At 58.2% G+C, this 57,671-nt stretch carries 46 protein-coding genes (1 of these 46 running past the window's edge); 10 read left to right on the top strand and 36 right to left on the bottom strand.

Annotation, left to right across the window (positions count from 1 at the left end):
* Both QQJ86_RS00230 and QQJ86_RS00225 read left to right on the top strand, forming a co-directional pair.
* Positions 1-187, top strand: partial view of an alpha/beta hydrolase gene (locus QQJ86_RS00230; RefSeq protein WP_284318875.1) — the 3' end only. The gene continues 590 nt to the left of window position 1, outside the view; the window shows 187 of its 777 coding nt (coding positions 591-777); the start codon falls outside the window, past its left edge; the stop codon is at positions 185-187.
* 68 nt (positions 188-255) lie between these two features.
* Positions 256-1,218 (top strand): hypothetical protein, encoded by a 963-nt coding sequence (locus QQJ86_RS00225; protein WP_284318874.1) that lies wholly within the window; start codon positions 256-258, stop codon positions 1,216-1,218.
* Positions 1,219-1,537: 319 nt separating this feature from the next.
* Here QQJ86_RS00225 and QQJ86_RS00220 read toward each other — a convergent pair whose 3' ends face one another.
* A complete protein-coding gene (locus QQJ86_RS00220) occupies positions 1,538-2,104 on the bottom strand; it encodes a hypothetical protein (protein WP_284318873.1) in 567 nt (188 codons plus the stop codon).
* Between the two features lie 533 nt (positions 2,105-2,637).
* On the opposite strand from QQJ86_RS00220, the gene QQJ86_RS00215 reads away from it, so the two are divergent.
* Together QQJ86_RS00215 and QQJ86_RS00210 are read left to right on the top strand one after the other, a co-directional pair.
* A complete protein-coding gene (locus QQJ86_RS00215; RefSeq protein ID WP_284318872.1) occupies positions 2,638-4,737 on the top strand; it encodes a phosphocholine-specific phospholipase C in 2,100 nt (699 codons plus the stop codon).
* Positions 4,738-5,105: 368 nt separating this feature from the next.
* The gene (locus QQJ86_RS00210; protein ID WP_284318871.1) at positions 5,106-6,482 is read left to right on the top strand and encodes a hypothetical protein; all 1,377 of its coding nucleotides are present in this window, start codon (positions 5,106-5,108) and stop codon (positions 6,480-6,482) included.
* 42 nt (positions 6,483-6,524) lie between these two features.
* On the opposite strand, the gene pcp is transcribed toward QQJ86_RS00210, so the two are convergent.
* The 6 genes from pcp to pxpB form a co-directional block, all read right to left on the bottom strand.
* Positions 6,525-7,178, bottom strand: coding sequence for a pyroglutamyl-peptidase I (gene pcp / locus QQJ86_RS00205; RefSeq protein WP_284318870.1), 654 nt, complete (start codon positions 7,176-7,178; stop codon positions 6,525-6,527).
* Between the two features lie 24 nt (positions 7,179-7,202).
* Entirely contained in the window at positions 7,203-8,171 is a 969-nt protein-coding gene (locus tag QQJ86_RS00200) for a 5-oxoproline transporter, DUF979 family subunit (protein WP_284318869.1), read from the bottom strand.
* A gap of 2 nt (positions 8,172-8,173) precedes the next feature.
* Positions 8,174-8,857, bottom strand: coding sequence for a DUF969 domain-containing protein (locus tag QQJ86_RS00195; RefSeq protein WP_284318868.1), 684 nt, complete (start codon positions 8,855-8,857; stop codon positions 8,174-8,176).
* A complete protein-coding gene (locus tag QQJ86_RS00190; protein WP_284318867.1) occupies positions 8,854-9,645 on the bottom strand; it encodes a LamB/YcsF family protein in 792 nt (263 codons plus the stop codon). The genes QQJ86_RS00195 and QQJ86_RS00190 overlap by 4 nt, the downstream gene beginning before the upstream one ends.
* Positions 9,642-10,625 (bottom strand): 5-oxoprolinase subunit C family protein, encoded by a 984-nt coding sequence (locus QQJ86_RS00185; RefSeq protein WP_284318866.1) that lies wholly within the window; start codon positions 10,623-10,625, stop codon positions 9,642-9,644. The genes QQJ86_RS00190 and QQJ86_RS00185 overlap by 4 nt, the downstream gene beginning before the upstream one ends.
* A 162-nt stretch (positions 10,626-10,787) precedes the next feature.
* Complete coding sequence (pxpB, locus tag QQJ86_RS00180; RefSeq protein WP_284318865.1) at positions 10,788-11,489, bottom strand: 5-oxoprolinase subunit PxpB; 702 nt, start codon at positions 11,487-11,489, stop codon at positions 10,788-10,790.
* 192 nt (positions 11,490-11,681) lie between these two features.
* Here pxpB and QQJ86_RS00175 point away from each other — a divergent pair, with 192 nt between their 5' ends.
* Positions 11,682-12,797, top strand: a complete 1,116-nt coding sequence (locus QQJ86_RS00175; RefSeq protein ID WP_284318864.1) for a helix-turn-helix domain-containing protein — start codon at positions 11,682-11,684, stop codon at positions 12,795-12,797.
* On the opposite strand, the gene QQJ86_RS00170 is transcribed toward QQJ86_RS00175, so the two are convergent.
* The 13 genes from QQJ86_RS00170 to QQJ86_RS00110 all read right to left on the bottom strand — a co-directional run bounded on the left by QQJ86_RS00170 (position 12,790) and on the right by QQJ86_RS00110 (position 29,431).
* Entirely contained in the window at positions 12,790-14,187 is a 1,398-nt protein-coding gene (locus QQJ86_RS00170) for a serine hydrolase domain-containing protein (RefSeq protein ID WP_284318863.1), read from the bottom strand. The genes QQJ86_RS00175 and QQJ86_RS00170 overlap by 8 nt on opposite strands.
* Positions 14,188-14,531: 344 nt before the next feature.
* Positions 14,532-15,617 (bottom strand): GGDEF domain-containing protein, encoded by a 1,086-nt coding sequence (locus QQJ86_RS00165; RefSeq protein WP_284318862.1) that lies wholly within the window; start codon positions 15,615-15,617, stop codon positions 14,532-14,534.
* A gap of 63 nt (positions 15,618-15,680) precedes the next feature.
* Positions 15,681-16,910 (bottom strand): porin family protein, encoded by a 1,230-nt coding sequence (locus QQJ86_RS00160; RefSeq protein WP_284318861.1) that lies wholly within the window; start codon positions 16,908-16,910, stop codon positions 15,681-15,683.
* Entirely contained in the window at positions 16,907-19,252 is a 2,346-nt protein-coding gene (locus QQJ86_RS00155) for a putative bifunctional diguanylate cyclase/phosphodiesterase (protein WP_284318860.1), read from the bottom strand. Before QQJ86_RS00155 ends, QQJ86_RS00160 begins: the two co-directional genes overlap by 4 nt.
* Positions 19,253-19,256: 4 nt before the next feature.
* A complete protein-coding gene (locus tag QQJ86_RS00150) occupies positions 19,257-19,895 on the bottom strand; it encodes a carboxypeptidase regulatory-like domain-containing protein (RefSeq protein WP_284318859.1) in 639 nt (212 codons plus the stop codon).
* A gap of 74 nt (positions 19,896-19,969) precedes the next feature.
* Entirely contained in the window at positions 19,970-20,980 is a 1,011-nt protein-coding gene (locus QQJ86_RS00145) for a diguanylate cyclase (RefSeq protein WP_284318858.1), read from the bottom strand.
* Positions 20,977-22,005 carry a chemotaxis response regulator protein-glutamate methylesterase gene (cheB, locus tag QQJ86_RS00140; protein WP_284318857.1) on the bottom strand — a complete coding sequence of 343 codons (1,029 nt, stop codon included), beginning with the start codon at positions 22,003-22,005 and terminating at the stop codon, positions 20,977-20,979. The genes QQJ86_RS00145 and cheB overlap by 4 nt, the downstream gene beginning before the upstream one ends.
* The gene (locus tag QQJ86_RS00135; protein ID WP_284318856.1) at positions 22,002-24,233 is read right to left on the bottom strand and encodes a hybrid sensor histidine kinase/response regulator; all 2,232 of its coding nucleotides are present in this window, start codon (positions 24,231-24,233) and stop codon (positions 22,002-22,004) included. The genes cheB and QQJ86_RS00135 overlap by 4 nt, the downstream gene beginning before the upstream one ends.
* Before the next feature lie 5 nt (positions 24,234-24,238).
* Positions 24,239-24,925 carry a chemotaxis protein CheW gene (locus tag QQJ86_RS00130; RefSeq protein WP_284318855.1) on the bottom strand — a complete coding sequence of 229 codons (687 nt, stop codon included), beginning with the start codon at positions 24,923-24,925 and terminating at the stop codon, positions 24,239-24,241.
* Positions 24,922-26,208, bottom strand: a complete 1,287-nt coding sequence (locus QQJ86_RS00125) for a CheR family methyltransferase (RefSeq protein WP_284318854.1) — start codon at positions 26,206-26,208, stop codon at positions 24,922-24,924. Before QQJ86_RS00125 ends, QQJ86_RS00130 begins: the two co-directional genes overlap by 4 nt.
* Positions 26,205-26,669 carry a chemotaxis protein CheW gene (locus QQJ86_RS00120; RefSeq protein ID WP_284318853.1) on the bottom strand — a complete coding sequence of 155 codons (465 nt, stop codon included), beginning with the start codon at positions 26,667-26,669 and terminating at the stop codon, positions 26,205-26,207. The genes QQJ86_RS00125 and QQJ86_RS00120 overlap by 4 nt, the downstream gene beginning before the upstream one ends.
* Before the next feature lie 57 nt (positions 26,670-26,726).
* The gene (locus tag QQJ86_RS00115; RefSeq protein ID WP_284318852.1) at positions 26,727-28,364 is read right to left on the bottom strand and encodes a methyl-accepting chemotaxis protein; all 1,638 of its coding nucleotides are present in this window, start codon (positions 28,362-28,364) and stop codon (positions 26,727-26,729) included.
* Positions 28,365-28,903: 539 nt separating this feature from the next.
* Positions 28,904-29,431: a MarR family winged helix-turn-helix transcriptional regulator gene (locus tag QQJ86_RS00110; RefSeq protein WP_284318909.1), complete on the bottom strand. Its 528-nt coding sequence runs from the start codon at positions 29,429-29,431 to the stop codon at positions 28,904-28,906.
* A 228-nt stretch (positions 29,432-29,659) separates the two neighbouring features.
* Between QQJ86_RS00110 and QQJ86_RS00105 the strand changes: the two genes are divergently transcribed.
* From QQJ86_RS00105 to QQJ86_RS00090, 4 genes are read left to right on the top strand one after another with little or no spacing between them, the layout of a single operon-like run.
* On the top strand, positions 29,660-30,736 hold the full coding sequence (locus QQJ86_RS00105) for an HlyD family secretion protein (RefSeq protein ID WP_284318851.1): 1,077 nt from the start codon (positions 29,660-29,662) through the stop codon (positions 30,734-30,736).
* Complete coding sequence (locus QQJ86_RS00100; RefSeq protein WP_284318850.1) at positions 30,733-32,313, top strand: DHA2 family efflux MFS transporter permease subunit; 1,581 nt, start codon at positions 30,733-30,735, stop codon at positions 32,311-32,313. The genes QQJ86_RS00105 and QQJ86_RS00100 overlap by 4 nt, the downstream gene beginning before the upstream one ends.
* A 45-nt stretch (positions 32,314-32,358) precedes the next feature.
* Positions 32,359-33,930, top strand: a complete 1,572-nt coding sequence (locus QQJ86_RS00095; RefSeq protein WP_284318849.1) for an efflux transporter outer membrane subunit — start codon at positions 32,359-32,361, stop codon at positions 33,928-33,930.
* Between the two features lie 23 nt (positions 33,931-33,953).
* The gene (locus tag QQJ86_RS00090) at positions 33,954-34,538 is read left to right on the top strand and encodes a MarR family winged helix-turn-helix transcriptional regulator (protein ID WP_284318848.1); all 585 of its coding nucleotides are present in this window, start codon (positions 33,954-33,956) and stop codon (positions 34,536-34,538) included.
* 60 nt (positions 34,539-34,598) lie between these two features.
* Here QQJ86_RS00090 and QQJ86_RS00085 read toward each other — a convergent pair whose 3' ends face one another.
* From QQJ86_RS00085 to QQJ86_RS00010, 16 genes are all read right to left on the bottom strand, one after another.
* Positions 34,599-35,042, bottom strand: a complete 444-nt coding sequence (locus QQJ86_RS00085) for a hypothetical protein (RefSeq protein ID WP_284318847.1) — start codon at positions 35,040-35,042, stop codon at positions 34,599-34,601.
* 260 nt (positions 35,043-35,302) lie between these two features.
* On the bottom strand, positions 35,303-35,857 hold the full coding sequence (locus tag QQJ86_RS00080) for a hypothetical protein (RefSeq protein ID WP_284318846.1): 555 nt from the start codon (positions 35,855-35,857) through the stop codon (positions 35,303-35,305).
* 149 nt (positions 35,858-36,006) lie between these two features.
* Entirely contained in the window at positions 36,007-37,962 is a 1,956-nt protein-coding gene (locus tag QQJ86_RS00075; protein ID WP_284318845.1) for an alpha/beta hydrolase family protein, read from the bottom strand.
* A 523-nt stretch (positions 37,963-38,485) separates the two neighbouring features.
* On the bottom strand, positions 38,486-38,896 hold the full coding sequence (locus QQJ86_RS00070; RefSeq protein WP_284318844.1) for a hypothetical protein: 411 nt from the start codon (positions 38,894-38,896) through the stop codon (positions 38,486-38,488).
* Between the two features lie 132 nt (positions 38,897-39,028).
* Positions 39,029-40,882 carry a hypothetical protein gene (locus QQJ86_RS00065; protein WP_284318843.1) on the bottom strand — a complete coding sequence of 618 codons (1,854 nt, stop codon included), beginning with the start codon at positions 40,880-40,882 and terminating at the stop codon, positions 39,029-39,031.
* 303 nt (positions 40,883-41,185) lie between these two features.
* Positions 41,186-44,248 (bottom strand): sensor histidine kinase, encoded by a 3,063-nt coding sequence (locus tag QQJ86_RS00060; RefSeq protein WP_284318842.1) that lies wholly within the window; start codon positions 44,246-44,248, stop codon positions 41,186-41,188.
* A 388-nt stretch (positions 44,249-44,636) separates the two neighbouring features.
* A complete protein-coding gene (locus tag QQJ86_RS00055; RefSeq protein ID WP_284318841.1) occupies positions 44,637-45,926 on the bottom strand; it encodes a CaiB/BaiF CoA transferase family protein in 1,290 nt (429 codons plus the stop codon).
* The gene (locus QQJ86_RS00050) at positions 45,901-46,722 is read right to left on the bottom strand and encodes an enoyl-CoA hydratase-related protein (RefSeq protein ID WP_284318840.1); all 822 of its coding nucleotides are present in this window, start codon (positions 46,720-46,722) and stop codon (positions 45,901-45,903) included. Before QQJ86_RS00050 ends, QQJ86_RS00055 begins: the two co-directional genes overlap by 26 nt.
* The gene (locus QQJ86_RS00045) at positions 46,719-47,510 is read right to left on the bottom strand and encodes an enoyl-CoA hydratase-related protein (protein ID WP_284318839.1); all 792 of its coding nucleotides are present in this window, start codon (positions 47,508-47,510) and stop codon (positions 46,719-46,721) included. Before QQJ86_RS00045 ends, QQJ86_RS00050 begins: the two co-directional genes overlap by 4 nt.
* A gap of 42 nt (positions 47,511-47,552) precedes the next feature.
* Positions 47,553-48,776, bottom strand: a complete 1,224-nt coding sequence (locus QQJ86_RS00040) for an acyl-CoA dehydrogenase family protein (protein ID WP_284318838.1) — start codon at positions 48,774-48,776, stop codon at positions 47,553-47,555.
* Between the two features lie 77 nt (positions 48,777-48,853).
* Positions 48,854-49,831, bottom strand: a complete 978-nt coding sequence (locus QQJ86_RS00035) for a 3-hydroxyacyl-CoA dehydrogenase NAD-binding domain-containing protein (protein WP_284318837.1) — start codon at positions 49,829-49,831, stop codon at positions 48,854-48,856.
* Between the two features lies 1 nt (position 49,832).
* Positions 49,833-50,762 carry a DUF5050 domain-containing protein gene (locus QQJ86_RS00030; protein WP_284318836.1) on the bottom strand — a complete coding sequence of 310 codons (930 nt, stop codon included), beginning with the start codon at positions 50,760-50,762 and terminating at the stop codon, positions 49,833-49,835.
* Positions 50,763-50,919: 157 nt separating this feature from the next.
* Positions 50,920-51,603 (bottom strand): YoaK family protein, encoded by a 684-nt coding sequence (locus QQJ86_RS00025; RefSeq protein ID WP_284318835.1) that lies wholly within the window; start codon positions 51,601-51,603, stop codon positions 50,920-50,922.
* Positions 51,604-51,810: 207 nt separating this feature from the next.
* Positions 51,811-52,323 carry an alginate export family protein gene (locus QQJ86_RS00020; protein ID WP_284318834.1) on the bottom strand — a complete coding sequence of 171 codons (513 nt, stop codon included), beginning with the start codon at positions 52,321-52,323 and terminating at the stop codon, positions 51,811-51,813.
* Positions 52,324-52,487: 164 nt separating this feature from the next.
* The gene (locus QQJ86_RS00015) at positions 52,488-52,904 is read right to left on the bottom strand and encodes a tautomerase family protein (RefSeq protein ID WP_284318833.1); all 417 of its coding nucleotides are present in this window, start codon (positions 52,902-52,904) and stop codon (positions 52,488-52,490) included.
* A 13-nt stretch (positions 52,905-52,917) separates the two neighbouring features.
* Positions 52,918-54,165: an MFS transporter gene (locus QQJ86_RS00010; protein WP_284318832.1), complete on the bottom strand. Its 1,248-nt coding sequence runs from the start codon at positions 54,163-54,165 to the stop codon at positions 52,918-52,920.
* A gap of 157 nt (positions 54,166-54,322) precedes the next feature.
* On the opposite strand from QQJ86_RS00010, the gene QQJ86_RS00005 reads away from it, so the two are divergent.
* Positions 54,323-57,418: a sensor histidine kinase gene (locus tag QQJ86_RS00005; protein WP_284318831.1), complete on the top strand. Its 3,096-nt coding sequence runs from the start codon at positions 54,323-54,325 to the stop codon at positions 57,416-57,418.
* The last annotated feature ends 253 nt before the right edge of the window (positions 57,419-57,671 follow it).

The following is a 57,671-nucleotide window of genomic DNA, read 5'->3' as shown; positions in this document are numbered from 1 at the left end:
CAAGGACGCTAGCGAGATCGATGCGGCTAGAGCCATCCTGGCAGCCTCACCGACAAAACTTAAGGTTCAGTACGTTCCAACCGCCGGCGTTCACGGATCCTCCACACTGATCGCCAGCCGTGATCCTCAAGGCGCCGAAGACAATTGGAAGGCGATCCTGGGATTTCTTGGTCAGCTCCATTTCTAGTGCAGTAGCAAATCACCACCCTAACGCGTATGAATCGTCGACACTTTGTGCAGATGATCGGAAGCTTGGTGGTTGCAACGCAGCTACCCAGGCTGGCATTCGCGCAGGCGTACGACGATCCTGAGGACATTTACGCCAGGGTGAAAAAGTCGCCCGATCTGCGACTTTCGATGTGCGGCGGAAACATCGACATCGCTATTGACGGCGACTCCCGGCCACTTGATAAACGCCGCATCGAGACCTGGGTCCGGCGAAGTGCATCAGCCGTCTCCGCATACTTTGGTCGCTTTCCCGTCGATCATTGGGCCTTGCTCATTACGCCTGGCGAAGGCAACCGCATCGGCCCTGCTACAACCTGGGGCTATCCGAGTTCTGTAACGCGCTTCACCGTAGGACGTGACGTAACCGATAACGCACTACGAGAAGACTGGGTAATGGTGCACGAAATGACGCATCTGGCACTTCCGCGCGTACCCATGAGCAGCGAATGGTTTATGGAAGGCAATGCCACCTACGTTGAACCCATTGCCCGTGCACAGTTGGGACAGATCACTCCGCAGGAAGTCTGGCGATGGGCGGTTGACGACATGCCCAAAGGACAACCTAAAAGCGGCGACGAAGGGCTCGATCATACGCACACCTGGGGGAGAACATACTGGGGCGGCGCCATGTACTGGCTCCTCGCCGAAATCGACATCTACAAGCACAGCAACGGCGAATATCGCTTACAAGATGCATTGCGCGCTATCAACCGCACAAGCGGAGGCAATACAGCATTATGGAGCGTTGCACAGGTCGCACAAGCAGGCGATGCCGCCGTGAAAAGCAATGCCCTCACCACGCTTTACGACAAACTCAAAGATCGATCCGTCGCCATTGATCTTGATGGCATGCTCCGGCAACTGGGCATATCGGAGGAGGAAGGCACCATTCGCTTTGACGATCGTGCACCGCTCGCGGAACTTCGACGATCCATTACATCCTTGAGAAAAACGGATAAGTCTTCAACGAAAGAGTGCCTCGGCCTCTAGTGATGCTCTGATCTATTGCAGACTCGTCGTCCCAGCGCATACTCAGTGCTGTTCCAGAAAAATAAAGCGTTTCAAGAACACGCGTTAGCTGCTCTGTGACGCCGAAATTTTTCCAGAGAACTCAACGCTACCGATTCGTCATTCCAGCGAAAGCTGGGATCCAGTGCCTTTAACGCTTTGCAAGTCGCTGGATCCCAGCTTTCGCTGGGATGACGAGAGTTTCAGCCATTAGCGCAAGACGGACAGAAATTTTCCCCGGACCGCACTGAATGCCAGGACGACGATTTAGTCAGCGCATCATTAACGGGCGAGGCAGCAGTCAATGCCCTCGATCATCGGGACGCAGTTTCAACACCGCCATCTTTTCCGACTCTTCCTTATCGTGGCGCAGTAGATAACCCGACATCACCACATGGTCGAAAACGACAAGCGTTTTTCCAGGCGACAAACGGACCACCTGACGAGTCGTCAGATTCAGCATGAGACGATATTTGTGGAACCTGGGATCTCCATGGGGTTCATCCGGAAAGTCTTTCAACAGGATGTGAGGTTGATCATCGACGAGCACCAAGGCCGGCTGCTGGTAATAATCAATGGCAACCCCCGCTGTGAACTTTACTTGTTCGGCTGATCCTTCAATATGAAAACGCGGCTCCAACTGGTTTAGCGGAATCAACAGCGTGTTCGGGATGCTCCTTCGATGTTCGACGTGCTCACCTGAAAAACAGAGGTAGATGGGGCTTAGTCCGTCTTGTTGCTCTGCCACGTTCAAGGCGACAAGCACGATATCCTTTCCCTGCCGGTAGTAAATACCAGGCAGTGCCTTATCCGGCATGCATGCATTGCTCAGTTCTTCGATGGAAACCGGGTTGAACTTCATGGCCATGAATAAAGCCCCGCATCCCATGTACTTGCGCCCAGCATAGTGTGGCCAGGCAATGGGTGAAAATGCCCCGCGGTGCTGTTCATTCAGACGATCGGCGCCTGGAGCGCAGTTCTAAGTCGCACTCAGAACGACGCACCACCCTTGGCAGCCGGTGAGCAGGTATTGGAGTTACTCAAACCTATTCAACACGAAGAGAATGATCTTTCCCGCAATAGCGAGTAGCGAAGTAATGCCTGATAGTTCGTCGTCTCGGCGAAAGCCAGACGTAGCGCGAAGCGCGGAGAACGCCTGAAGGACGGCCCCGAAAGGGTGAGTGAGGAGAATCACCCAGCGACTTGAAGATCGTCAGAGTCACTCGGCCCCGGCCTCCGCCGGGGAGACGAAGCAGTCGCATTGAACAATGCCTTTCCACCCACATCATGTGTGCAAAAACCGTGAAGAACACAAGATTGCACGCGCAATATCCACGTCACAAAACCGGCATACGGAGCACCTATCGTTGATCGAACAACCCAACTAGGCGTGAGGCTCCCATGATCGAGATGAATCGCCGTAAGTTTCTTGCGTTGTCGATCAAAGCTGCAGTTGTTGGCGTTACCGGATACACATTAGGCGGAACGATCAGGCCGGCGCGAGCCGCTACTACCACCGAAAGCACCGGCACAATCACCGACATCAAGCACGTTGTGATTCTCATGCAGGAGAATCGCAGCTTCGATCATTATTTCGGAACACTGCAAGGCGTGCGCGGCTTTTCCGACAAGGCCGGCATCACGCTTTCTGGTGGCTACTCGGTGTTCGATCAGCCCAACGGTTTGTCACGCCAATATCCGTGGGCTTTCAACACGACCTCACCGGTCTTCGGACAAAGCGGCGAAGTCGTCACGCAATGCGATGGCAGCCTCGATCATTCGTGGTTGACCCAGCATTCGGCATGGAACAACGGCAAGATGGACTCGTGGGTGTTGGCCAAGGGCACGGTGCGCACGCTCGGCTACCTCACGCGTCAGGACATTCCGTTCCATTACGCACTCGCCGATGCGTACACCGTTTGCGATCACTATTTCTGTTCCATTCTCAGCGCTACCGGCCCTAATCGCACCTATCTGTGGGGCGGCATGATCGATCCGTCGGGGAGCAACGGTGGTCCGGCTTACAACGGCGGCTCCGAATCCGGGCTCACCTGGGAAACCTATGCCGAAGAGCTGCAGGCTGCCGGCGTAAGCTGGAAGGTGTATCAGAACGCTTCCGACAATTTCGGCGACAACGCCCTGGCTTATTTCAGCCAATTCGCGAATGCGCCCAATTCCAGCCCGCTGTATCAGCAAGGCATGGCGTCGGTCCCGAGCACCACCGGTTCCACGCCGAACGACATCGCTTTGGCGATTCAGAACGATGTGCTCAACGGCACGCTGCCGCAAGTGAGCTGGATCGTGGCCAGCCAGGACTATTCCGAGCATCCCGACGCGCCACCGGACAACGGCGCGCATTTCATCAATCTCGTGTTGCAGGCATTGGCAGCGAACACGGATACGTTCAATTCCACCGTGCTTATCCTCAACTACGACGAGAACGATGGATTTTTCGATCACGTTCCGCCGCCTGTTCCGCCGAGCGGAACGGCCGGAGAGTTCATCAGTGTGAGTGGCCAGACGCAACCGATCGGCATGGGTTTTCGCGTACCGATGGTCATCTGCTCGCCATGGACCCGTGGCGGTGTAGTGGATTCGCAGATCTACGATCACACTTCGGTGATCCGCCTCCTGGAAACATGGACGAGCGCACTTGGAACGCCCGCCATCTGCTCATCCATCAGCGCATGGCGGCGCCAGGTCAGCGGCGACCTTACGGATGCATTTGATTTCGCCAATCCCGTTTTGGGCCTGCCTGGCAATCTGCCTGCGACCAACACCGTCATCAATCGCACCAGCACTTGTGATCCGCTGCCGAATCCTACCGACAGCAATGCGCCTAATAGCCTTCCGTCGCAGGAGCCAGGCACGCGTACAGCACGCGCCCTTCCCTACCAGCCGGATGCCAATATTTCCTCCATCCAGTACGGCGCGAATGGCCAGATCCTGATCTGGATACAGATGCTCAATGTCGGTGCCGTTGCAACACGCGCGGTGCCGCTGGCGATTTACGCCAATGCCCACCGCAGCGGTGGTCCGTGGCAATACACGGTTGCGCCCTATAGCAACGGCATCGATGGATCGGTCAGCGATTACTTCAACGTCGGCACTGGTTACGGCAGTGGCAGCTACGATTTGACCACGATCGGCCCGAATCGCTTTTTGCGTCGGTTTGCAGGCAATCTCAATAACTCGGGCAAGGATTGCAGCGTCACTTCGTCGTATGCCAACGATCCTGCATCCGGCCAGTTGGCGATCTATTTCGCACTCACCAACAACAGCAGCGGGTCGGTCACCTTTACCGTCACTACCAACAACTACACGACAGATGGCCCCTGGACGTACAACGTCGCTGCAGGTGCCACGGTCAATACCTACTTTTCCGCTGCCGCGAAAACAAACGGCTGGTACGACTTCACCGTCACCATCAGCGGCGACTCAAGCTGGATTCGTCGTTACACCGGGCATCTAGAAACGGGAAGCACCTCGGTGACTGGTTAAATGAGGTGGTGACAGGGAAGCTGCAATGCGGCGGGACAATACGCACCGCTGATCAGGAAGACAAAGATCTGCTTCCCTGTCACGCCTGCCGGTTCTGACTAAAGATCCAAGCGTTTGTTTGCTTGAAGCTGACGGCGTCTCTCAGCAGTCACAACCGTGCACAATAGCTCACGCCGACAACCAACGCCACCGCCATTCGCACAATTGCAAGCTTGCTTCAACCCTTATAGCTTGCACAGCGATCGAACGAAGCGCGCACTCAAACCCCTGGGTCGCGTTTAGATCAAATGCCGATCAATTCCCCAACCACGGTGACAACCGCGGTTTGTCGGCCCCGCATGAATAATCTTTCAATTAGCTGACGCGTCATGTATCCACATGCTTTCCGCTATGCAGCGCCCGCGTTAAGCGGCAGTTTGTTGGCAATTTTGTTGGCGATTTGCAGTGATGCACGCGCTGACTACGAACTCATAACGGATTCCACAGATTCCAACGCCAATTCCGAAATGACCAGCCGCGATGTCGATGTCGCGCGCTGCCATCGTTACGACGATTTGCTGCAGCGAGGCACAAACAGTTCACCGATCGGCACCTGCGAAACGGTGTGGCCTCATTTGGGTGGATTGCGCGACAAGCTGGCCGACCACGGTTGGATGATCGAAGGCGGTGGTTCGGTGGGATTCTCCTACGACCTGCTCCACCATGACGAACATCCTCAGCTGTATATCGGTCAAAACCCAAGCTTCAGGACCAATCCGTATATTACCGTCACCTACGACTTAAGCCGGATCGGCTTTTCTGGCACGTCCCAATTGGTGTTCAACGCGGACTTTCAGGCGTTCTCTTATAAGGGAGAAAATCCCACGGGTCTCTCCATAAACAGCATCTATGTCAACCAGCTTTTCAATGATGGGCGGATACAGCTGGAATACGGTTATGACGAACTGTCGACTCAGTTCTATGGTTTTTCGTTGGGCACCAGTGCAACCGCATCGACAGCAGGCATTTCAAGCTCCATCCCCTTCGAGGTCGGCCTGATCAATAACAAGAGCGCGCCAGAGGTCAATCTGCGCCTGGCTTCACCCAACAAGCGCTTTTACGAGCGCTTCGGCGTTACTCGCAGCATCAATCCCCAAGGGGTGCAAGCGGATTGGGACAGCAATAACTTCTGGGGACTGAAATGGCATATCCCCGGCGCGAAGGCTCTGTATATCAACGAACTGGGTTACCAGGTCGATTCCGCGCCGGGACGGAGGATGGCATGGCTGCGGCAAGGTTTCATTTATAACGAAAGCCGATATCCCGACTTTCGCAACGGAGGCTATGCAGGCAGCAACTACGCCTACTATCTGGTCGGCGACTACCAACTGATTCAGACCGATGCAGCGCAGTCCTTTCGCGGTCTATACGTCAACGCCAAAGTCGATTACGCACCACCGGACCGCAACGTTTACAGCAGCGATATCGGCATTACGCCTTACATATTGGGCCCGTTTAGACGGCCTTACGATGTGGTGGCATTGAGCTATACGTTCAATCGGCTAAGCAAGTCCTTTGAACGCATGCAGCAGGCAAGCGGGATATCGGCCGTGGATTACAGTTCCACGTATGCGGTTTCTTATGTTTATCGCTGGTCACGCGGCATCTATGTAACGAACCAGCTCAGCTATACGATCAACCCGATTGCGACGCCGAAGCGGCCGGCGGCGTTAACCTGGATGAGTTCGCTCTCACTTTATTACTAACCATCCACCCCAACCTACACGCTTTTTTTGGACGGCAGGATATTAGTCGAGCGTACCCGCGCCAAAACGCTCATCGTCGCGCCGCGTTGCCGCAACTTCCAGCGCGATAGACAGGCCACGCACCACATCGTCCTTGCTCATGCTCGGCGCATTCGGAACGTGAGCCGCCTGCGAAGGAAGATATGGAATGTGGATGAAGCCTGCGCGAAGGTCGCGATGCTTTGCGGCGAGATACAACATCAGATAAGCCACGTGATTGCAGACGAAGGTGCCCGCCGTGTTGGATACCTCCGCAGGCAAGCCCTCGGCGAGCAGGGCCTTGAGCATGGCCTTGATCGGTAATGTGCTGAAGTAGGCGGCGGGGCCATCAGCCACGACGGCTTCATCGATGGGCTGCGCACCGGCGTTGTCTGCCATGCGAGCATCCTGCACGTTGATCGCCACGCGCTCGATAGAAAGGCGGCCACGCCCACCTGCCTGCCCCACGCCGAGCAAGATTGCCGGTTCGATCTCGTCCACCATCAACGCCAGTTCGCGTTGCGATTCGGCAAACGCCGTGGGCAGCAAGCGCGACACCACGTGATGGCCGCCGACGTGCTTGCCGTCGAGGGCGTGCACGGCTTCCCACGAGGGATTGATGTCTTCGTCACCGAAAGGCGTGAAACCAGTCAGCAGGATGCGCGGGGACTTGCTCATCGAAAAGGTCTCTAGATGATGCTGTCAGCGGAAGACCAACAGCCACATGATGACGAACGTGGCAATGAAAATACCTGCGGCGCTCCACGCCTGCGCGCGGATCACGCCATAGGGATTGCGCAGCTCCAGCAGTGCAGCGGGCACCAGGTTGTAGTCGGCAGCCATGGGCGTCAGCAGCGTGCCGCAGTAACCGCACAACATTCCCATGGAGCCAAGGATGGCCGGGCTGGCGCCGTAACGATGCACCAGCAGCGGCAGCCCAATGCCGGCCATCATGACCGGGAACGCAGCAAACGCATTGCCCATGATGACAGTGAACAGCACCATGCCGAGTGCAAACACCAGCAGGCACATGAAGGCATTGCCTTCGGGAAGCATCATGCCTGCCAGCGAGGCAATGGCAGTACCCACCCCGCTTTGCGTGAATACCTGGCCAAGGGCTGCCAACAATAACGGCAGCAGCGCGGCCCATCCGATGGCGTCGAGCAGCCGCCGGCCTTCCCCCAAACCCTGATGCATAGGCACATGCGCCACGCGGGCGGCTGCGAACAAAGCCACCACGCAGGCCAATGCAAGTCCGGTGAGCGTCATCTGCGATTTCGCAAACAACGCTGTCCCGCCGACGGAGAGATGGTCTCCAAATAACGCCACCAGCAGCGTTACTGATGGAATCAGCAATGCCGGCACAAATAATTTATGGCCAAGACGCAAGGCCGATGCGAGGCGTGCAGAAGCACTCGCGGTTTCCGGATGCGATCGGCGACGCAGCAAGGGCGCCAGCAGTGCAAGTGCAATAACCATGCATCCGGCAAGCTGTGCGGGCCATGCATGGCCGGCTTTCTGTTGCGCCAGAACGACATCGCCGCCAGCAAACAGCGCGCCCAGCAGCAACCAGAAGGCAGCACGCGCGAGCTGCCGCTCACGCAGATTGCGCCACGCGGTAAACAGCAGGAAGGCCGCGATCAGCCAATACACATATTCGATGCGCAGCATGCTCAGGCTCCGGCTTCTTGAGCACGGCGTGCGAGACGGCGCTGGAACAAATAGACACGCACCGACTGGATCACAAAGGCGACGATAGCCGTAGGAAGAGCCCATAGCGCGATGGATAGCGGCGTGAGATCGATACCGTGTTGCGCGTAGAAACTCTGGATAAGCAGCACGGCGCCCAGGGCGATGAACACGTCTTCACCAAAGAAGCGGCCGATGTTGTCGGTGGCTGCGGCAACGGCACGCACCTCATCGCGATCGGCGTCGCTCAAGCCTGGATGAAGTTTCTCCGCGGCCGCCTCGCCCATTGGCGCCAGCAACGGACGAACCGTTTGCGCCGCGCCTGCGATACCGGTGAGACCCAGCATCGCCAACCCTTCGCGCACCAGCAGATAGCCGATCAACAGGCGCGCGAACGTCAGTCCGCGCAATCGCCCCATCCATTGCTGCGCGTGCTCGCGCAATCCAGCATGTTCAAGCAGGCCGATGGCTGGCAAGGTGAGCACGAACAGCAAGAGCATGCGCGAGGAAACGAAACTCCTGCCCAGCAATGCCAGCAGATCAGGCAGATGCAGCCCTGCGAGCAGACCGCTGACGAGCGCCGCGCAAACCACCACGGGGACCGCGTTGAAACGCAGTGCAAAGCCGATGACGATGACCGCGACGCCCAACAGCGGCCAGTAATTCATGTGCGCTTCTCCGTTTGATGCGGAGATGCAATACCGATGTCGGCAGCCTGCAGTGCAGCGCGCAGTTGGCGTGCGAAGTCCACGGCATGCGCGCCGTCACCATGCACGCACAACGTATCGGCTTGCAGTCCGACGATGCTGCCGTCGACGGCACGCACCTGCCCTTCCCGCACCATGGCCATCGCCTGCGCAATGGCCTCGTCGCTTTCCTGAATCACAGCATCGGGTTCACGGCGCGATTGCAGCGTACCGTCAGAACGATAGCGGCGATCGGCAAACGCCTCGGCAACCACCGGTATGCCTGCTGCCCTTCCCGCGTCGATCAGCGCCGAGTTGGCAAGGCCAAACAGATACAACGAAGGATCGAAGTCATGCACGGCACGCGCAATCGCTGCCGCCAGCTTCGCGTCACGTGCTGCCATGTTGTACAGCGCACCGTGCGGTTTCACATGATGCAGCCGTGCGCCGGCCGCCTGCGCGAATCCATGCAGCGCGCCGACCTGATACAGCGTAAGCGCATAGGTTTCGTTTGGCGTCACCGCCATTTCGCGGCGACCAAAACCTTGCAAGTCGGGCAGCGACACGTGCGCGCCAATAGCCACATCATGCTCCACCGCCAAGGCCACGGTGCCGCGCATGATGTCCGGATCGCCACCGTGAAAGCCGCAGGCGATATTGGCCGAGCTGACGATGGCAAGCAGCGCGGCATCGTTGCCCATGCGCCACGCGCCGAAGGATTCACCGAGGTCGCTGTTGATGTCGATCGTCTTGGCGAAGGGGTTTTTCATGAGGATTCCAGCCGTTGTTCGATATGTTGAAGCAGGCACCGCAGTGATTCCTCGCATTCGCGAAGGCGCTGAAACGCCTCATCCATGGACGTTTCCCGGAAATATACGGCATCGCCCGGCCGGCGCTGGGCCATACGTGGAAGATCCACCGCGGCAAGCTGACCGACACGCGGATAGCCGCCCGTAACCGGCGCCTCGACCTGCAACAGGATCGGCTGGCCCGAAGGCGGCAGTTGCAGTGTGCCGGGCAGCGTGGCCTCGGATATCAGCTCCAATGGTTCACGCAGCTGCAGCGGAGTGCCATCCATGCGGCTGCCCGTACGATTGCTGTCCTTGCTGATAGAGAAGCGCTGCGCAAACAGCGCGCGTTGCGACGCGTCGTCGAGTGCTGCGTAGTGATCCCCGCGCATCAATGCCAGCGGTGCCTGCGCATAGTCGAGCCATGGCTGCGGATCAAGACTCCAGCGCAGCGCTTGTACGTGCTTGCGGGAATGAAACCACGGCGCGGTGGCGTGCTCGCCGACAGTCAAGACATCACCAGCCTGGATGCTTCTTCCATCCATCGGACCGATGCATGCGTGCAGATCGGTGCTGCGACTGCCGAGTACGGGTGCGGCGTCGAAGCCACCTCGCACAGCAAGGTAACTGCGACAGCCATGTTGCATGCCGCCGAAACGAAGCAGTGTGCCTGCAGGTAGAAGACAGCTCGTCCAAGGCAGCAACTGTTGATCGTCTGCGCGCGCGTCAATGATTCCACCTGTCACTGCGATCACTGCATCCTGTCGAAAACGCAGCGTAGGACCGGCAAGCGTGATCTCCAGCGCAGCTTCTCCATTGCGGTTGCCCACCAATGCGTTGGCCAAACGCCATGACGACTCATCCATCGCACCCGCGCGCCCTACGCCTAGCGCGGCATAGCCGCGGCGCCCCGCGTCTTGCAGGGTGCTGAGCAATCCGGGCTTGATGACTTCGATGCTCATATCCCGGAGCCCATCCTCGTGCATAGGCACGCAAGATGCGCGGAGTGGCGCCCTCTCCTGCTTGCAGGGGAGGGTTGGGGTGGGGTGAGTACTTGCATGAAACTTCCCCGCAAGTGTTCACTCCCTTCCAACCTCCCCCTGCAAGCAGGGGGAGGAGCTGTTCTAGGTGAGGCGTCGATATTCATGCTCATCAATCACCTGGAAGCGAACACGATCACCCGGCTGCAAAAGGGACGGCGCATCAGCCGTCGGATCAAACAACTGCAACGGCGTGCGACCGATCAATTGCCAACCGCCAGGCAATGCCTGCGGATAGATGCCAGTCTGCTGTCCACCGATGGCCACGCTGCCGGACGGCACGCTCATACGCGGATGGCTCCGCCTCGGCATGGCCAATGCGGGATCGAGGCCAAGCAAGTAAGGAAATCCGGGGGCGAAACCAAGCATGGCAACGCGATAAGTCGGGCGTGTATGGCGCGCGATGACTTCTTCCAGCGATAGCCTCGTGTGCGCGGCAACATCGTGCAGATCTTCGCCTGCCTCTCCGCCATAGCAAACAGGAATGATCAATTCACGTGACGCCGTTTTCGACGCACTTGTTTGCTGCAAAGCAGCGTTGATGGCATCGCGCAGACGCAAGAAGGAAACGCGACCCTCATCATCCAGCCAGTCCATCGGATTGAAGCGCAACAGCAGGCTTGCATAGGCGGGCACGCATTCCACACCAGCGAGACTCGACTGCAGCCGTGCAGCCGCTTCATGCACACGAGCGTTCACTTCGACGTCGATAGTGTCGCCGAAGCGCAAAAGCCACGCGTCTTCCGCGAGCGGCTCGAGCTGCATGGTTGACCAAGCTTGCGTCATGCGTCTTTTCGAATATGCGTGTTGCCGGGATCGGCACCTCAGCCTACGCGGCTAACAAGCTATCGCCAACATCAAGGCATCCAGCATCAGGATACGGTCAAGTGAAAAGCGCTCATCGTGGCGAGCGCGTCCGCTGGGCTAACATAAAATGCCGCCCTTCTCATTGGTGATGCGCTTGCCCTCCGGTTCTCCATGACGTTCTGGACCTTTATCTACATCGCCGGCGCCGTGCAGGCCGCCCTGCTCGCCTTGGCCCTGTGGCGGCAACCCGCAAACCGCGCCGCCAACCACCTGCTGGCGGTGTGGGTGGCGCTGACTGGCGTGGATCTGGCGGTGAAGGCGCTGTATTGGCATCTGTTGTCGCCGGAATGGTTCCGCGCATACCGCTTTGTTGCGCTGTTTCCGTTCCTCTATGGCAGCCTGTTTTATTTGTATGTGCGCGCACTCGTTGAGGAGCGTGGTTTTCGGCTACGCGATGTTAAGCACCTGGCGGGTTTCGGCGTCATGCTGGTACTCAATGGCTATGTCTTCGTCGGCACCCACGCGCAGGTACAAGCGCTATCCGAGCGCTGGATCGCAGGCGAGCGCACCATCGGCGCCTGGTTTGACGGCCCGCTGTTTCTCTACAGCTTGTCCTACGTTCTTGCCGCGCTGTTCCTGGTACGCAGGTACCGCCGGCGGTTGCGCGAACAGCGGTCCGATGCTGATCGATTGTCCTTGCGCTGGATCGATGCCATGGCGGGCTTCCAGGTCGCGATCTGGGGTGTAGCTATCGTGCAGGCGGTGGTGTACCTGCCGATCTTGAACTACGGCTTGTTGTTCGGCCTGGTGGCTGCGTGGGTGTGCATGGTGGGCTGGTTCAGCCTGAGGCAGCCGCCGGTGCCAGCAAAACCGCTGGCACCCCCTTCAGAAAACGAACCCGATTCGACCACAGCGATAGACGCGGCACGCTATGAGGAAGTCGAAGGGCGCCTGACACAACTGATGCGCGGTGATACGCCGCTCTACCTTGAGCCGGCGCTGACCATCGGGCAGTTGGCCAAGCGCAGCGGCTATCCGGAATATCTTGTCTCAGCGGTGATAAACCGGCGCCTGGGCGGCAGCTTCTGTGATTACATCAACCGCCTCCGTGTGGAGGCGGTGCGCGAACGGCTGGCGGACCCGGCCGAATTGCGAACGATCCTCGACCTCGCCTACGCCTGCGGCTTTACCTCCAAATCCACATTCAACGCTGCGTTCAAACGTCAGGTAGGCGATACGCCCAGCAACTACCGTCGTCACCAAACCGCCGCCGCAGAGGTCACCTGACCGCAAGCGTGGCTGGCGAGGTGTGATGCAAGGCGGCGATGATTGCAGCCGTTGCGTTGCCGATGCCGGTGCCTCCACCTTGCACGCTCAGGCCCATCCGCACCACCACCAAGTGCTCGGAGGGCACGATGATGATGTATTGGCCGAAGGCGCCGCGTGCGTAGAACATGTCTTTCGGCAACTGCGGCATACCCCACGGCGCATCCCACACCGGCACGCTGCCCTTGTTCACCAGATTGGTCCAGAAGCCGGCGCCGTAACCTGTGTCGAGCGTCTGCGAGTGGGCATAGGCTGCCCATCCCTCGGGAAGAATGCGCCTGCCGGCCACGACACCGTCATCCAGATAAAGCTGGCCGAAGCGGGCAAAGTCGCGCGCGGAGCCATACATGAATCCGGAACCGAGCAAGGTGCCGCTGGCGTCTGTCTCGATCACCGAATGATTCATGCCTAGCGGCGCGAATAATTCACGACGCACAAACGCTTCGGCGCCGGAAGCGGTGCCACCCGACGCATCACCGACCAGCTTGGACAGCAGCGCGTAACTGAGATTGCTGTAACCCCACGCACTACCGGGCGCATGAGCAAGCGGCATGCGCGCGGCATAGACTGCCGTATCGGTCTCGCGAAACCACATGTGGGTGCTCGGGCTGACCGGACCATTGGTTTCATCAAAAGGCAATCCGCTGTCCATGCGCAGCAATTGATCGATCGTGATGGCGTGATGCGGATCTACGGGCGATGCCCAGTCGGCGATCGGCGCGGCTTGATTCAGGCGCAACGGTCCCTGGCGCACAAGGATGCCGATCAGTGCCTGCGTGACCGACTTGGTGATCGAATGCGCCCAGATCGGCGTCTCCGGACCGTAACCATGAGCGTAGCGCTCGGCGATCAACTGACCGTCGTGCAGCACCACGACGGCCTTGGTCAAGCGTGGATGCGTTGGATCAGGCTCGGCAAAGGCCTGGTCGAGCGCCGCTTGCAGTGCTGGATCGGTTGGCGTGACGACCTGGGAGCCGAAGGCATCGGGTATCACCTGCTCGTTGAACGTAGTTGTTTGTGGAACTGGATCATCACCGTACGCGAGCATGCAGCCCAGGCCATCCCGGTACTCCGAACGGGCATGAAACAGGCCCATCACGGTGCTGCGTACCTCGCGATGCGGGCGGTCCACGACGTAACGCACTGCCCAACTGATACTGTCCATCAGCGGCTGTTGCTCTTCCGCGTAAACCCGATCGGGATCGATGCGGGACACAAAGGTCGCCGCACACAGCGACTGGCTGACCGAGGCAGCGGCGATATGCAGCGCCTCCCGCTTGAACCACAGTACGGCGCCGCCGGCGAGTGCCAGCACAAGCAGATTCAGAAGAACGTATCGGGCGAACTTCATGGCTTGGACTCATGGAGGAAAGGCCGCAGGATGGCGGAGCGCGGCCGCCCATGCGTCCTGTCCGGCGGATTCGTACGGCTGTACTGGCAATTCGGACGAGCTCGTGCCCCTCTCCCTCCGGGAGAGGGGTTGGGGTGAGGGTACGATCAGCGCGCGATCACAACGACTTGCGCGAGAGATTGCTATCACGCTTAGCCCGAACCCTCACCCGCCTCTCGGCACCCCCTCCCGGAGGGAGAGGGATTCACTCGATAAGTTTTTCGAATCGCCGCAGATCAAACAAGAACCGGAAAGCCCAGCAGGCATCGTGTGTTCCCACCAATCGCGCACCCAGCGATGCCGCATCACTCGATAACAGGCCACTTGTAACGAGCGATGGTCCGGCCAGCTGCCACCGGCAACGAAGCATGATGCTTCCGCGACCGCTTCACGGCCGCCATCGCGGCATCGGCTCTATTTAAAAGTGCCTGGACACTAGAGCAGCCTGGTTCGGCCACGACCACCCCGACGCTCGCGCCGTCATAGTCGATAAGCACCGAGTCCAGCTTGAAGCGCCCTCGTGTAGCACCCTCCAATCGCCGGGATAGCGCAACGGCAGCCTCGATGGCCTTTTCGCGTTGCTCTACGGCCAGCACGACGAATTCATCGCCACCTATACGCGTCGCCATGTCGCTGTCGCGCAGCATCCGCCGGAATCGCTTCGCCATCGTCTGCAGCAACTGATCACCGGCCTCGTGTCCATGCCGATCGTTGATCGCTTTGAAGTCATCCAGACCAATCAGGGCTACGATCAACGCCTGATCCTCCTGGCTGGATGCAAGATGCCGCTGCATTTCTTCCAGCAAAGCCCGCCGGTTGGGTAGCTGCGTTACCGAATCGGTCAGGGCCATAGCTGCCAAGGAACTGTTGGCCTGCTGCAACGCTGAGGCCAGCCGATCCCGATCAATCTGCTGACTGATCAATTGGGCGAAGAGTGCCAGCGCGTGAGCGCCCGTCTCAGAGAGCGGCTTGCGCTCGTTGCTTGCAGCGCACAAGGTGCCAAAAAGCTCGCCGCCTTTTTCGCGGACCGGGGCGCTCAAATAAGTAACCACGCCTAACGACCGGGCTATTTCGCAATCTCCCCAGCCGCTCCTGACGTCGTCCGTATAAAACCGGCCTTCGTCCAGTGCGCGTTTGCTGAGCGTGTGCTCCCAAGGTGTCGACAGACCTTCCGGAATAGTCAGGCGATGGGTGTTGCGGGCGTATAAAACACGGAGAACACCCTCCGACTCATCCAGTCGAGTCAGATACGTCGACTCCGTCCCCGTCGCCGCCTGCAGAAGTTCGAGCAGCGGTCGAGCCAATGCCTCCAGCGTGTGCGCATGGGCGACCGTGGCGACCAATGCACCGAAGAGGTTGGAAGGAATAGTCGTACGGGTAACGGGATTCATATGGGACGGATATCGGCCGTTTGCGAAGACCCTAAAGTCCGCCTCGAGCCCACCAATACCTGGCTAATACAACACCCGCACACTCACCTGCACCTGCGTATCGATCACATGCTCGGGCAAACCGTATTGGGCGCGTACTGTCGCCGTGCTGTCGATGCGAAGCACTTCTGCCGTGAAACGCAGATAGTCGCGCGGCCGCCAATTGAGCGCGGCCGTCACCGCATTGCCGTTTTCACCTTTGTGCACGTCGGGGTCGTTAGATGGTTTCCGCGTGCTGAAGTGTTCTATGCGCAGCGCGGGGCGCCATGCGCCGCGATTCCAACCCGCCAGCACGAACGCCGCACGGTAATGCGTACGCCGGTACAGGTCTTCTATCGGTTCGACGGTGGTATCGCCATCCATCGCCTGCGCGATCCAGGTGATGGCATCGGTATCGGTGCGCGCTCCAACGCTCCAGAAACGGGTGCGCCAGGCAGATTGTTGATCGCCATTGGCATAGGGCGCGGTGGCGCCAGGATCGGCATGATTGTCGTAGTACACAAGACTGACACGTGTCTCGCTGGGTGCATGCCAATCGACGGCCGCGTAGTCGCCCCAGTGTGATGTTCCGATGTTGCGAAATGGATCGTAGTAGCGCGGCGGCGTGCCTCCCTCCGCGCTCACCGGAGCATCAGGCTCACGCAAGCGGCTGCCGATGCCTGAAACCAGATCGCCGATCGACCAGCCGCGCATCGCGAGTATCGTGCCGGACGGATCGTCGCGACGGAACACCGCTGCACGCACATCCCAATCGGTGAGCTCGCCGCGATGTTCCAGCACAAACTCGCCGCCTACCGCACGCAACTCTTCGCCCACCCATGTGTTGATGGCCGAAGAACTGAGCGTCCATGGACTGGTCCAGCCAACACCGTCGTTCTCCATCGACACCGGAGGAAAGAACGCGCCGGCGCGCACCGACCAGCGCCATGGCGTCGTAGAAACGGGGCGATAGCGCATCCAACCTTCCAGCAGACTTAAGCCGCTGTGACCGCTGGTTTGATCTTGCAGTTGCGCCAGCGCGAGCAGTTCGGGGGTGATTTGCGCCGCGCCATACACGGCAGCGCCACCAAAGTGAAACTGTGTCTTGCCATCGCCATAACGGGTTTTACCGAAGCCACCGCGTGTCCAACTGGTATCGTCCGGCGCCGCCACCAGGCGCTCGTCGATATAGGCGTGCAGAACGAAGTCCTGCGCGTGCAAGGACGTGGCGACACCCCATACCGCAATGATCGAACACAGTCGGTGTTTTTTCATGCGTGGCTGCTTTTGGGCTGGGTTGTGATCAGATGGGCGAGCGAATCGGCATTCATCGGTCTCGCTACGAAATAACCTTGGGCATGGTCACAGCCGATCGAGGCCAAGTAGTCGAGCGTACCCTCGTCTTCGACACCCTCTGCGGTGACGTGGTAGCCCAAGTCGTGACTGAGCTCTACGATCGAACGCACGATAATTCGATCATCGGAATCGTCGTTCAGATGCTTGATGAAGCTCTGGTCGATCTTCAGCTCGTCAATGGGAAATTTGTGCAGATAAGACAACGAAGACTGGCCCACGCCGAAATCATCAATGGCGATGTGGAAACCTTCTTCGCCCAATTGCTGTAGTACGCGCGATACGGCATCGAATTCGCCGATCACCGCACGTTCGGTGATTTCCAGCGTCAGCTGTTCGTGGGGCAATCGATGCAAGGCGGCCAGATCGACGATGTACTGAGGCAAGTCGGCATCGCCCAGATCGTGGGCGGAAAGATTCACCGCCACGCGCAGTTGCAAGCCCTGTACTCGCCATTGGCTAACCTGCGCAATGGCTGTTTCCAAAACCCAGCGCGTAAGGCGCTGGATATTGCCGGTGTCCTCGGCCATGCCGATAAACACATCGGGCGATATCGCCCCTCGCACGGGATGTTGCCAACGTACTAGCGCCTCCGCACTGTCCAGACGGCGTGTCGGCAGTGTCAGCTTGGGCTGATAAAACAACTCGAGCTGCCCCCGTGTGAGGGCTTCACGCAATTCCCCCATCAACGAAAGCTGCTCGGGGCGATGCGGATCGATGGATGCCTGATAAAACGCCCAGGCCTTGGATGAACCGACCGCGGCGAATTGCGCCGTTTCGGCGTAGCGCAGCAAGGCAACGGCTTGGGTGGCGTGCTCCGGATAGACGGCGATGCCAATCGCGGGAACCATGTCGATGCTCACGTCAGGCTCCGTATAAGGCGTTGCAAGCTCTTCGAGTATGCGGATCGCCGCTTGCACCGCCTCGTCTCTGCTCGTGTTTGGAAGCCAGGTAACGAAATTGCTATCGGTAGCACGTGCAACCTGTGCGCCGTCGGCCATGTGTTGAATGCGCTCGCCCGCGTCGTGCATCAGGCGATCGCAAAGGCCATGCCCCATGGTCTTGATGATGTCTGGCACACGTGTCAGGCCGATCATCAATAAACTGCCCTGCGTTACACCACTGTCCATGTCGCGCGTAATGTCTGCCTCGATCGCCGTGCGATTGGGCAAGCCCGTCACCGCGTCGTGCGTGGCCTGATGGAAAATGCGTTCCTCGCGTTGCTGTACACCTGCCGCCATGGTGCCGATGGCATTGGCGAGCGCGCCGATCTCATCGCGGCGGTGCAAGCGGGGCGGCACGCGGTAATCACCCTGTTCGATGCGCTTGGCCACCGTGGCCAGCCACTCCACCGGGCGCGACACATTGCGCGCGATCACCCACGCACCAAGCAAGCCGGCAGCAAGTCCGAGCGCAAGCAGCGCCGACCATGCCAATGCAAGGTTGTGATAAGGCCGCAAAGCATCATCGAGCGAATAACCAAACAAGATGACGACGGGCGCGCTGTTATACGGGTGCCGCAGCGGCTGTGCCAGCACGATGTAATCGCTCTGAGCAATGCGCCGCAAGCTTGGCTGCGAGGGAAAGTCGCCTGTGACATGTTCCAGGCCGCGTGCAAACGGCGCAGAACGATCACCGAATGCCACGGCCTGCCATTGCACTGGAGCCAGCTGTACCTCCAGCGCAACGTCGCGGCGCAAAGTGCTCAGCTCCTGCATATGCGCGAGCAATTCATCGTCGACCTGCACGTAAACCACCACCAGACCCACGGGCTGCGGCGCATAGATAGGCACGACAACGATCCAGTACACGCGTCCCTGTACCGCGGCCATTTCAGCAGCGCGCTCATAGAAAGCGCGCTGGATCAATTCCGAAAATGGAAAAGACTTGCCGTCGGCATGCACATCGGCGGTGTCCACGGCGATCGTGCCGTCGAGGTTAATGAGCTGCATGCGCGAAGCGCCCACCCGGCGTCCATGGTTGTGCAGTACCGAGAGCACGGTGCCACGATCCCCTTCCGCAATCGCCTGGCGCAACGCAAAGTCCAGGGCCATGACACGCACGTTGCCGGCGATGCGGGCGGAAACATCGTCCATCTGCGCATCGAAGGCTTTGGCATTGGCGACGAGCTGACGCTCACCATCCACGATCAGCGCGCGGCGCGTCACGCCGTAGACGAGCGCCCCGGTTATCAGCTGCACCGTCGCCAGCATCCCTACAAAGAACAGCGCAAGGCGAAGTCGGAAGCCGATGACTGTTCGCATCGCTCTAATAATCCAGGTGTTCGCGATCGACAACACTGCGGGGATCAGGCATCAGTCGCAACGTAAATGGAAGCTCCGGTGCCGCTCCTTCAGGCGGCACGTCAACGTCTGAGCTCGCCAGCGGATGGCCCGGCCACAGCTGCGGATGCCAGACCTTCACGGTGTAGTGACCGGCCGGCAGATCATCGAAACGGGCTTGACCTTGCTGTGTGGTCACCTGCGCCTGGTCGGTGGTCACCACCAGGTACGCGATCATGTGATCGTGGATGTTGCAGCCCAGTGCGATGATGCCGGTACGGTTCAAGACCACGGGCGAGGAGCTTTCACCTGGACTCAAAATAAATTGGAATGCTCCGATCGGGGAGAACGAATAGACGTGATGACGGGTGTTGTCACTATTGCGGAACACCACACTATCACCGGGATGCATCACCTCGACGTAGGGAATGAATGTCTCGCTCTTCTGATCGATGTAATGCGTGCTTGCCGTGGTGGGTGAATTGGCGCGATCAATGGTGACGACTGCATCGCTGACGGGATGGCCGCGATTGTCGATCGTCTTTATCGTCAAGCTTCCAGCGTGGGCAGCCACGGCAATGCCCCAGACGAACAGGCACGGTAGTCGAGAACCCCAGCGCTTCATCGACACATTCCCCTGTTAGTGGGATGGCGTGAAAGATACACATCGCCTGCAAGCCCAGCTAAAAACACGGCACATTACTTGTCAAGCAGCACGACACGATTTCTGCCTTGATGCTTGGCTTGGTAAAGCGCCTCATCCGCCTTTTGGATCAGGTCCACATAGTTTTCTTCGCGTTTGGGGACACATTGCGCACCGCCGATACTCACGGTGATCACATCACCCACGCTGGAGGATGTATGCGGAATACCGGCCTTCTCCACATCGCTACGCAAACGTTCGGCAACAAGCTCGGCCGATTCGGCCGGGTCGGGCAGCATCACCACCAGGAATTCTTCGCCGCCGAAACGGGCAGCCAAGTCGGTGGGACGCCGGCAGTAACCCTGAATGATGGCCGCTACTTTTTTCAGCACCTCGTCACCGGCCAGGTGGCCGTGGCTGTCGTTGTAGCGCTTGAATTTGTCGACGTCGATCATCAGCACGGCCATCCATTGCGCTTTACGGATTGCATAGCGCCATTGATTGTCGATGAATTGATCGAGGTAACGACGGTTGCTGAGACCGGTGAGTCCATCCACGTGGGTCAGCCGTTCCAGCGCCAAGTTCTTTTCCACCAGTTGCCGCTGGCTTTCGCGTAACGCGCGAAACACCTCGTCGCGTTGAATCTGGTTGGTATAGGCCTTGGAGTGATAGCGGACTCGCGCTATCAGTTCGATTTGATCGGGCAGCTTGACCAGGTAGTCATTCGCTCCCAGGGAGAAGGCTTCGCTCTTGATGGCAGGCTCTTCCTCCGAAGACAGAACGATTACGGGAACATCATGCAACGCTGTGTGCGCCCGGTACTGGCGCAGCAGATCCAGGCCACTGGCATTGGGCATCACCAGATCCTGCAGAATGACGGTCGGCTTGACCTGTTCGGCGATGCGCACCGCGTCAGCACCGTTATCGCAGTAGTGAAAATGAATCTCCGGTTGATCTGCCAGCGCTCGGCGCACCGCTTCGCCGATCATCGCCTGATCGTCGACCAGCATCACCATGGTCCGGTATTCGCCGGACAGTGCAGACATTGCAGGGCCGGGCTCGTTCATGACTTGCTCCGCTTAAGAGAAGAGGCGGAGCACAGGCTGACCAGCCGCGAAGCCATGTGTTCCACCGGAAGAATATCGACTGCGGCATCCAGGGCTATCGCAGCCTTGGGCATGCCGAATACCGCACAGCTCGCTTCGTCCTGGGCAATCGTGTGATAGCCCGCGTCGCGCATGGCTTTCAACCCACGCGCACCGTCACGCCCCATGCCGGTGAGCAGCACACCGATGGCGTTGCCCTGCCAATAGCGAACCACGCTTTCGAAGAACACGTTCACCGATGGGCGATGCACGTATTCGCGCGGAATCGGCGTATAGCCAAGATGACTCCTATCCTTCAGTGCCAAGTGATCGCCTGTGGCAGCCATCAGCGCCATGCCCGGCGTGGTCCGATCACCTTCTTTGGCTGCACGCACCGGCAATGCAGCTTGTTCGTTCAGCCAGTTGGCCATGCCTTCGGCAAAACGGGCGTCCACATGCTGGACGATGACGATGGATGCGGAAAAATCCCCGGGCAACGCGGACAGCAATGTGGCCAGTGCAGCCGGTCCACCTGCGGATGCGCCAATCGCGATCAGGGGCGCGTGCTGCCACGTTGTCAATGAATCCAGACGCGCCTTGCTTACAGCGGCACGCTGGCGATCGCCGATCAGCTTGTCGATGACATCGAGTTTCGCCAGCAAGGATTGAACATCCTGCGGCTGTCCCATGCGCGGTGTACTGACAGCATCCAGCGCGCCGTACCCCATGGCCTCGAACACGCGCGAAGCATGCGCGCCTACGTCTACGGTGACGATCAGGATCGGACATGGCGCTGCGGCCATGATTCGCCGCGTTGCCTCCACGCCATCCATGCCGGGCATCACAATATCCATGAAAAGCAGATCAGGAGGATCTTGTTCGCAGCGTGCTACGGCCTCGATACCATCGTGGGCCACCCATGCCACCGTACAGCCCGGCCTTTGTGCGATGGCGCGCCGCAGTGCTTCCACTGCCATAGGAAGATCGTTCACGATGCCGATTTTCATGCGTCCGCCTCGCCAATCAAATCCATCACCGCCTGCAGCAATGATTCGTCGTGGAAGCTGCCCTTGGCGAGGTAATAGTCCGCGCCTGCTTCCAAGCCGCGCCTGCGATCCTCTTCTCGGTCTTTGTAACTGACGATCAGCACCGGCGTGGTTTTCAGATGTGCGTCCTTCTTGATCAGCGTCACCAGTTCGATGCCATCCATGCGTGGCATGTCGATATCGGTCACCATCAGGTCGTAGTGGGCGGTGCGTATCGCGTTCCAGCCATCCATGCCATCGATGGCGACTTCCACTTCGTAACCCGCGTTGTCGAGCAGCGTTCTCTCCAACTCACGCACGGTAAGTGAGTCATCCACCACCAACACGCGTTTGCGCTTTACGCGCGCGGATTCGGCTCCTGCACGTAGCGTGCCCAGATCATGCGTGGCAATTAGCTTTTCCACCGAGCGCACCAGGTCTTCGATGTCCACGATCAATGCCGGCCGCCCATCCTCCATCAACGCGCCAGCCGCGACATTCCTGATCTTGCCCAGGCGATGATCGAGCGCGCGCACCACCAACTCGTGCTCGCCCAATAGGCGGTCTACCGCCAAGCCGTACATGTCGCTGCCGGCATCGCCGATCACGATCACCGGCAAATCCTCTTCGATGCTCTGCGTACCGCCCTGAAGCACTTGTTGTGTGCTGATCAGTCCAATGGCGCGCCCATCCAGTTGGAAGAACTGCCGGCCTTCCAGCACTTCGATTTGATCCCTGCCCAGCTTTAGCGTGCGCACCACGGCAGCAAGCGGGAAGGCATATGGCTCGCCGCCGACATCCGCCAACAGTGCACGCACAACCGATTGACTCAAGGGCAGCAGCAATTGGAAATGCGTACCCTTCCCCGCCGTGCTGAATACGCGCACACTGCCGCGCAACCGTTTCACCATCGTGCGAACGACATCCAGGCCCACGCCGCGTCCCGAAATATCGGTGACGCTGTCTTTCATGCTGAAACCAGGCAGGAACAGGAATTCCAGTAGCTCTTCATCCGAAAGCCGGGCAGCGGTTTCCTCCGTAGTGAGCTTGCGTCGGACGATGCCCTCGCGCAGCCGCCCCAGATCGATGCCGCGACCATCATCGGATACTTCAATCTGCAGCATGCCGCCATGATGACGCGCTTCCACTCGCACCAGGCCATCCATCGGCTTGCCCATGGTACGGCGTTCCTCCGGTGCGCAAATGCCATGATCGATCGCGTTGCGTACCAGGTGTCCAAGCGGCGCTTCGAGTTTTTCCAGGATCTCCCGGTCGACGTGCGTGGATTGACCCACGAGTTCCACGCGCACCTGCTTGCCTAGCGCGCGTGCTACATCGCGTGCCATGCGCGGCAACCAGAGCACCCCATCGGTGAATGGCCGCATGCGGCACGACATCGCTTCGCTGTACATCAAATGCGCAAGATTGGAAGCACGATGATCATGCATTTCCAGTTCGGCGAGGCGTTTCCCCATGCCATGATGCGACTGCAGAACCAGCCGCCGCACTTCATTCAGCGCGTGTACGCTCTGCTCGTTCAAAGCGCTTTCCGGCAACGCACCGCGCAGGGTTTCTATGGCCCGGTCGATGTCGTAATGCAGGCGCTTGAGTTTCAGCATCGACTCGGAAAAAGGACGCAGCCAGCGCGATTCGACCAGCGCTTCGCCCGTCAATCCGAGCAAGCGGTTCAAATGCGCCGAGGTAACGCGCAAGACTTGCTCATGCGCTTCGTGCGGAGATTCGACTACGGCAACGTCTTCTGGCTTTCTCTCGGACGCAGCTGGCGCGGGTTTGTCCTCGCGCGTCTCCGCATCCCTGTCCGGAAAGCTGGCCAGCGCACCTTTGAGATCACTCAACGCGGTTGCCACCTCCCCGCTGCGAGCTTCTTCCCATTGATTGAGCTCGGTTTGCGACGTTTTGGCGATGCGATTGAACAGATCTACACAGCGCAATAGCACGTCAATATGATCCTGTCTCAGCAGGATGTCGCCTCGCTGCGCCGCGACGAAGGTATCCTCCATCGCATGCGAAACATGTACGCCGGCATTCACGCCTACGATGCGCGCGGCCCCCTTCAGCGAATGCGCCGCACGCATGCAGGACTCCAAATGCTCGCTTGCGGCCGGATCGCGTTCCAGCGCCAATAAACCAGACGTCAGCACCTGCGCCTGGCTTTCGGTCTCCAGACGAAACAGATCCAGCATCGACATATGGCTCAGGTCGTTGCTAATGACAGGCTCCGATTCAGAGTGGCGATGAGCAACTGCTCATCCAGGATGCCGATCGTTTGATCCTGCCAGGGCAGCATGGCCTTGATATAGGTGGCCGTTGCCCTCGCGAGGGTGGAAGGCACTTCGCGCAGATCATCAGGATGAAACCGCAGCGTGCCGTGCACGTCATCGACAAGAAACGCCGTGTGTGTCCCCTCGTATTCGATCATCATCAGGCGCCAGTCCGATATCCGGCGCTTTTCGGCTTTCTTTGCCACGGTCTGTTCCAGACCCAGCAGTTTCGACAACGATACGCACACCACCAGTTCACCGCGGATATTGGCCAAGCCAAGTACCGCGCCTTTGCGTCGATCGGGCAAGGCGTGCACGGCGCGACTGCTCACGACTTCCTTGAACAGGCCGGTGGGCATGGCCAACCATTCCGCACCCACGTGGAACACGAGTATGGATTGCGTGCCGGCGCGCACAGCTTCAACTTCTTTGCGAGCAAGATGCGCGGTCCAATGCTGCAGATATTCTTCAGGCAACTGCCGGTCGAGCAGATCCATCGCTGCCGCCGAGTGCACGGGGCAATTGCGACAGTGGATGTGTTTTTTCAGCTCTGGGCACGAACGGTCACCCCGCACGCCAATCGTGTTCCAGCAATCGTGGATGCGGCGTTGCGCGTTCATCGGCACGCATCTCCCTGGCCGCTGGCAGATGTGCCGCTCAGGCGACGCAAGCGGTTGCGCAGCACTTTCGCGCCCGCGTCATCACCCTGCTTTTCCAGCAACAAGGCCAGATGCGACATCGCTTCGGAATGCTGCGAATCGAGATAGAGCGCTTTGCGGAAATACGCGATGGCTTCGTGTTCGCGGCCAGCCGTCTTGCTGAGCAATCCCATCAGATGACAGGACTGCGCGGATACGCCGTGCTCTTGTACATACGACTCGCAGATGTCAGTGGCTTCGTGCAGGCGCCCCTGATCGGCCAGTCGCATGGCTTCGGCGATGCGGTCGTGCTTTGGCGAAGGCGGAAGTGATGGAGGTATCGGCTTCTTTTCGCTTGGCCTGGGCGGCACGGCAGCAGGCTGCGCACGCGATACGGGCATAACCTTTTTGCTTGCGCCCGGGGGCACCGGTTTATGTCGTTCCGGTGCGCGCGGTGAGACAGAAGCAGGCTCTCCCGGCAATCGAAGCGCATACGCTTGCGGGATTTTTTCCAACACGAAACCAAGCGTGATCAGCAGCCCGGTTTCGGAAGACCCAACGAACAAAATGCCTTGCGGTTTCAGCAGACGGCGCAATGTCATCACCACCCGCTCTTGCGTGGGGCGATCGAAGTAGATCAGCAAATTCCGGCAGAACACGATGTCGTAAAGGGCTTCGCCCGGCATGAAGCCTGGGGCAAGGATATTGTTCTGCTGAAAGTGCACACTGGCGCGCACCGTGTCATTCAAGCGCCAACCCGCCGTCGTCCGTGAAAAATAGGTCTCGCGAAAATCCAGCTCCGTTCCGCGGAACGCATTCGATCCGTATACCGCCATAGCCGCCTGTGCCAAAGCCCGGCTGCTGATATCCACCGCATCAATGCGATAGCAGGTCGACGGTAAGCCGCATTCCTGGAGCGTCATCGCGATCGTGTAGGGCTCTTCGCCGCTCGAGCATGGCACGCTCAAAATGCGCAAACTTCCCGGCGGAGACAGCCGCAGTTCGTTGTTCTCTACTCGTTTCGCTAGTGCGGAAAATGCTTCGCGATCACGAAAAAACCAGGTTTCCGGCACCACGATCGCTTCGATCAATTCCTGCATTTCACTGTGCGAATGGTGCACACGCTGCGAATAAGCCTCGAAGCTGCGTATGGCGCACGCCGCCATCCGCTCCTTCACCGCGCGCTCCACAGAGGAACGACCGATGGAAGCGGCGTCCAGCCCCATCCGGTCTTTGAGCATCTGCTCCAATGCAGGCAGGCTCATGAAACGGCCGCCTGTTCAGCATAGATGGCATGCCGCAGTTCCGGCGACAGCAGCCGTTGGGCATCCACCCATTGAATGATGCCGTTGTCGTCCGTGCATATCGGTCCCAGATAGGGCGCACCGTCATTGCGCACACCGGAGGCCACGAAATCCGCCGCATCACGTCGCCATGTGCCGGTCGCCTTCTCCGCCATCAGGCCAAGCATGTGATTGCGGCCATTGCCGCCGGTGTAGTGCACAATGATGATGCGCGTACTCATTCGACGCTGTGCGGCTTGCCGCAACGCCAACTCGCTCAGATCGATCACTGGCACCGGTTCACTGTGATAATCCATCAAGCCGGCGAGCCCAGGAGGCGCCTGCGGCAGCTGTTTGATGTTCACCAGCGGCACGACTTCCACGACCTGGGCGGTATCCAGTGCGTATCGATCCTGGCCAAGTCGGAACACGAGGAACAGCATGCGCGTCGCTCCTGGAGAACCCCAACCACCCAATGCTCCGTAGTACCGCTTTTCCAATTACTCAGTGATCAGCTTGAATTTCGAAATACCCGCGCGCAACAGATTCGATACATGATTCAAACCGTCGATCGCAGCACCGGACTGGCGCAGCGATTCCACCGTCTGCTGTGCCGCTTCGCTCAGTTGTGTCAGCGATTGCGTAATCTGTTCCGCACCACTGGATTGAGCTTGCATGCCTTCGTTCACCGCCTCTACCCGTGGCGCCAGCGCTTGCACCTGCACGATGATCTGCGTCAGCTGGTTACTGACCTGCTGAATTTCGTACACGCCACGGCGCACCTCTTCGGAGAACTTGTCCATGCCCATCACGCCGGCGGACACCGCGGACTGGATTTCCTTCACCATCTGCTCGATGTCGAAGGTCGCGACCGCGGTCTGATCCGCCAGGCGCCGGATTTCCACGGCCACCACGGAGAAGCCGCGACCGTACTCACCGGCCTTTTCCGCTTCGATCGCGGCATTGAGCGACAACAGATTGGTTTGATCGGCGACCTTGGTGATGGTGGTGACCACCTCGTTGATATTGGTCGCCTTCTCGCTCAGCACTGCCAGCTTGGCATTGATCGATTTGGCGGCATCCATCACGTTACGCATCGTTTCTTCCATGTGCGTAAGGCCCGTCTGACCATCACCCGCCAGCGTTGCCGATTGTTCCGCGAAGACGGCTACTTCGCCGATGGTTTTCGACAATTCGCGCGCCGTGGCAGAAATTTCCTTGGACGTGGCACCGATTTCAGCCGTGGTTGCAGCAATCTCGGTAGCGGTAGCCTGTTGTTCCTTCGCGGTGGAGGCAATCTCCGTCGCTGACGTGTTCACCTGTATCCCGGAGGTCTGCACCTGCCCCACCAAGGCGACCAGTTCGTCGCTCATGCGGTTGAAGCCGCGCGCCAGATCGCCAAATTCGTCCTGACGTTGCAAGTCGAGCCGGTGCGAAAGATCCCCGGAGCCCAAGCGCACCGACATATCCAGCAAGCGTGACAATGGATGTGTCGTGGACTGCAGCATCCAGAAAACCAGACCCATGCTGATTGCCAGTGCGACAAGCAGGAATATGACGATGATGGTTCGCGTGGACTGATAGGCGTTGTCGACCATTAGTCGTTTGTCATTAACGACGTTGACTTCCACGTTGACCAGATTGGTGAGCCGTTCGATGAGGATGGTTTGCGCAGGACGCATTTCAGTCATCAGCTTGGTCTTGGCGTCCTTCAGTTGCCCATCCTGGGTCAGGCGAAGAAATTGATCTTCCAGCGGGAGATAGTTTTCTCTGGCAGCCACGACACTACTCAGCGCCTCCTTGCCCTCTTTCGTGACGACGTTGGCCTTCAGCCATTCCATGTCTTCGTTGCGTTTGAGCCTTGCCTGATTGATCGCTTCGACGGCTTTCTTGATGTCGTTCGGGTCGTCCATCAGCGATATATCGCGGGTATGCTGCGCGGTTTGCAGCAAGCCTACGATCCAGTCATAGGACGTCGTCAGATTCACCAGCTTGACGCGACTCAAGTCTTCGAACTGATCGTAAGTGGTAGACGTACGCCACAGCGCAACAATCGAGATAAGGCAGGTAATGGCCAGTGCACCGCCGAAACCGAGTAGCAGGCGATGTGCGACTTTGAGGTTGTTCGTCCCCTTCATCTGCGTCTCCCCTTATTCGTGTTGTACGACGGGACTACAACGCACTGTGAAGCCAAGCCAGACCGGTCATTGCCGGCCCTTGTGCACATTGATAATCAGACGACGAAGCTTATGCGAGTCGACATGCGGCCCCTACAAGCTCGCTGCCTGGTAAAGCCATCCTCGTGTTTCCTGCCCAACGCCTGGGGAATGTTGGGGGTTTTTCTTTGGTCGGAATCAATCGCCAGCGCCATTCCTAAACGCCCACGCCACGATTGTTTGGCGCCCCCTTACCCCGCCACGATTCCAGCCAGAAGACCGTGAAGGCCAAGTGAAAATACGGCTTGGTCTGCGGCATCTCCAATCGGAGCTGTGGAGGCTCCATATGACTTGAGAAGACCGAGCTGCGTCCGTTTCAAGTTTGCAGCTGCGTCGTGCCTTCGACAAATGTTCTCGCATACATGAAAGTCAAAACGAAACATGGAACAAACCACTCCCCTGCAAGCAGGGGAGGTAGCAGATTTCGCCTTGCATAAAGAAGACGTCCGAAGTGCACGAGCTTACTGATTGGCTTCGTCCTCAGCGACTTTCAAAAAGCCATCTCTGATACGCGCCAGGAGCCTTTGAAACAAGGCAAGCTCTTCCGGTGAAACATCGGCAAGTGCATTGGCGAGCCGGCTCGCGTTGAGATCCATCGCGCTCGTAAAGATTTCCCTGCCCTTCTCCGTGAGCGTGGCGAGCAAGCGACGGCGATCTTGCTGATCGCCCACCGAGCGCACCAAGCCTTCTTGCTCCAGCGAAAACATCAAGGCAGAAACGGTCGCACGTTTCACCTGCAGCGTCGCAATGATTTCCTGGTGCGGCACCAGTCGATCACCCGCTCCCCATAACAGCGCCAGCGTCTGAAACCGTGCAGGCGAACCGGCGGTGCCCTCCAACCATCCGTTCAACACGTTAGTGATCTGCTGGGTGGCCGATTTGAGCAGGAACACCGTCTCCAACCGTTGACCCGCAGCCACCGGAAAACGCTGCAGGTAGGCCTCGCGCAGATAGGGCGTCGGGAAATTGGTCTGCTCGCTGGAGTCCATGTCTTTCAAGGGATTACCTCTCTCCGGAACGATCCGGCGCTGGACAGTATGTTAAATGACAAATGACACCAGGCAATGATTCTGGAAGAAAAACAGTGACATAAAAATACTACGCCTCCTAATTGTATGGCAGTTGACTTGTTTGTCAGCTTACATTATTGTCTGCCGCCATACAAATATGCCAGCTTGCGATGGGCGCCAGCCGGCTTCTGAATGGAGGAGTTGGTCATGAGCAACACCGAAACGCAGGACAAGGCAAAGCCCCGTTCCCTGCCCCGTAAAACCCGGATCGCGGTAGCCGTGACCGCGGTCGCACTGTTGGTCGTCAGCGGCGTCGCCTATGCCGTCATGGCGGGTCGCGATGTTTCCACCGACGACGCTTACACGGATGGCCGTGCGGTCACCGTCGCCCCGCACGTAGCTGGATACGTTTCCGAACTCGACGTCACCGACAATCAATTCGTCCATCGGGGTCAGGTACTCGTTCGCATTCAATGCACGGACTATCTCGCCGCCCGGGATCACGCACAGGGCGCGCTCGAATCCGCCGAAGGGCAGCTGGCCGTCGCGCAATCGGATCTGGATCTGGCCAAGATCACCTACCCCGCGCGATTTGCAGCAGCGCAAGCCACACTCTCCACGGAACGCGCCAACCTTTTCAAAGCGCAGTCCGAATTCCATCGCCAGCATGACATCCCCAAAGAAGCCACCACGTCGCACGACGTCGACTTCGCCACCGCCACTCGAAACGCAGCAGAAGGCGATGTGGCTCAGGCACAGGCGCAAGCGCGCATAGCGCAACCGGTGGATCTCAACATCGCCGAGGCGCAAGCGCATGTTGAGCAACTTCAAGGTGAAGTGAAGCGCGCGCAAGCCGATCTGGACCAGGCCAAGCTCAATGTCGGCTATTGCGATGTCGTAGCGCCGCAAGATGGCTGGGTGACCAAGCGCGGTGTCGAGAAGGGCGATTACATCCAGACGGGTCAGCAATTGTTTGCCATTGTCAGCCCGGAAGTGTGGGTTACCGCCAACTTCAAGGAAACCGAACTCACGCACATGCGCGTAGGCCAACATGTGTCCATTGCCGTGGATGCGTATCCCAACCTCAAGCTCAAAGGCCATGTGGATAGCATCCAGGCCGGTTCCGGCGGCAAGTTCACGGCGTTCCCGGCTGAGAACGCCACCGGCAACTTCGTGAAGATCGTGCAACGCGTGCCGGTGAAGATCGTGATCGACTCCGGCCTGGATGCGAAGCAGCCGCTACCGCTGAATCTCTCGGTTGAACCGACGGTAGAACTGCAATGAGCGCCGAAGCTTCAGTGCATGACGTCGCATGGAAACCACGCGGCAATCCGTGGTTGATTGCGGTGGTGGTGACGCTCGCCGCATTCATGGAAATTCTCGACACCACCATCGTCAACGTGGCCCTGCCCCACATTGCCGGCAGTCTGTCGAGCAGCCCCGACGATGCAACCTGGACGCTCACTTCGTATCTCGTCGCCAACGGCATCGTGCTTACCATTTCCGGTTGGCTGGGTACGGTGATCGGCAGGAAGCGCTACTTCCTGATCTGCATTGCCATGTTCACGGTGTGCTCGCTGCTGTGCGGGCTGGCGCAAAGCCTTCCGCAATTGATCGTGTTCCGTTTGCTGCAGGGTTTCTTCGGCGGTGGCTTGCAACCGAATCAGCAAGCGATCGTAGTGGATTCCTTCGAGCCCCAGAAACGCGGCGCAGCGTTCGCCATCACCGCGATTGCGACCGTGGTAGCGCCGGTGCTTGGTCCCGTGCTCGGCGGCTACATCACCGATCATGTGACGTGGCGCTGGATCTTTTTCATCAATATTCCGGTCGGCATTTTTGCTTGCATTGCTGTCGCAGCACTGGTGGACGATCCGCCGTGGGCCGTCAAGCAGAAGCGCTCTGTGGATTACATCGGTTTGGCACTGATCACGCTTGGCCTGGGCTGCATGCAAGTGATGATGGATCGCGGCGAGGACGAAGGCTGGTTTCAATCGCCCTTCATCGTTCACATGACCATTCTGGCCGTTCTCGGCATCGCCGGCGCTGTGGTGTGGTTGTTGATCGCCAAGAAGCCCATCGTGAATTTGCGTGTCTTCAAGGATCGCAACTTCGCCGTCAGTTGCGGCCTGATCATGGGCATGAGCTTCATCCTTTATGGAGCGGCCGTGCTCATTCCGCAATTTGCGCAGACAACGATCGGCTACACCGCCACCTTGGCCGGACTCGTACTGGCACCGGGTGGCCTCGTCATCATCATGCTGATTCCGCCGGTCGGGCGGCTCATGAAAGTGGTGCAACTGCGTTATCTGATCGCCGTGGGTTTCGGAATCATGATGTTGGCGTTCTGGTATTCGAGCAAGCTAGTACCGAACATCGATTTTCATACGCTTACGGTCATGCGCAGCTTGCAGGCCGCGGGGCTTGGATTCCTGTTCGTGCCCATCAGCATCATGGCGTATCACAGCCTGCCTCGTTCGCTCGGGGCCGACGCTTCCGCCCTTTTTGTCATGTTCCGCAACGTTTCGGGCTCGGTCGGCATATCCATTGCCACCGCGGTTGTTTCGGAACGTACGCAAGCAAGTCAGGCGCATTTGTCCACGTGGCTGACGCCATTCAATCAGTCGTTCAACGCGCTGGTTGCACAAAACGAAGCAGCGCTGCAATCGTTAGGCCGCGCTGCAAGCACGTTGCACGAAACGGCTGTGGGATATGCCTTCCAGACCTTGAAACATCAGGCCTCCGTGCTGGCCTACGCCGATACCTTCATCTACTTCGCTGTGCTGGCTGCGGCCATGATCCCGCTGGCGATGCTGCTGTCGCCCGTCAAAGACGGCGGCCACGCTGCCGCGCCCATGCACTAAATCCCTTTGTAATGACTGCATTCTCGATAATCGAGGACAAACGCTATGAACATCATCAAGCTGCAAATTGTGGTCGCTGCCGCACTGCTGGCGGGATGCACGGTAGGCCCGAATTTCACACGGCCCGATGCCAAGTTGCCCACTGCCTGGTGCGCGGCTGAGTGCCAGGCAAAGCAAACCGTTCCAACCCAGACGACGCCCGCGCCGATCAACACCGCATGGTGGACATCGTTCAATGATCCTGAACTGGTCAAGCTGGAAGAGCGCGTAGCCGATGCCAACCTGGATCTCAAGGTGGCATCGCTCCGGCTCGCCGAAAGCCGTGCCGAGCGCTCGATCACGGCTGCCGATCAGTACCCCACGATCAATGGCAACGCGAGTGCGGTACGTGAGCGCGCCAGTGCGAATGGTGTGATGAGTATTGCCGGTGCAATCGCTCAACCGACCAACGCAGCGAGTGCGGCCAATGGAACCGGCAGTGGCGTCGTCACATTGCCATCGGGTGGCAAGGGGTCGTCAGGCCCCGCCCCTTTTAATCTCTTCCAAGCGGGCTTCGATGCATCGTGGGAGCTCGATCTGTGGGGCAAGGTTCGCCGAGAGATTGAAGCCGCCGATGCATCGGTGGACGCGCAGGCGGATGCGCGCCGCGACCTTCTGATGTCCACCATGGCCGAAGTTGCACGCGATTACATCCAACTGCGCGGCATTCAAACCGATTACACCATTACGCTCGACAATCTCAACGCAGCCAAGGATGCAGAACGCGTCACCCGCGAGCGCAGTGCAAACGGCCTTTCCAGCGAGCTGGATGTGGCGGAGGCCGCTTCGCAGGTGTCGGCCGAAAACGCGATCCTGCCCCAGCTCGCGCAGCAAGAGGACGAAACCATCAACCGCTTGAGCTTCCTGCTGGGACAAGCTCCCGGGGCACTACGCACCGAACTCGAAGAAAGCAAACCCGTACCGCCAACCCCGCCGATGGTGCCCGTTGGCCTTCCTTCGGATCTGGCACGCCGCCGTCCGGACATTCGCGAGGCAGAGGCTAGCCTGCATCAGGCGACAGCAGAAATCGGTGTAGCCAAAGCCGATTTCTATCCGAGCATCACGCTCTCGGGCAGCGCCGGTCTTCAGGCATTGCAATTCAGCCAGCTCGGTAATTGGGGATCGCGACAGTTTTCCATCGGCCCATCGATCAGCCTGCCCATCTTCGAAGGTGGCCGACTGAAGGCGACGTTGAATCTCCGCAAGGAACAGCAGCAAGAAGCCGCCGTGAATTACCAGCGCGTGGTGCTGTCTGCGTGGCATGAGATCGACAATGCGCTGACCCAGTATTCATCGCAGCAGTTGCGTCACGATCAGCTGGCCGCAGAAGTGCAGGACAACCAGCGCGCCCTTCGTCTTGCGCAAGCTCAATACACCGCCGGCACGGGATCATTCTTGCAGGTGCTCGATGCAGAACGTCGCCTGCTGTCGGCACAGCAGGATCTCACCGACAACACCACGCAGATCTCCACCACCCTTGTTTCTTTGTACAAGGCGCTGGGCGGCGGTTGGGAATCGACCTATCCGGAAGCCGCCACCGCCAAGGTTGCAACAGCCGCTCAAGCACCGCGTTCCTAGATCGTCTGCAGGAGTACCGATTCGTGAACAAACACGTTGACCAGTCGGATAAAAGAGAGATGAGCGCGGCTTCAACGGGAGACGAAGCCATCGACATGACGGACGTCGACGCGCTCTACAAGATGGCGGAGGTCAGTCGCGTTCTGAGGAGCGCGACCTCCACCATCGAGAAATTCGTACACCTGGCCTCAGGAACGAATGACCTGACACTCATGCACTGCCTCGTTCTAGTTCACCTGTCGAGGAAAGCCAGCTGCAAACAGCTAGACCTGAAATCCGCCACGGGCATCGCCCCAACACATTTGACGAAGTTGGTGGACGAACTCACCCACCGCGGCTTTGTTCGCCGCCATCGTTCTTCATGGGACCGTCGGCAAATCATCCTGGCGCTGACCGCGCCAGGACGAGAAACCGCATTGCGTCTGCTGACTTCATTGCACGAGCTCACCCATAAAACGCAGCTCAATGCCATCGAAGAGCTTGGTTCCTCACTGAAACGTTTTGTCTCTACCACTGCGAACGACGAATGGCTCGATCGAGGGAGTGCGCATACCAATGAAGTTGATCAACTTGACCGAGGCGATATGATCGTTAAGCCGATAAATTGATCAGGTGCTGATGTCTGCTTCCGGTTGTGGAAGCGGACATCACGCTTCTATTAACGCAGTTCACGGCCCCACTAAATCAGCCAACTTCTTATGGTCCACAAACTTGGACATCGTTGCCATGTCTTTCATCACATTGGGATCCATGAATATCTCTTTTCCGGCCTCTTGACCTAGCGCCTGAAAAGCCTGATTGAAGGCGAAGCTTCCTTCATTCTTATAAGCAGCTTTTGCCTCATCTCTACAGGTCACGGTCATCAACCTCATAAACAGTTCCGCCATTCTCGCGTTAGCTGCCTCTACCTTGTCATCCGGAACATTAGCCATCGACGCAATGGCCGGATGCTTTGACATGGCTGCGAACATCCACTGCACCAAGACCACATGATCATCCATGGTGCTCTTTCCAACTAAGCAGGCCGAAAGCGCGTCCGAATAGGAACCTGCCTGTGCTGCATTGGATAGCAGCAACAAGCCCGCCGCGAGCAACGTCGTCTTGAACTTCATAATGTCCCCTGTTGGTTTAAGGCGGAATGCCCCGGCATTCCGTGTCTGGAATATACCTTCGCTTCCTTTGCGGCTTCAGTCGGTCAATGCAACACAACTATGTCCCGCACAAGCCGAGGAAGTGTTGCCCATGGTCGCCGTTCCCCGTGAGCACTACAAGACGGTTAAAAGACATTGATGGCGGCATTGCTGTAGTGTCCAGCTACGATGCACGTGACGTGAACCGCGCTCCGAACCCGACGTGGTCAGCCATTGTCGCTTCATGCATAGCTCCTCGCCAACTCCTCGAGAAATTCACGCCCTGACGAATGGGCCAGCGACAAGCCACGCTCACTCTTGTCCGCCAATAGAAGCTCAAGAGCCGCCACATCAAAGAAATAATCTGTGGCGAAGTATGGGTCACCGCTTTCGTTGAGTGCCACGTGCCAATCAACATGGGCGTCCAAAGCTACGATCCCAAGGTCGACCGGTTGCCACTGGTAGACAGCCAAGCGACCAGCAGCATCCACCCACAACATGCCCCCATGATCACCTTCGCCCCGCATGCGCTGAATCATTCCCTCGACTAGTGTCTGCCAATCATCAGCCACCTCAAGCCAACCCAGGAAGGCATGCGTATAGGTTGAAAACACCGCAACCCTTGTACCTGGACCGAGGCATGGCGTCACCAATTCACGAATGGCTTCCGTCAGTTCGGGATGGCCTAATCCAGAAGCAAAGAAGAGATGCGATCGAAAGCGCTTCGTAAAGACATAGCTGGGTAGGCCAACGCCCTCCATGATCATCTCGGAGCATTCTTTGACATTGCTCTGCATACGTATGACCTTTCGATGGTCTCTATTTCGTCCAATCCGGTGCCCGTTTTGATTTGCGGAAACGAGCATCCAACCAACCATCATTTAGCTCGCCGCTTGAATCTTCGGCGTCCCAGCCGAAGATCTACAGAAAGAATCGTTTCAAACCGTTAGTTCACCTGCACGCCAGGCCCGATGTTTTTTTCGAGAAAGCTCTGCACATGGTTGTACATATCCACGAGATTCTCTTCCTTGTAGAAGCCGTGTCCTTCCTTTGGCTTGGTCAGCCATTCGTACGGCTTGTGCGCGGCCTCCAATGCAGCGCGCATCGCCTTGGCCTGTGCAAAGGGGGCACGCTCGTCTGCCTCACCGTGAATCAGTAGCACGGGCACGTCGATCTTGTCGGCAAGCTTGTCGGGGGAATTGGCCGCAAGTTCGGATTGATCTTTACCAATGGCTTGCTCCAGGTAATTTCTTCCGGTCTCCCGATCCTTGATGTCACCCTTGTCGTACATCATGGAAAGATCGTAGATGCCGGCCTCGCCGATCGCGCATTTGAACAGGCCGGGCGCGCGGATCACCGTCATCATCGCCGAATAGCCGCCAAAGCTGCCGCCGTAAACGCAGACACGCTTGGGATCGCCGTAGTGTTGCGCTTCGGCCCACTTCACGCCGTCGATCAGGTCCTGCTGAATGCGCGTTCCCCATTTGCCGTATCCGGCGTCGACGAACCCCGGACCGCGACCGCCTGATCCGCGGTAGTTAACCTGCAAAACCAGATATCCGCGGCTTGCGAGAAACTGCGCATAGGTGTCGAAAAACCAGGTATCGCGGATCTCGAATGGGCCACCGTGCGGCATCAGCACCATGGGCAGATTGCTCATGGTGGCGCCGCGCGGCACTGTAAGAATCGCTTCCAGCAGCATGCCGTCACTAGCAGTGAAATGCATGGGCACACGCGAACTCATCTTGTCAGGATCGATGCTCGCGGCCTCCGAGAATAATTTCCCTACCTTCCTGGCTTTCATGTCGAACAGGTAATACGTGCCAGGCTCGCGATCGCTGCTGACTTTGAAAATCAGTATGGTTCCGTCTTCGCTGAAGCTGGAAAAACTGACGAACTCATTTGGAAATTTGCTGAGCAGTACTTGATAGATCTGAGACAGCGACTGGTCGCCGTTGATTACCATCGACTTTGGAATACCGGTGGCCGGCGCAGCGGCGATGGGCTCGTTTTGCGGCGTCCATTGCACATGGCCGATGCTGCCAAAGTCGTCCTTGGCTAGCAGCTGCGTTTGGGTGCCGTCCGCGTTCGTTTGCACCAGCGAAAACGGGCCGCCTTTGACACTAGTGCGCGCATACAGATGTTGCTTGTCTTGCGAGAAGGCGATGGGTTCGAAGTCATTACTGCGTCCGTCGTTGGCAAGCTTCACCCATTGACCGTTCTGCATGCGATAGACGACGTAGTTATTGTTTATGTCCCGGCCTTGCGCGTAGCGCACGTTGCCGTCCGGATCCAAGGTGAAGTCCATGTCGCTGACATTGATCTGGCCGATCAGGTGGCGCACACCGTTGCTGGCGTCTACGTCGTACAGCCAGGTGTTCTTCTCGTCATTCCACATGTACGTTTGCATGTAGAAGTGACCGTTGGCTTTCGCTGGCCGGCCCGCGATGGTGGCATAACCGTAGTCGGCGGCGCGCTCCGAACCGCCACGCCCGGCCTGGTTCCATTCGCGATTGAACATAGCCTGGACCCGCGTACCGTCCGCGTTGGCGGCGGTGATTTCGCCCAGTCGCTCCGGGCGATCGAGCGAGCCCCAAAATTTAGCCAGTTCGACCACGATGCGGTCAGGCCCCACCCACTGGATGTCGTATGCGAGCTGGCTCCAGGGCAGCCTCAGACTTTTCGGATGGCCCATGTCGTCGAGATGGTAAATCAGCACGGCATGGTCTTCCCCCTGCTCAACGGCTACCGCCAAATACTTGCCGTCGGGCGAAAGCCTGGGCAACGAAAAACCACCTCGACGCGCGAAAGCTTCCACCGGCACTTGATTGCCGGCTGCGGCAACGACAGGCATCAACAAACACAGCGCGGCCGCCAAGCCGCGCGCACGTCCATTCCTCATGTTTTAGTCCCCTGTTTGCACACGATACGCCATACGGCTCGGCCAACCTGCTCCCCGGGGGCCGCCCGCGTGGAACCAGTTTAGCTAAACAGTCGGAGGCTGACGGTGTCAAGAATCGGAACACCCCACCTCCGCGACACACGGAGGCGGGAATCCATACGCGTATTGACTAAGGTGGCAAAATGGTGACCCCATTCTTGCGCAAATCTTCTATCAGAAGACCCAAAACATCTCATCAGGGATCAGTCACTAACCCATTCAATCAGCCAACCACTCTCCTGAAAGTAACCTTCCAGATCCACTTCGTTTTTCACCCAATTATCAAATCCATGTTTGAGCTCCGTGCCCTCCCCTGTGAGGATTAAAAACCCCCTGCATTTTCCTTATCAGATATTACTTTGACGAATTTATCCCGATCTTCGCCAGCAAGAATTCTGCCCAATGTTCCGATAGGTATGCTTGTCACGTAGTGCACCTATTTGTCTATTAAAGGGAGGCGAAACGGCAACGTTATCGTTAACGCTTACAAGGTTAGATGTTGTCGAAGATCCTTGCAGCGCGCCTCCAAACCCACGAGGGCGAGTCTGTCTCGGCCCACGAACAAATAGTGGTGTGCATCGCGGGACCATTTGTGGACGTCGGCAAACTCCTCGCCAAATGCGCGAGCGCGCGCAAGGTTGTTGGTTTGCCAGATTTTTAGATTCGGGTGGACAACCCAAAACGGATGGTGCTCATCCCAGCGATGACCAGCCAGCGTCCCGTCACGATGCAATGCAATCAGTGCCTCGACCGACTCCCGTTTCGCCATCCCGTCACGCAAGCGCCCCTCGACCAGAAGAGGGTCCAGTATGTCCACGATGAAATCACGGAAGTGCCGAGCGCGGGCTTTGTCTTCATCCGAGGGCGGCGTACCGGTGGCGATAGGTGTGGTCATAAGTGGCCTGCATGATCTATCTGGAGGCACTATAGAGTTGTATTGGGTCAGAGAAACAGGGGGCTCGCGCTTTTTAAAAAAGGGCGTGGTGGAACACTCCCATCACGCCCTTTGCCTGGTCTTGCCGATGCCTCAGAATCCGATAGCCGAGATACGCGTGGCCCAGTTGCCTAGAGCAGCACGCGTACCGCCGCATTGAAACAGCGGAGCAGTCAAGTATTCGGTCAGGGTGCACGTTTGCGCGATGTACTCGGACGCAATCCAGATCGTGTTGCCGTCAACCGAAGCCGCACCATAGTCGCCCCAGCGCGGGCCACTGCCGAAGAAGGGAATGCCGGTAAAGCCGTCCCAGGGACCTGCACCCGCCATGGCGATATGCACCGCACCAGCACCTATCTTTGCATCCAGGCTAGCGTAGCCAGCGCTTGGATAGTCGTTGGGGCCAACCACGGTGAACGCGATGACGCCGCGCCCACTTTGCATGACGGCCGCCGCACCATAGGTCAGATTCGCATCCGGCAAAGCCAACGTGTCGTTGACATAGATGCCGCCGGAGTTCGGATTGATGACGAAATAGTTGATGCCCGAACCATGGCTGCCGTCACCCAGCAGGACGTCGGTATCCAGCGTGCCCCAGAGCTTGCCGTTGGCGTAGCTCACCTGCTGCATGCGCGAGTCATTCACCGCCAAGGCGCGCGGCCCGGGGTAGACGATATTCGGATAGCCGAGATACGTCGGCGCGCAACCGGTCAATGCAAAGCAGTCGAGCAACGGCGTGCTGCCCGGCTTCTGCTGAGCCAAACTGGTCGGCACGGCATATTGCTGCACGGTCAGCGGCGAGACGTTCAACGTCACGCTCCCAGGCATGGTATCGATAGCGTGCGTATTCGACACCGACCATTGCCAGATGGTGTTCGATGTACCCGAGTTGTAGAACACGGCATCCGAACTGAGAAGGTATTCGGTTCCACCATGTGCACCGACATATTCCCCACCCGACGAAATAGCCGGCCATACCGTAAACCCGATCACCGGAATGCTCGGATCGCCCGTGTTGTACAGCACCACATTCGCTGATGCAGCGCCCGACGCCAGCGCCTGCTTGGAGATGACGTAGATCTGAGCGCCATAAAAGCCTGGACCGAACAACGAGAACTCGTTAGTGGTCAGGAAGATCGCATGCGCGTCAGCGCCGATGTGGGGATAGTCACCCAGACAGAAGCCAAGCGCACAGCCGTGATCCGGCGTGCCCTGTGTGCCGTTGTTCTGCACTGGCAAGCGGTAGATGTTCCAGGCACCGGTAGGATCGGAGGTCTGACTGACCGCGAGATCCAGGTGATTCGTGCCGGCCAGGAATGGCGAACTGCCAATACGATCGAGCGTCAACGCGACCTGGAACCAACGCTGCGTGGCTGCATCGTAGTAACAAGAGGGGTCGGTGATTTCAGGACCGTACGCGCCAGTGCTGCGATTGATCGCCGCAGCGTAGCCGTAGAAGGTGTTGAGATCGACAGGTCCGACAAGTTTGTTGCCGTGGCTGTCATAGATCGCCAATACGTCGTTGACGCTTTCCATCACGAATCCGTTACCGGAACACAGCCCTTGATCGGGCGGCTCCACCGAAAACTGATTACCGCCATTGGCGTAACGCTGGTCGTGGAAGTTAAGGCCATCGAGACCACCAAGGAGTTCCGGGCTCGACTTGGCGCGCGTGGCATTCCCCATCCTGTTGCTGCCGGCGTGCCCATGAGCAATGGAGCGATTCACCACCGTGTTCCATCCAAGGCCGAGGCCATTGCCCGAATCGGTGTCACCGCCAGTCATTGCCGGATCCAATTCCAGACTTGTCAACGGTGCGCCTCCAAGGGGTGTGGTCGTTGGTACCGTGGTGCCTCCTCGTTGCAACGTGAGCGTGGTTGGAGTCGCCCCGAAAGCGCAGGTAGCGAACGCCATCACCGCCACGGCGATGAGCCATCGAGTCTTCATATCATCGGTCTCCTGTCGTTACGTTAGGTGACCGCGCCCCCTGGAACGCTGCTGTCGATCGCGCCGATGAGCGTTCGCGCAAGTACGCATATTTGAGATATGCGCACAGCCACGATACGCGCTTTTGCAAGAAATTGCGCCCTCGTTTACAAGACGGGCGCATCACTCAAAAAAGACAGGTAAATCCTGTGTTTACTGGCAAAATGGCCAACGCACAGCCAGCGAAATGAGAGGTAATTGCACGACGCACGTAGAGGCTGAATCGCTGGTCGCATTCCGCGGGTGCACGCGGAAGGGAAAAGATTAGTCAGCCGTGTCGCGCGTAGACCAGAAAAAACGACTCGCCTTTGGGGACATTGCATAAGCGAAGCGCCCAGGAATGCGCAGCGTAACGAGGGTTCCTTTGTCTGGTTGCGACTCGATGGAGAGTTTCGCCGATATCTGTCTCGCGCGTTCTCGCATACCAACCAAACCCCAGTGCCCCGGCTTTTCGCCCGTATCCAGAATAGCCGCATCGATGCCTTTGCCATTGTCTTGTACCTCCAACAACAGCGCATCGGAGCGATAATCCAAACGAACGCTCAGTAGATTTCCGCCGGAATGTTTATAGGCATTGATCATGGCTTCTTTCAGGATGAAGGAAGCCTCTTCAAAAATCTCTTTCTTTAGGCGCCGTTCGCGCCCCTTCACCGACACGTTCAATGTCATCCGCACGCGGTTTGCGTGTTCCGTGGAAAAAGCGGATAGAACCTCAGTGAGATTGCCGGATTCTTCAGAGCGCAATCGGGCGACTTGATCCCTGCCCTCCACAATCACTTCGCGCGCTTGATCCAGGGTTTGATTAAGGTATTTCCGCTCGGCGGCATCTTCCGGAAGCCGGTCTACGCCGGCCTGCATTTTCAGCAGCAGCGCTGGAAAGCTCTGCAGCAACGTGTCGTGCAAATCGCGCGCGATCCGCTCCCTCTCTGCATGCCGTGTTTCCAGGCGAACGCGCAGTCGACGTTTGACCTGGCGCACACGAAATGCAATAGCCTGCCAAAGAGCGAGAGCAGCAAGGCATACGCAGAGCACTTTGAACCAGAACGTCTGATAAAACGCGGGCGTTATGCGGAACTCGAAGTGGGCGCCCGCGTTGTTCCAGATGCCATTTTCATTGGCCCCGATGACATCGAAACGGTAGTGTCCTGGCCCAAGATTCGAGTAGACGATCTCTCGCTGCAAGCCAACATCACGCCAATCGTTGTCCATACCGCGCATGCGAATTTTTGCCGGCACGCGCTCCGGCATGGTCAGGCTCAACACGGAAAAGGTGATGCGAAGATTCTTGGTATGCGCGGGCAATACGAGCCCGTCTTGTGGCGTGTAGGTTTTACCATCCGCTTCAATAGCATCGATAGCTACTTGAGGCGGCAGAGGATTGGAGATCAATTGTGCGGGATCGCACCAAACGACACCGTTACTGGTCGCGAACCAGATTCTTCCATCGGCACTCCGGATGGCCGAAGGAAGCGGCTCTTCCAATGCCGGCGAGCCAGGCAATCCATCCAGCGTATCGAACTTGCGGAAATGCATCGGATACGACGGATTCATTTCAACTTGATGCACCTCGTTTGCAGGAAGCTGAAAAACACTTTCCAGCGTATGAACCCACAAATCGCCCTGCGTCGAAAACACCAATCCGGTAACGTTTTTGAACGAACCACCGTCAGCCAGGCCCACCATGTTCAAACGGTGCCCATCCGAGTAACCCAGGCCATCGCTGCCGCCTATCCATACATGGCGCCCGTTCTGCTGAAGGGCTTTCGCATCACCGATCATCACGCCTTGCTGAGGTCCCAGCGTGGTGACGTTGTCGCCATCAGCGATAACGATTCGATTTTCCCTGAAACCCAGCCAGATCCGCCCATCGGCATCGGTCAACGCAGTGCGTGGCGTGCCGCTGATGGATGATTTCTTCCACTGGCCATCCGACCACGTAAACAGCCCCTTGGTTGGACCCGAGCCACTGATCGATACCCACAACGTGCCGTGCAGATCCTTGGTCATCGCCATGACCATGTTCCCATCACCCGACTTGGGGACGGTTGTCAGATGCTCAGCACCTGCATCGCTCATCTTCCAGATGCCGCTGGACCCGCCGATATAAACCCCACCCTCCCGATCCCGATATGCCGCGAGCGTGAAAGGCGCGATGTCGAACGTTTTGATCTGCGAGCCCTTGAGCTCCATGACCGGCTTTGAGGAGCTTCCTGTCCAGATCGCTCCATCCGCTCCGGCAGCCAATGCGAAGTCATGCGTGCCTGGCGGGAAAGGTGCCGGCGTGAAATTACTCCGGCTGAATCGATCCACGCCAGCACCGGTACCGACCCAGGTGTTTCCTTCTCGATCGATCAACAGTGGCCACGCATAGTCGCCGCTGAGTCCGTTGGAACTGTTGAACAGCTCAATACTTGCGCTCAGCGCGGACAGATCCATTTGCTGACCAATAGCATTGGACTCGACATGGCGTACGCCATCGCCCAATCCGTTGATCCACAGTCCACCTTGAGGATCGAACTTGATTTGCCCCACGCTGGTCGTTGCTATGTGTCCGGGCGCCCTTACCGGCATGACGGCATGAGTTGTCCAGCGCTCGATGGCTCCGCGCAAATGCGCAACCCAAATGCTGCCGTCGGAAGCCGGTACGATGTCGCTTACGTACCCCTCTTGTTCCAAGGGCACAAATTGCTTGGCATTCGCGGCGCGGTAAAACAGCCCCGTGCCCGTACCCACCCAAAATGCGCCATCGCGTGCGATATACAAGAAAGTCGCGTAACGACCCTTGAGCCCCAGATCGCCGCCCATGCTTTCCCAACGCTCGCCGACGCGTGTGTAGAGATATCCAAGACCATAAAGCCAAATCGCGCCGCGATTATCTTCAGCAAACCCTTCGATAATGCCGTGCTTGGGGAGCCCGGCTTTTGCACCGTAATGGGCGACATGGCCGTCTTTGAGAAAACCTATTTCACCTGATTCGTAACTGATCCACAGGCCGCCATCCTTGCTGGCATACAGGTCGTAGACGGAGCTCTCCGGTGGCAACGCTCCCTGCACTCCCTCGAAGCGCTTGAAGTGCACACCGTCAAACCGGTACAGACCATGGTCCGTGCCAATCCACAAGTAGCCGTCCGACGTTTGCGCTAAGGAGGACACCCCTGTGGGTGCGCCATTTTTTCCGGTCCATGCCTGGTGCTGATAACGATCAAGTGTCCATGGACGCGGATCGGCAAGGACCTGGCGTGACAGCAAAAGGGTGACGACGACCAGCAGCAACCCGCAGAACGCTCGGACCCTATTCCGCGCATGGAACACCACGAAATAGACCATTCCAACCTCTTCCCGCACAAAATGACCAAGGGACGCAATGCTTATAAGTAGGCATAGTGTGTCTGCATGCTACGGCAATGTGGGAGGCTGGTGTTTTATTTTGTGATAAGCAGCTGTCAGGGCAGGCAATGGCCCCTTCAATTTTTTCGCATGTCGCCCAATTGCGGAATTTTCTCGTTTAATTTCAGCAATACCGATTCGTCGCCCCGGCGAAGGCCGGGGCCTAGTGACGTTGAGGGGCATCCAAGTCGCTGGGTCCCGGCTTTCGCCGGGACGACGAACATTTAGGCTTTTCGGCAAGCCTGCGAATATCTTCCTGTACAGCGATGAGCGGAAGCCGTGATGACGAGCCAAATGCGACCCTCGCCGCCCCAAGAATGTCGCAACGCTAAACCACACGCTCCTTTGCTTTCGGAATCGCACCGCCCTCACGCAAACCATCAATGTCGTCCGCACTGAATCCAAGCTGCCGCAGGATCTCCTCATTGTGCTCGCCAATATGTGGGGCACGCTTTGCAGAAACCTTGGCGACGCCATGTATTTGAAGCGGACTGCTGATGGTGGACGTCAGTTTGCCACCCGCGCCCTCGAGCGGAACGACGATGTCGTTGGCGCGCAGCTGCGGATCATCGATGACCTCTTGCGGATTGCGCACCGCACCGAACGTCACATGGACGCCACTGAACACCTTGTACCAATACTCCATCGGCTGCGCGCCGAAAACCTCGTCCAGGATGGCGGTGAGCTGCGGCCTGTTTATCATCAGCTTCGCCGGGTCGGAGAATCTCGGATCGGTGAGGAGATCAGGGCGGCCGATCGCTTTTGCCACGGCTTCCAACTTGTCGGAAGTGACGACGAGAACGAACCATGTGTCATCGGCGGCGCGATAGACGTTCATCACCGCATTCGCAGGACTCTTGCGGTCGTGCAATCCAAAGAACTTCGCGTCACACAGTGCAGCCTGGATCGAAACGCTTGCAGACCAGACACCCTCCGCAAGTAGCGAAGTCGTGACACGTCCGCCCTCGCCCGTACGCTCGCGACGATACAGTGCGGTAACAATCGCGGAATAAAGCCCGACTGCGGTTGCATTGTCACCGCTGCCCGCCACCGGCCAGGTGGGTGGCGCGCCGGCGTCGCGTGTCATCGACAGCAAACCGCTGCGAGCCCAGTACGCGGTGATGTCAAAGCCCGGGAGATCTGCATCAGGCCCCTTCTCGCCGAATCCTGTAATGTCGGCATAGATCAGGCGCGGGTTCCATCCCACCACATCTTCATATTCAAGCTTGAGTCGCGCGCGTGCCGGGTGCGGCGTATTGACGATCAGAACGTCGGCCCATTTGACGAGCTTTTCGATCACCTGCCGGGCGCCTGGCGATTTCAGGTCGAGCGCCATGCCGCGCTTGTTGCGGTTGGCCAAATGCCAGGGGTATGCATCCTCGGCGACCGGTTGTGGCGGCATGTTGTTCGCGTGTCGCCACAGGTCGCCACTCGGCGGCTCCACCTTGATCACGTCGGCACCGAAGTCGGACAGGATCACCGCGGCACTGGGGCCCGCGATGAAGCTCGCCAGATCCACCACTTTCAGCCCGGAAAAAATATTGTCGCTTGCCATGTCTGTCTCTTCTGAATCGTTGTGTGCGGTGGTTGCTTCATCGCCCATGGAATTGAGGCGCACGTTTCTCCAGAAAGGCAGAGGTGCCTTCCTGCTTGTCTTCGGTGGCAGCGCAAATACCGAAGTAGGCCGCTTCCAGCGCAAGGCCTTCGCTTTGGCTGATGTCCAGCCCCTTGTTCACGGCATCCAGGGAGAACTTCACGGCGATCGGTGCGTTGGCCGCGACTTGCTTGAGGATGGTCTCGGCGCGTTCAATAAGGCTGGCTGCAGCAACAACTTCGTTGACGAGGCCGATGCGGTAGGCCTCCTGCGCGGAAATCGTTTCGCCGGTGAGGATGAGCTGTAGCGCGCGCCCTTTTCCTACCAGACGCGGCAAACGTTGCGTTCCGCCACCACCGGGCAGCAAACCCAATTTCACTTCGGGCTGCCCAAATTTGGCGCTTTCCGCAGCGATCCGCATCGTGCAGGCCATGGCCGTCTCGCAGCCGCCACCCAACGCAAAGCCGTTGATTGCCGCGATCACGGGCTTGCCTAGATTTTCGATGAGATCCAGCACGCGCTGCCCGAGGCGGCTCGATTCCTCCGCCTCGTAAGCGCCAAGATGCGCGAGTTCGCTGATGTCGGCGCCCGCGATGAAAGCCTTGTCGCCCGCGCCGGTGAGGATCACGCCGCGCACGGAAGCATCTGCTTTCGCAGCTTCGAATGCAGTCTGCAAATCAGTCCAGGTCGCGGTATTTAGCGCGTTGAGCACCTTGGGCCGATTAACCGTCACCTGGGCGATCGAACCCCTTTTCTCGTACACAACATTCTCGAGCTTCAGCCCCGTCGCTGAAGAAGGTTCGAGTGTCGAAGCAATCATTGTAAGGATCCTCCAGCTGCAGCCTTGGACTTTGTGAAGTCGGGCTTGCGCTTTTCCAGGAATGCCGTGATCGCTTCCTTGGCATCACCCGACTGCAAACGCGACGCGTATTCCTGGAACTCGAGTTCCGCAACGGCCGCCATTTGAGCGCTCAAGGTGCGCCTCATCAGTCGCTTGCTCGCGCACACCGCCCCGGCTGGCTGCCGTGTCAGTTTGTGTGCTGTGTCCAGCGCCGTTGCCATGAGGTCTGCTTCCGCCACGACGCGAGTGACGAACCCCAGCTCCGCGGCGCGGCGTGCATCGAACGGCTGTGCCAGTAGAACCAACTCCGCTGCGGCGAGATAGCCAATCTGTGCGGGAAGCCAATAACTCGTTCCCAGTTCCGGCACCAGGGCGAGATTCACGAAAGGCATCTGAAATCGCGTGTGTTCCGCGGCGTACACGAAGTCGAAGTGCGTGAGCATGGTCGTGCCCCCGCCGATGGCGACGCCATGCACCGCCGCGATAAGCGGCTTGTCGAACGCGATCAGCGCGGCGAGGAAGCGGCCCTGCGGGCTGTCGTCGCCCTTAAGCGGATGGTGGAGGAAATCCTCTAGGTCATTACCCGCGCAAAATGCATCGCCGACGCCGTGCAGAAGCACAACTTGCGTTTCGTCGTCCTTGGCAGCGGCATTGAGCAGCTCGGCTATGGTCGAGTACATGTTAAACGTCATCGCGTTCTTCTTTTCCGGTCGATTGAACTGGATTCGAAGTATGTTCTCGAGGCGTTCGGTCACGATCTCAGGCATTTTCATCTCCTCACATTTTCTGGCTGATCGCCGTGGCGCGCGTCAAACGAAAGCGCCGTAGCCGGTGATGGCTTTACCGACGATCAGGTTCTGCATCTGATACGTACCTTCATAGGAATAGAGGGCTTCGGCGTCAGCGAAGAAACGGCCGACGTCGTAGTCGGCAAGAATGCCGTTGCCACCCAGCAGCTCGCGTCCCCACGAAACGGTCTCACGCGATTTGGCCGTGCAAAACGCCTTTGCGAGTGCCGCCTGGTGATCGCTGAGTTTTCCCTCGTCATCGAGTTGCGCGAGCCGCAGCATCAAGCACTGGCACGCCGTCACATTGGCGAGCATCTTTGCAAGTATGTCCTGTACCATCTGGAACGAAGCGATCGGCTTGCCGAACTGCGATCGCTCCTGCGTGTATTTGAGCGTTGCCTCGAACGCACCCATCTGGATACCGGTGGAAGCCCAGCCCACCATGTACCGTGTCATCCGCAGCACGCGTGCTGTATCACGGAACGAGTTGCCGCCCTGCAGGCGGTTCGCCTCCGGCACACGCACGTCTGTCAAAGTGATCTGACCGTTCTGGACCACTTTCAGTGCGATCTTGTGCTCCATCTTCTCAACGCTGAAGCCCGGCGTAGTCTTGTTCTCGACAATGAAGCCTTTGACTTGATTGTCGGCTACGTCCCGCGCCCAGATGATCGAGATATCGCACCATGGCGAGTTGCCGATCCATCGCTTCTGACCGTTGAGAATCCAGTTGTCGCCGTCGCGCTTCGCCGTCGTGGTCAAGCCGCCGGCAGTTCCCGAACCGACCAGTGGCTCGGTCAACCCGAAACAACCAATTTTCTCCCAACGCGCCATAGCCGGCAGCCATTTCCGTTTCTGCTCTTCCGATCCGTCGAGATAAATCGAGCCCATCGCCAAGCCGCTGTGTACGCCGAAGAACGTGCACATCGATGCGTCGGTACGCGCAATTTCCATCGCGACGTAACCAAACAACTTCTGGCTTCCGCCTGCGCAGCCATAGCCTTCATAGCCAAGCCCGCCGATGCCAAGTTCCTTGAACGACGGCAGCAGTTCGAACGGAAACGCATCATCCGACCAATACTTGTTGATGATCGGTCGGACCTTGGTTTCCATGTACGTCCGCACTTTTTTGACGACGGCCCTCTCCTCTTCAGTGAGAAGCTCGACCAGCAGATAGAAATCGCCGTTCGGTACAGGTATGGGCTTCGGTCCGTCGACCTTGCTTGCTGCGGTTGCTGCTGCGGACATTGGGAACTCCGATTTCTTCGGCTCGAAAGCCGGAAAAGATGAAAATATGTGATCGATCCAGACGGGCGCGCCCAGCCTCAAGCGACCGGCGCTGCCGATTTGACTTGGCTCGATTTCTCAACTTTGTTGCGCAGCTCAAGCAGTCCGAGCAGTACCTCATCGCGTTCCGACGCAAGTTCGTCGATGGAACGCGAACCGATCTCGGCATGCAGGCCGTCGATCAGTTTCTTCTGGACGTCGGGAGTAAGTTCGGGAGACCCCAGCACCTTCCACCAGGCGGTCATGGGCCCGGTGAATTGCTGGAAGAAGTGCTCGATGCCACCTTGGCCACCACCAAGATGATTGAGCAGCACTTGGCCCATGATGCCCCAGCGCAAACCAGGTCCCCAGCACAATGCGGTGTCGACATCGGCGACGCTGACGACGCCATCGGCAACAAGGTGATAGACCTCTCGCGCCAACGCGGCTTGCAAACGGTTCGCCACATGCCCCGGCACTTCCTTGTTCAAGCGGACAGTTCGCTTGCCCAGGCTCGTATAAAACTCTGCTACGCGGTCGATCGTATCCTTCGACGTCTTTGCTCCGCCGACAATCTCGACCAAAGGAACCAGGTGAGGCGGATTGAATGGATGCGCGATAACGCAGCGCTCGGGATGCTTTTCGCAGGCGGATTGAATTTCGCTCATCGTCAAGCCCGATGAGCTTGAGGCAATGATGACGCTGGGATGCAACAACTCGTCAAGCTGACGATAGAGCGTCTTCTTGAACTCGATGCGCTCGGGTCCGTTTTCCTGCACCAGATCGGCGTCTTTGATGGCGTCTGCAAGGTTCGCCGTGAACGACACTCTGTTCTGAGAAGCATCCGGCGCGAGGCCAAGCCGCTGCAACGCAGGCCAAGCCGCTGCAATAAAACGCTTCAGTGCCGCTTCGGCGTCCGGCGCAACGTCTGTCGCCACCACGTCCAGCCCCTTTGCAAGGAAAAGTGCGGCCCAGCTGGCGCCAATCACTCCCGTGCCGATAATCGCAACCCGGCGGATGGGCTTGCTATGAGACATGTCACTTCTCCTTCGGGATTTCGGCGTAGGCGATGCCGGTCAGGTTGCCCTGTGCATAGAGGAAATTTTTCTCTTCCGATCCATCGAGACGCGCCGAATAGACCGAGCCGGCAAGATCGGTCACGAACATGCGATCACCAGCTACGTCCAAGGCGATGCCGATGCCTTCCATCAGATGCGTTATCACGATCTCCGGCTCGGCCGGCTTGTTGTCGATGGACGCGCGATTGACCGTGTTGCCGTGCGGAGGGTCGCCGCGGTCGGTCCAGTAGAGGACGCGGTGCTTGTCGTCGAGCTCAAGATCGATCGGCTCCGGCAGGCCATCGAAGAAGATCTCAATGTCGGATCTGGCTGCAGCCGTTTCGCCGGCGGGAATTTCGACATTGGCGCGTAAGATGCGGCCGAGCCCGGCTTTGTCCGGACCTTTTTGCGACCAGTAGATATGCCCGCGTTCCGCATCGATCGTCAGGCCGACGCACCACTTTGTCTTATCCTTGCTATCGGCTTCGCCGCGCCCTACTTCGATGAGCGTCTCCAGCTTCGATCCGTCCAGATTGCAGCGCATGACGCGCGTGCCCTCTCGATCGCACCAATATAGCTTGCCGTTTCGCTTATCGAGAATGATCTGCTTCGGCGTGTGAGTGTCTCCCTGCGCGACGATCATCGTGCGATTTCGGCCGTCGATGTCGGCACGCTCGATCGATCCGTCGTTGAGGTTGGGAACGCCCATGTTGGTCCAGTAGATGTGACCTGCATCAACATCGACGACGATGCCGTCGGGCATACGGCAATCCGTTACGATGGTTTTACGATCGGACCCATCCGTATTCATGACGTGAATGCGCCCGGCATTAATCTCGAGCACAAAGAGGCGGGGGACGGTGGATTTGGCGCCAGCGCTGTGCTGGCTTTCTTTGACGACTTCGGACATGCGGTACCTGCTTGAAGGTCTGACACAACATCGATGGGAGTTGTGTCGTTACCATGCCGCGAATGCCGATTAACGTATTGGACGAAACTGTCGTCCTGATATGGATTGTGCTTCTACTCGATGCAGTCAAACCAAAACCGCGTCGGTGATATCTCGGTCATGATTTGGTTTTTGCTTCGTTGTGTACGTAAGCCAGGGCAGCGGAGAGAGGCAGCAACGCGAAGCATTTCACGCTGACGACGGCAAACAGCAGCGCACCGCATCCACATCCGAATGCGAACACGGCAACGTTTGCACTGAACCGGGCAAGACGGGAATTGACCGTCGCTGCCTGCTCTTCGCTTAAACCGCCATGCCACTTGTCCGCCAGGTCCAGCATGATCTGCGTGGTGGTTCCCGTCATAAGCGTCGACGGCGGCGCGTAGGAAAGATGGACACGATGCACCGCGTTCTGGAGCGCCATGGCGGTAACGAAGATCATGCCGACGACGACCGTCCCAATATTGTCGGCATCAGGGAACGGACCAAGTGCCCATGCCAGCCATGCGCCCACAATCAGTAGCACCAACTCCACAAGGAATAGTGTTCGCAAGACAGGCTTGCCAAGCTTCTCCAGCCTGTAGTGCAGCAAGCGCACGCAGATGACAACCAAAGAAAACACGGGAATCGCCAAAATCTTCGGCAGCGTTCCGCTCGACCTGTACACGATCGCAGCGCCCAGCGTCACGAAGTTGCCAGTTACATGCGCTGTGAAGAGGCCGTGCAGCGCCAGAAAGCCGGCTGTATCGATATAGCCGGCATTGAAGCTGAGCAGCGTTGGAAGCTTTGGCATTTTCAACATGGTGCTATTCCTCATGTTCTTCAATTCATTCTGCTCGCCATACTTCTAAGTTCGTCGTCCCGGCGAAGGCCGGGACCTAGCGACTTGGATGTCCGTCAACGTCACTGGCCCCCGGCCTTCGCCGGGGCGACGAATCGGTTTTGTTGAAATGAAACGCGAAAATTCAGCGATTGCGCGATTTGAAAGATCACAGCGAGCTTGCATAAATCACCACCCCCAGTGAAGTTCAAGCTCAAAGAAGTCAGAGTCATGCCCGCCTACATGCCTGAGCGCCTCGGCAACCCAGTACCGATCGAATTCAGCATCGAACGACAGGCTGCGCGAAACGGCCCAAGTCGCCTTAAGCTGTGCATAGGTACTGCTTCGCTTCCCGCCCTCGCCCGCCGTACCAGGCACGGCAATATCCGGTTGCGCGTATATAGCGTCGTGCGTCGTCTGACGCCACAGCAAACCGATCGCAGCGATCAGCTTTAATTTCTGCAACGGATTGAGCGTAATGGACGGCTTGGCGTGGATAAAATTCGTATAGCCCGTATAACCGGACAATGTCACGTAGTAGCCATTCGGGAAAAGCGGATTGAAGGTGCCTACGTGGTGATCGGCCAGATTGCGGTCGCCGGATGCTTCATCCCATTGCAACCCGAAGCGTGGCGTCAACGGCAAGCCGGAAAAGGTGTATCCGCCTAGCGACCCAAAAGCGGGGGGACGTCGGAAGCCCATGAGTCCGATTTGAGTGTCGCCAGCGAGGTGTCACAAGCGCGCGTGAAGGAAGCCTTGAAGGTCGGGGCTGAAACGTACGAAGGCGAGTTGGAGATGGATTTTCTAGAGAAGCTCTCCCCGACGATATAACCCCGCGACTGAAGATCGGGACTACGCTTGCCTTATTACTCTGCAACGTCAGGCATGATTTGCCCCATTTCCATGGCCTGGCTGGGGGAAACCTCCTGTATCCCTATGACGATCTGATCGTCAGGGGCACCGGTTGCCGTCTGAAACATGTTCCACAACTGAATCAGCATCCCTTTCTTGTATTCGGCTGATCTTCCAGATCGAATCAGCAGCGTAAGCGCCGCCGTAGCCGCAGGTTCGCCGGCGGTGAAGCCATCACCCGGCTGGAAGTCTTGAAATACGACGTGTACCCAATTTTGCGGCACACCGGCGTATTCGGAGTGAAAGGTCGTCAGTTGTTTTGCCAGGCTAGCCTTGGCCGTCTGGTCGAGCGTTCCTTTCTGCGTAACCAGCGTATAGAGAGGCATACGTTTTTCGACCTTGTGATGTTTTTGCTCGTTATCCCTACGCACGCAGGGATGACAGCTAGGAAGTACGCTTCCCCGTTTCGCGCAACGCAAACGACACCAGCAAAGCCAGTGCGATAACGCCCACCCAAAATAAGCCCGACTTAAAGAAATGCAGCTCGGGGCTGATCATGGATGAACCGATCGTCTTTCCAATATGTTTGGAAAAAACGGGGCCAAGCAAGGCCGTAACGCTAAAGGTAATGAAGTTGATCGCACCGGTTGCGCTGCCTTTCACGTTGTCCGGATTGACTTCCTTGATAATCGTGTAAGGAATCATCGCGGCGCCCGACGCGATGCCGAATACCAGCAGCGTGACCCAACTCGGCAGAGCGCCCGGGAGAAACGTCAGCTGTAAGGCACACACAAGCATCGCGCTTACACCTATAAGAAGCGCGAGCTTTCTACGATGAAGCGCATCGGCCAACCATCCGAAGAGTGGGCATCCGAAAACCCAACCGAATGGCACCATCGAGATGGCGAAAACGGCGTCGTGATAGCTGAATAGCCGGTCTTCCTGAAACAGGCGAACGCCCCACACCATGTCACCAATCGTCGTAGGCGCGAACAGAAGACCCGAGACAATGCCGCATATGTATGACTGCGGATTGCTGAGCACGACTTTATAAGGCTCTAGGAAGCTGCGTTTTTCGCCGGCCACGGCCGCATGCGCTTCGCGCGGCGTCACCAGCAGCAAGCCCACTGCCACCAGCAACACCACGACACCCAATCCCATCCAGAATTGGCCGATACCCACAACACCATGAATGAGCGGCCCTACGGCAATCTGCCCCATGGTGCCGCCCAACATGCCGAAGCACTGTGTGAACCCGATCGCCGTCGCCAGCTTCTTGGCGGAGAACCCGTGCGATGCAAGATACACCGCGCCGGTGAATGCAAACGCCGAACCCGCACCTTGCAGGAGGCGCCCGATATTTCCCATCGAAGCCTGGGGAACGGCGAAAAGCACGCATCCGGCGGCAAGCAGCGCCATGCCGGAAGGCACAACGTAGCGAGCGCCAAAACGATCAAGCAGGATGCCGGCCACCAGGCTGGTGGTGGAATACGTGTAGTAGTACGTACCCAGGATGGCGCTCACACCGAGCGCGGTAACCCCAAACGCCTGCGCCAGCTCGGGGATCATCACGGCGGGCGCCGAGCGCGACGCATATTCCAGGAAGTAGAAGACGGCAGCGAATCCCCACGCTATGGCGTATGCGGTTTCCGCCTTTCGCGGTGCGTGAATAACGGCGGCTGGGACGTTCATGGTAGGCACCCTGGTTATCTGCCGACTCGTTTCCCACTCTATCCAGCACCCCGCTATCGCTCGTCCCCCAAACGGGTAGTTGTGCGTCTCAAGCGGTAGCAGTTTTTTCCAATTTCAAGCATGGTTGTCCAAGCGAATCGGGCATCTTCCACGAGTCATGGTTGTCCAAGCGAACATGCATGCCGTAGGCAGAACGGCCCCTCTGCCGGTCGGGCGAAGAGTCGGCAACCAGCTCCGATACCTGCGTTCGGCGTTCGCGTGCCTTCTTCTGGCAGCGCTTTGTTTTCCACCAGCGGCCAAGCCGGCCGAGCCGCCGCACGCCATCGTTCCGCTATCGTCGCAAACACCTTATCGATTGCAGCTGAGCCAGCTGCAGCATCACGCCTATCCAACCCGGGATGGCGCCCCCTCGCACACCTCGGCGATCGTCCAAACACCTGACGGCTTTTTGTGGTTTGCAAGCCAGAACGGCCTGTACCGGTTTGACGGGGTGCACTTTGACAAGAGCGTGACCCGCCTGCTGCCTTCCACGAATATTTTTTCTCTTTATGCGGAGCCGAATGGCGATCTGTGGATGGGCTACACATTCGGTGGCATCAGTGTGCTGCATGACGGAAAGCTATCGAACATTCCTGCGTCAGATCTGCCCGGCGGTAGCGTCATAGGTTTTGTGCGAACCGCTGATGGGACGCTCTGGATTGCAACGACACGTGGTGTTGCCAGGCAAAAAAACGATCACTGGGAAACGATAGGCCCTTCCCAGGGCTATCCCGGCCAGCACCCGCGATGGTTCGGAAAGGTCAACGGCGACATCTATCTGTTCGACAGCAAAACCGCTTACGTACTCGACCAGCAAAACCACCAGTTTCACATTGTCGACCTTTCGCAAGCCATGCACGATCTCATCGGGCTTCCACCTGGCATCGCGCTGAACAAGGACAATAATCCCTATTGGGCAAGCCTGCGCGATCCATCCGGTGCACTGTGGTTCACTCACGAAGATAAGGAAGGCATCACGCGCGTACGATGGAACGATGGAAGCGGTTCACCCTCTTCGGAGGAACACTTCGATCAGCGTGATGGATTGACGGGCCAATATGGTCTCGTCTACTTCATGGATCGCGAATCAAACGTTTGGGTAGGGACAGAAGATGGCGTCGATCGCTTCACGATCGGGAAATTCACGCCCTTCCACTTTCCGGGCAGCATGTCTAACCTAACCATCGCCGCTGATGCAAAGGGTGGTGTATGGGTAGGCAGCCTTCGGGAATATGGCCTGCACATCGAGGGCGATATCAAGGCCGATCAGAACCCTACCCGCATTGCCGGCTTCGCACTTGGCGCGGACTGTTCAATGGTGAGCCGTCGCGGCGTTGTCTGGATGCCGGGAAGAAATGATCTGGAAACCTACGACGGCTCGCACATCGCCCACATTCCTCCGCCACCCGGCACCGTAGCTGATGAGCACGGCGAGCAAGTCCTGCAGGGTTGCCAAGGTATCGCGGAAGACGCAGCGGGCGATGTGTGGGTATCCATCGTCAAAGTAGGCGTCTTCAAATTATCCAAGGGAAGCTGGACCCTCGACGGCGGCCTGAAGGCTTTGCCGGAAGGCCCGGCCATTCGCGTGCTTAGTGATGAATCCGGCCGCATCTGGCTGACTTATCCCGGCAGCCGCATCGCTGTTGTCGATCATGATCACGTCACGCTCTACGACATCCGCAATGGCTTGAACGTCGGGAACGTGCTTAGCCTTTATGTGCGCGGCACGCACGCCTGGGCCACTGGCGATAATGGCGTCGCTTACTTATCACCCTCAGGCGCATTCACGAGTCTGGTTGGTAAAAACGACAACACCTTCCGCGACATGTCGGGTGTCGTCGAAACACGAACCGGCGAGCTATGGCTCAATGGGCCTGATGGTGTCTATCGGATAGGCGCTGATGAGATCGCGAAATGGCTCAAGCAGCCAGGCTACCGACCCAGCTACGAACTCTTCACGCAAGCGGATGGCATCAACGGAGTGGCCATTCCCATTCGTCCCGGCCCGACCATGACCGAAAGCACGGATGGTCGAATCTGGGTGGTGACCAAGCAGAATCTTTCCTGGATCGACCCGTCGCATATCCGGCGCAACACGATTGCGCCAGACGTTACGATCAGCACGCTCACCGCGGCGAAATCCACCTGGCCGGCGCAATCCGTGCCGTCCATGCCGCCGACGACGCACGGCATTCACATCGCCTATACCGCACCCGCCATGTCCATGCCGGAACGTGTGCATTTCCGATATCGGCTCAAGGGAGTGGATAGCGACTGGCAGGACGACGGTGGTCGGCGCGAAGTCTTCTACGCCAACATGCAACCCGGCAATTACCGCTTTGAAGTTTCTGCACTCAACGAAGACGGCGTTGCCAGCCCGCAACCGGCGACGTTGAATTTCACGATCATGCCAGCCTTCTACCAGACACTTTGGTTTAAGGTATTGGTGGCTTGTGTTGTCGTGCTGGCCCTCTCGCTGATCTACCTGCTTCGGCTCCGGTTCCTCGAGCGGCGTTACCACCTGCTGATGGAAGAGCGGCTATCCGAGCGTGAGCGCATAGCACGCGATCTGCACGACACGCTGCTTCAAGGCATGCAAGGCATGCTGCTGCAAGTCGAAACGCTTTCCAACAGCCGCGAGTTGTCGGATGCCCAGCGGCTTCGAGTAACTCAAATTGAAGAAAAAATGCGTGGTGTCCTGATCGAAGGACGCGACGCGATCAGCGCGCTTCGGCAAGCAGAATCCGGTCATGCAGGCCTTATGGCAAAGCTGGAGGCCATTGGTAACGATGCGGCTATGCATTCGAACACACACTTCTCCATCCGTGTCGAAGGCGAGTCACGCCCGCTTCGCCCCGAAGTGTGCGAGGAAACCATCGCCATCGTGCGGGAAAGCGTCATCAACGCTTTCAAACATGCCGAGGCCGAATGGGTGCTCGTGTCCATCTACTACACCTCTGACGCCTTCATCGCGAATGTCACGGATAACGGCATCGGCATTAGCGAACAAAAGATCCAGGAGCAGCAACAAGACGGGCATTGGGGCGTAGCGGGCATGCGTGAACGCGCGGCGAAACTTGGTGGTCAGCTGGTCATCCGGAGTGCCAGTCCGCGAGGCACCACGGTTGAACTGAGCTTGTCCCGGCATGCGGCTTATGCTGTTCAGCCATCCATCAAACGTCGCTGGTTTCAGCGCTGGATGTTGGGTGGTTGATGCCGCCCCCCAACCTGCGCACTGCTATTCGGGAAAGTTTGCATTGCGTGCCTCTCTTCCGAAGGGGCCTGATTAGCATGGGGCCTCGGCTGGGCATGTCGTGGTGTTGGGGGATTGCCTGCGGCGCTTTCGGACCCTAAGGGGCCCGAGTCACTTTTCTTTGCTGGCCCCAGTACTGTCCGGTAAAAACACCCGTCACCATCGTTAACCGACTGATATTTCGTTAATAATCATCCGTTTCAGGGTGTCATCG

The organism is Dyella acidisoli (genome assembly GCF_030160295.1).
Lineage (GTDB): Bacteria > Pseudomonadota > Gammaproteobacteria > Xanthomonadales > Rhodanobacteraceae > Dyella_B > Dyella_B acidisoli.
The sequence above is the reverse complement of the archived record's forward strand: the minus strand, read 5'-3'. Positions and strand labels throughout refer to the sequence as shown.

Bases quoted from the DNA above. Each gene is read 5' to 3' on its own strand.
- QQJ86_RS00220 (WP_284318873.1), bottom strand. From the start codon at position 2,104: ATGGCCATGAAGTTCAACCCGGTTTCCATCGAAGAACTGAGCAATGCA.
- pxpB (WP_284318865.1), bottom strand. From the start codon at position 11,489: ATGACGCAAGCTTGGTCAACCATGCAGCTCGAGCCGCTCGCGGAAGAC.
- QQJ86_RS00160 (WP_284318861.1), bottom strand. From the start codon at position 16,910: ATGAAAAAACACCGACTGTGTTCGATCATTGCGGTATGGGGTGTCGCC.
- QQJ86_RS00025 (WP_284318835.1), bottom strand. From the start codon at position 51,603: ATGTTGAAAATGCCAAAGCTTCCAACGCTGCTCAGCTTCAATGCCGGC.
- QQJ86_RS00185 (WP_284318866.1), bottom strand. From the start codon at position 10,625: ATGAGCATCGAAGTCATCAAGCCCGGATTGCTCAGCACCCTGCAAGAC.
- QQJ86_RS00045 (WP_284318839.1), bottom strand. From the start codon at position 47,510: ATGCCTGAGATCGTGACCGAACGCCTCGAGAACATACTTCGAATCCAG.
- QQJ86_RS00210 (WP_284318871.1), top strand. From the start codon at position 5,106: ATGTATCCACATGCTTTCCGCTATGCAGCGCCCGCGTTAAGCGGCAGT.
- QQJ86_RS00030 (WP_284318836.1), bottom strand. From the start codon at position 50,762: ATGTCCGAAGTCGTCAAAGAAAGCCAGCACAGCGCTGGCGCCAAATCC.
- QQJ86_RS00095 (WP_284318849.1), top strand. From the start codon at position 32,359: ATGAACATCATCAAGCTGCAAATTGTGGTCGCTGCCGCACTGCTGGCG.
- QQJ86_RS00145 (WP_284318858.1), bottom strand. From the start codon at position 20,980: ATGAACGAGCCCGGCCCTGCAATGTCTGCACTGTCCGGCGAATACCGG.
- QQJ86_RS00110 (WP_284318909.1), bottom strand. From the start codon at position 29,431: ATGGACTCCAGCGAGCAGACCAATTTCCCGACGCCCTATCTGCGCGAG.
- QQJ86_RS00010 (WP_284318832.1), bottom strand. From the start codon at position 54,165: ATGAACGTCCCAGCCGCCGTTATTCACGCACCGCGAAAGGCGGAAACC.
- QQJ86_RS00175 (WP_284318864.1), top strand. From the start codon at position 11,682: ATGACGTTCTGGACCTTTATCTACATCGCCGGCGCCGTGCAGGCCGCC.
- QQJ86_RS00115 (WP_284318852.1), bottom strand. From the start codon at position 28,364: ATGAAGGGGACGAACAACCTCAAAGTCGCACATCGCCTGCTACTCGGT.
- QQJ86_RS00065 (WP_284318843.1), bottom strand. From the start codon at position 40,882: ATGAAGACTCGATGGCTCATCGCCGTGGCGGTGATGGCGTTCGCTACC.
- QQJ86_RS00105 (WP_284318851.1), top strand. From the start codon at position 29,660: ATGAGCAACACCGAAACGCAGGACAAGGCAAAGCCCCGTTCCCTGCCC.
- QQJ86_RS00060 (WP_284318842.1), bottom strand. From the start codon at position 44,248: ATGGTCTATTTCGTGGTGTTCCATGCGCGGAATAGGGTCCGAGCGTTC.
- QQJ86_RS00170 (WP_284318863.1), bottom strand. From the start codon at position 14,187: ATGAAGTTCGCCCGATACGTTCTTCTGAATCTGCTTGTGCTGGCACTC.
- QQJ86_RS00155 (WP_284318860.1), bottom strand. From the start codon at position 19,252: ATGCGAACAGTCATCGGCTTCCGACTTCGCCTTGCGCTGTTCTTTGTA.
- QQJ86_RS00195 (WP_284318868.1), bottom strand. From the start codon at position 8,857: ATGAATTACTGGCCGCTGTTGGGCGTCGCGGTCATCGTCATCGGCTTT.
- pcp (WP_284318870.1), bottom strand. From the start codon at position 7,178: ATGAGCAAGTCCCCGCGCATCCTGCTGACTGGTTTCACGCCTTTCGGT.
- QQJ86_RS00040 (WP_284318838.1), bottom strand. From the start codon at position 48,776: ATGTCCGCAGCAGCAACCGCAGCAAGCAAGGTCGACGGACCGAAGCCC.
- QQJ86_RS00200 (WP_284318869.1), bottom strand. From the start codon at position 8,171: ATGCTGCGCATCGAATATGTGTATTGGCTGATCGCGGCCTTCCTGCTG.
- QQJ86_RS00165 (WP_284318862.1), bottom strand. From the start codon at position 15,617: ATGAATCCCGTTACCCGTACGACTATTCCTTCCAACCTCTTCGGTGCA.
- QQJ86_RS00020 (WP_284318834.1), bottom strand. From the start codon at position 52,323: ATGGGCTTCCGACGTCCCCCCGCTTTTGGGTCGCTAGGCGGATACACC.
- QQJ86_RS00215 (WP_284318872.1), top strand. From the start codon at position 2,638: ATGATCGAGATGAATCGCCGTAAGTTTCTTGCGTTGTCGATCAAAGCT.
- QQJ86_RS00050 (WP_284318840.1), bottom strand. From the start codon at position 46,722: ATGATTGCTTCGACACTCGAACCTTCTTCAGCGACGGGGCTGAAGCTC.
- QQJ86_RS00125 (WP_284318854.1), bottom strand. From the start codon at position 26,208: ATGAGCCTGCCTGCATTGGAGCAGATGCTCAAAGACCGGATGGGGCTG.
- QQJ86_RS00150 (WP_284318859.1), bottom strand. From the start codon at position 19,895: ATGAAGCGCTGGGGTTCTCGACTACCGTGCCTGTTCGTCTGGGGCATT.
- QQJ86_RS00005 (WP_284318831.1), top strand. From the start codon at position 54,323: ATGGTTGTCCAAGCGAACATGCATGCCGTAGGCAGAACGGCCCCTCTG.
- QQJ86_RS00035 (WP_284318837.1), bottom strand. From the start codon at position 49,831: ATGTCTCATAGCAAGCCCATCCGCCGGGTTGCGATTATCGGCACGGGA.
- QQJ86_RS00100 (WP_284318850.1), top strand. From the start codon at position 30,733: ATGAGCGCCGAAGCTTCAGTGCATGACGTCGCATGGAAACCACGCGGC.
- QQJ86_RS00075 (WP_284318845.1), bottom strand. From the start codon at position 37,962: ATGAGGAATGGACGTGCGCGCGGCTTGGCGGCCGCGCTGTGTTTGTTG.
- QQJ86_RS00080 (WP_284318846.1), bottom strand. From the start codon at position 35,857: ATGCAGAGCAATGTCAAAGAATGCTCCGAGATGATCATGGAGGGCGTT.
- QQJ86_RS00135 (WP_284318856.1), bottom strand. From the start codon at position 24,233: ATGTCGATGCTGGATCTGTTTCGTCTGGAGACCGAAAGCCAGGCGCAG.
- QQJ86_RS00190 (WP_284318867.1), bottom strand. From the start codon at position 9,645: ATGAAAAACCCCTTCGCCAAGACGATCGACATCAACAGCGACCTCGGT.
- cheB (WP_284318857.1), bottom strand. From the start codon at position 22,005: ATGAAAATCGGCATCGTGAACGATCTTCCTATGGCAGTGGAAGCACTG.
- QQJ86_RS00120 (WP_284318853.1), bottom strand. From the start codon at position 26,669: ATGCTGTTCCTCGTGTTCCGACTTGGCCAGGATCGATACGCACTGGAT.
- QQJ86_RS00130 (WP_284318855.1), bottom strand. From the start codon at position 24,925: ATGAACGCGCAACGCCGCATCCACGATTGCTGGAACACGATTGGCGTG.
- QQJ86_RS00070 (WP_284318844.1), bottom strand. From the start codon at position 38,896: ATGACCACACCTATCGCCACCGGTACGCCGCCCTCGGATGAAGACAAA.
- QQJ86_RS00085 (WP_284318847.1), bottom strand. From the start codon at position 35,042: ATGAAGTTCAAGACGACGTTGCTCGCGGCGGGCTTGTTGCTGCTATCC.